Genomic DNA, 54579 nt, shown 5'->3' with positions numbered 1-54579 from the left:
AGATGCTCGAGCTCGGCGAGCACTGCTCGATGACCGAGCGCCGCGCCGACGACGCCACCCGCGACGTCGAGGATTGGCTCAAGTGCGAGTTCATGTCCGACAAGCTCGGTGAAGTCTATGAAGGTACCATCGCCTCGGTGACCCAGTTCGGTATTTTCGTCCGCCTCGACGAGGTCTACGTCGAGGGCCTGGTGCACGTCACCTCGTTGCCCTCGGATTACTACCACTACGAGCCCGAGAAGCATCGTCTCAAGGGCGAGCGCACCGGCATGAGCTATCGTCTGGGCGATGGCGTCACGGTGCAGGTGGCGCGTGTGGACCTGAACGATCGCAAGATCGACTTCGCTCTCGAGAACGACAAGCCGCGGCCCAAGCGTGAGCCGCACAAGCGTCGTGGCGGAGGCGAAGCGAGCTTCACGCCCAAGCCCGATGCCCGCAAGGCTGCGGCCGACGACAAGGGCGAGCGTGGCAAGGGTAAGGGCGGTAAGCGTCGCCGCGGCCCGCGCAAGCCAAAGGCGCGCGGCTAATGGCGAAGGGGCACAAGGGCAGGCGGCGTGATACCGGGAAGAGGGTGGCACGTGACCCCGTCCTGCCCGGTATCCCGGGTGGGCTCGACGCGGTGTTCGGCGTGCATGCCGTTCGCGCCCTGCTGGAGCGCGGGGACGCCCCGCGTGTGCTGTGGGTGCAAGAGGGGGAGGCGCAGCAGCGCCTGGCCGAACTAGTCGATCGGGCTCGGCAGGGTGGAGCGCAAGTCGAGCTTCGCCCGCGTGACGAGCTGGATCGCCTGGCGCGGGAAGCCGCGCACCAGGGTGTCGTCGCTTTCACCGCGCCGCTGGCCTTCGAGAGCGAAGCCTCGCTGTGGTTCAAGCTCGAAGCCTGGCCTCACGAGGCACCACCGTTGCTGCTGGTGCTCGATGGTGTCACCGACGTGCACAATTTTGGCGCCTGCCTGCGCAGTGCCGATGCCGCTGGCGTGCATGGCGTGATCGTGCCCAAGGACAAGGCAGCACCACTCAACGCCACGGTGCGCAAGGTCGCCTGCGGCGCCGCCGAGAGCCTGCCGGTCTACCAAGTGACCAACCTGGCCCGCGCCATGGCCCGGCTCAAGGAATCCGGCATATGGATTACCGGCACCGCAGGCGAGGCCGAGGCACAGCTGTTCGATGCCGACTTCTGCGGACCCACTGCGCTGGTGATGGGCGCCGAGGGCAAGGGTATGCGTCGCCTGACCCGCGAAGCCTGTGACGGCCTGGTCAAGTTGCCCATGGCCGGCAGTGTCTCGAGCCTCAACGTCTCGGTGGCCACCGGTATCTGCCTGTTCGAGGCGGTACGTCAGCGACGAGGCGCCGGCGGTTGAGCCGCGAACGCCGCGCTGTCTTGCAAGTGGCGGCGCGGATCACTAGAATACAGGCGCCCGTTCCTGCGTGAGCGGGCGTAATTTATTTGACTATCACCTCCTTGCTTCCCTTGAGTACCAGTCCCGGTTTCACGCGGAAGCTGCCAACCCGTAAGGAGATCCCATGCGTCATTACGAAATCGTGTTCATGGTCCACCCGGACCAGAGCGAGCAAGTGCCGTCCATGGTCGAGCGCTACTCCAGCATCGTCACCGAGAGCGGTGGCACCGTGCATCGTCTGGAGGACTGGGGCCGTCGTCACCTGGCCTACCCGATCAACAAGATCCACAAGGCTCACTACGTGCTGATGAACGTCGAATGCAGCGGCGAGACTCTCGACGAGATCGAGAACATCTTCCGCTTCAACGACGCCATCATTCGCAGCCTGGTGGTGCGCTGCAAGGAAGCCATCACCGAAGCTTCGCCGATGATGAAGCCGGCAGACGACAAGCGTCCGCGTCGCGAAGAACGGCCGCGCACCGAAGAAACTGCCGAAGCCAACTGATAGCACGTACCGAGGAGTCTTTACATGGCACGCTTTTTCCGCCGTCGCAAGTTCTGCCGTTTCACCGCTGAAGGCGTGAAGCAGATCGACTATAAAGATCTGGATACACTCAAGGCCTACATCACCGAAACCGGCAAGATCGTACCCAGCCGCATTACCGGCACCAAGGCCCGTTACCAGCGTCAGCTGGCTACTGCCATCAAGCGCGCGCGCTATCTGGCTCTGCTGCCCTACACCGACAGCCACCAGTAAGCCGCGACTCGATGTTGCCGATTGCCCGATGGTTGATGCGCGGCACGCCATACGCCGCTGGCGGGGCAGCGTTGGCAGCGATCGTGCCCTGGCTGTTCTGGCTGAGTGGTGCCATCGTTGCCCTGGTCGCGCTGCGGCGCGGCCTGTCGCCGGCGCTGCCGGTACTGGTTGCCGCTGCCATCCCCGCCGGTTGGTGGTGGACCCAGGGCGATGCCATCCCGCTGGCCAGCGTCCTGCTGGTCACGCTGATGGCGGTGGTACTGCGCTCACGCATGCGCTGGGGCGAGGCGCTGATCGTTGGCACCCTGGCTACGGCGGCGATGATCCAACTTGGCATCTTCGTGCCGCCGGGCGGCACCGGGCCTCTGCTGGAGCAGCTGCGCCAGGGGTCGGCCGAGATCGACGCTATGCTGACCGAGCTGGCGCGGCAGGGCTTCGATACCGAAGAGCTGGCCACGCTGCTGATCGGTGGCATTACCGGCCTGGTCGTGCTGGTCGCCGCCATCGGTTGCCTGGCATTGGCACGCGCCTGGCAGGCGGGGCTCTACAACCCCGGTGGCTTTCGCCAGGAGTTCCATGCGCTGCGTCTGGCGCCGCGCGAACTCGGCCTGCTGGTGGTGCTCGGCGTGGTGAGTATGGTGCTGGGCTTGCCGTCGCTCTCCATGCTGGTCTGGGTACCGCTGCTGGTAGCCGGCATTGCATTGGCGCATGGCTTCATCGGGATAAAAGGCATGAACGGGCTGTGGCTGATTGCTTTCTACGTACTGCTGATCACCACCTGGCCCATGATTCTGATAGTGCTGCTGGTGGCCTTCATCGACGTGTTCGTGGATTTCCGCGGCCGTCTGGCCCCTCGCAGCGACTGACAAGAGGTTAACGAGATGGAAGTCATTCTGCTCGACAACATTGGCAAGCTGGGCGGCCTGGGTGACAAGGTGGCCGTCAAGCCCGGCTATGGTCGTAACTACCTGGTGCCCTACGGCCTGGCCGTGCCGGCCACCAAGGACAACGTGGAAGCCTTCGAGGCGCAGCGCGCCGAGCTCGAGGCACAGGCCGCCGAGCGCAAGGCGATCGCCGAGTCGCGTGCCGCCCAGTTGGCCGAAATCGAGCTGTCGCTCGTGGCCAAGGCCGGTGAAGAGGGCAAGCTGTTCGGCTCTATCGGTCCGCGCGACCTGGCCGAAGCGCTGGCACAGGCCGGCATCGAAGTCGCCAAGAGCGAAGTTCGCATGCCTGAAGGTCCGATCCGCCAGACCGGCGAGTACGACATCGACCTGCACTTGCACGCCGAAGTCGACGCTACCGTGCGTGTGGTCGTAGTCGCCGAGTAAGCTTCACGACTGACGCAGCAGTAACGCCAGGGGGCGCGGGGAAATATTCCCTGCGCCCCTTGTTTTTCTTCGTCTGGAAATAAGTTCCTTAGACATTGGTAGTAATATTACGGTTTGCCTTTGCGTCACAACTCTTAAACGATTAAGTTTTGGCCTGGCCTGGATCCGCTTCGTTTCAGGCCAGGGCGGCAGGCCATTAAGGCATCATTGTGATGCTTGTCTGGAACGATACAGTGCCGTGCTTCGCCCTTCCTTCTTGTGAAAACAAACGAACATACAAGCATAAAAGGAACAACTGCGATGAACACCGCCTTGCTACGAAACCCGCTCGTTGCTGCCGTGGCCGTGGCCAGCTTCGGCATGATGGGGCACGCCGTTGCCGATAGCACCGACCTGGAGCAGCGCCTGCTCGAACTCGAGAATCGCATCGCCGCCGCCGAGCAGCGTGCCGCCGCCGCAGAGCAGCGCGCCGAACTCGCCGAAGCCCAGGCCGAGGGGCGATTGTCCACGGAGGAGGTGGAGGAGCGCCTGGCCAAGGTCGAGCGTCAGGCCAGCGGTGAAGAGGGTTTCTCATTCAATGTCTACGCCCGCTCGGGGCTGCTGCTGGGCGAGGACCGCAAGAGCATCGAGGGCGGGCCCTACGTGACGCCCGTCGGTGGGCTGGGTGGCGCCGTGGGTCGTCTGGGCAACGAGCCCGATACCTACGCCGAAGCTATCCTCAACTACCGCATGCAGTTCGACAACGGCGCCAAGGCGCTCTACCGCACCATGCTGGCCAGTGGCACCACCACCAGCAATGACTGGGACGACGATTCCAACCTCAACGTGCGCCAGGTCTATGCCGAATTCAGCAACCTGCCGAGCTTCACCGGCGCCTTCGAGAACGCCTCGATCTGGGCCGGCAAGCGCTTCGACCGCGATAACTTCGACATCCACTGGCTCGACAGCGATTTCATCTTTCTCGCCGGTACCGGTGCCGGTATCTACGACATGCAGCTGGCCGACAACTGGCGTTCCAACTTCTCGCTCTACGGGCGCAGCTTCAGCGACTTCCCCGTCGATAGCGAGGATCCCGGCGATACGGGCTCTACCGATAGCCTGATCGTCACGTCAAACAACTACTTCGGTAACTGGCAGTGGATGCTCAACGGCCTGTCGGCGGCCGACAATGACGAGCGCGACATCGGCGAGAACCAAGACGCCGCCGACAGCGGTTTCCATACCATGGTGGCCTATCACGGCGACAGCTTCTTCGGCCTGGGCGAGGGTAACTTCAAGCTGGCGCTGCTGCACGGCCAGGGCCTGGGCGCCCAGGTCAAGGGGCTCGGCAGTGACGGCGACCTTACCGACGATGCCGCCGCGACTCGTCTCGGCATCTACGGCACCACCTACCTGGCGCCGACGTGGCGCGTGGCGCCGGCGATTCTCGCCGAGACCAGCGAGGACCGCTACGTCGAGGGGGATCAATATGACTGGGCGACGCTCAACGTGCGCCTCGCCAACGAGCTGACCGAGAATTTCGAGATGCAGTACGAGGCCAGTTACCAGTGGATGGATCTCGATTCACGCGGCTACAACGGCAACGGCGCCGCCGAGGGCGACTACACCAAGTTCACCATTGCGCCAACCTTCAAGCCCCAGGTGGGCGGCTTCTGGCAGCGCCCCGAGATCCGTCTGTTCGCCTCCTGGAGCGATTGGGACGAGGAGCTCAACGGCTACGACGGCGACGATGCCTTCGGCAGCGACGGCTTCACCGGGGGCCAGTGGAGCTTCGGCGTCCAGACCGAGGTCTGGTTCTAGTTCAAAGATGCCCGTCAGGGCGGGCCAAGCTCGCATGCTGTTTCGATCCTTTGCCGCGACCGGTTTCGGTCGCGGTTTTTGTCGTTTCGAAAGGTAGGGCGGACCCCGGCCATCGGGTAGAATGGCACGGCCCGTTCCCATGAAGGTTGTTGCGCCATGAACGACACGCTCGAGCTCGATAAGGAAACCGCCGCGCTCAAGGTGCCGCCGCACTCGCTCGAGGCCGAGCAGTCGGTGTTGGGTGGCCTGATGCTCGACAACCAGGCCTGGGACAACGTGGCCGACCGGTTGGTGGCGGACGACTTCTATCGCTACGAGCATCGCCTGATTTTCAATGCCATGATCGGTCTCGCCGAGGCGGCCAGGCCGCTCGACGTGGTCACGCTTTCCGAGGCGCTGGAGGGGCGCGACCAGCTCGACACCGTCGGCGGGCTCGCCTACCTGGCCGAGCTGGCACGCAATACGCCCTCGGCGAGCAACATTCGCGCCTATGCCGACATCGTTCGCGAGCGGGCCACCCTGCGCAAGCTGATTCGTGCGGCCAGCCAGATCGCCGACGGCGCTTTCAGCCCTCAGGGCCGGCCGGCCGACGAACTGCTCGACGAAGCCGAGCGGCTGGTGTTCCAGATCAGCGAGGAGCGACCCAAGTCGGGTGGCCCCATCGGCATGAGCGAACTGCTGGCCAAGGCGGTCGACCGCATCGACGAGCTGTTCAACATGAAGGGCGAGATGACGGGGCTCTCCACAGGCTTTCGCGACCTCGACGAGATGACCTCGGGCCTGCAGCCCTCGGACCTGGTGATCATTGCGGGACGCCCCTCCATGGGCAAGACCACCTTCGCCATGAACGTGGTGGAACATGCGGTGATTTCGAGCGACAAGCCGGTGATGGTGTTCTCCATGGAGATGCCGGCGGATGCGTTGATGCTGCGTATGCTGTCGTCGCTTGGGCGCATCGACCAGACCCGGGTGCGTACCGGCCAGCTCGAGGACGAGGATTGGCCGCGGCTGACCTCGGCGGTGAACCTGCTCAAGGACAAGCAGCTGTTCATCGACGATACCGCGGCGCTGTCGCCCAACGAGATGCGCTCGCGGATGCGCCGCCTGGTGCGCGAGCACGGCAATCTGGCGATGGTGATGATCGATTACCTGCAGCTGATGCAGATCCCCGGCTTCTCCGAGAACCGCACCGGTGAGATCTCGGAAATCTCGCGCTCGCTCAAGGGGCTGGCCAAGGAGTTCGGCTGCCCGGTGATCGCGCTCTCCCAGCTCAACCGCTCGCTGGAGCAGCGCCCCAACAAGCGCCCCGTGATGTCGGATCTGCGCGAATCGGGCGCCATCGAGCAGGATGCCGACGTGATCGCCTTCGTCTATCGTGACGAGGTCTACAATCCCGATAACCCGGACAACCAGGGCCTGGCCGAGCTGATCATCGGCAAGCAGCGTAACGGTCCCATCGGAACGGTGCATATGGCCTTCATCGGCAAGTACACTCGCTTCGAGGACCTGGCACCTGACAGCTATGGCGAGGCGTTTGGCGAATAACCCAAGGCGGCGCTTGAGCCTCACGTGCGGCTCCGTATAATGCCGAGCCCCCGACAGTCGTTTTTCGAGGTGAGACCATGGCAGGCGGATTTCGGCGCGGCAAGCGCCAGCGCACCCCCAAACTGGAAGCGCGCGGCGAACTCCAGTCGCTGGAGCGTGAAGGGCCGTTCAAGGAATGGCTGGGCATGCCGGATCTCTATCGTTTCCAGCTGGTCGTCGACGGCGAAGCCTACAGCTACCAGACTGAGGATGCCGAACTCGCCGTGGCGGTAGGCGACCGCGTGGTGTTCCGCTACAAGGAAACCAAGGCAGGCAAGTGGGTCGACCGCAACTCCCTGGCCAAGGCGATCGATCCTTCCGACTATCAATAGCCTCGTCGCGGACAGTGTTCGGGAACCCTTCTGACGCCGATGTTGTCATAAAATGAATATGCCAGCGTCATGTAGATTACATCGGGCACAGTCATGCTGTGCCCGATGCATGTCCAGCAGGCACCAACGGCACGTCATCTAGACATGGAGGGAACCATGGAATTCGAACAACTGAAGAGTTTCGTTACTCGACACCACAATTTCGAAGTGCGAGTCATCACCCATTCCGGTAGCCGCTGCTACCAGGTGGAGCTGGAAGACATGGAGGGAGGGCGCCATCTCCTGACCCAGCGCGGCAAGCCGACGGTCTTCCGTTCATTGGAGGATGTCTATCTCGAGTTGCAGCGCGCCGGCATCCATCGTGCCTTTCTGGTTCAGCACGTGCCGCAGGACGAGGTGATCGGTCGCCAGGCCCACTACCACGATCCGCTGACGTCCCGCATGCCACTGGTCTTCTAGGCTAGCGGCAACCCGGGCAAGCCGCCCGGGGCTGCCTTGATCCAAGTTATACAAATTGCTTTCATAGTATAACTTCATGCCGCGCAAGCTCCTCGCCTGATACAATGTCCGCTCCTTTTTTCATGAGGAGCGCAGTGCATGTCCACATCGCAAGTGGAGCCGGAAACGATGGAGCGGCAGCGTCCTGCCCATGCTCCAGCGGACCATACCTCGGTTGCAAAACCCAAGGTAGGTGTCGTGCTGGCCAATCTGGGCACGCCGGACGCTACCGACTACTGGTCGATGCGGCGCTATCTCAGTGAGTTTCTCTCCGACAAGCGAGTGGTCGACTATCCGAGCTGGAAGTGGCAGCCGCTGCTGCAGTTGGTCATTCTCAGCCGGCGTCCGTTCAAATCCGGCGAGGCCTACCGCAGTATCTGGAATAGCGAGAAGAACGAGAGCCCGCTGCTGACCATTACCCGCGAGCAGACCCGCAAGATGGCCGAAGCCCTGGAGGCGCGTCACGGCGACCGGGTGCGGGTCGATTTCTGCATGCGCTACGGCAATCCTTCCACCGACAGCGTGCTGCGTCGGCTGCAAGCCGAGGGCTGCGAGCGCATCCTGTTTTTCCCGCTTTACCCGCAGTATGCCTCGCCGACCACCGCCACCGCCAACGACCAAGCCTTTCGCACGCTGATGAGGCTCAAGTGGCAGCCGGCCATTCGCACCGTGCCGGCCTACTTCGAGCATTCTGCCTACCTCGAGGCCTTGGCCAGCTCGGTACGCGAGGCATACGCCGCCGCGGAGACGCCGCCGGAAGTGCTGGTGGCCTCCTACCACGGCGTACCCAAGCGTTTCCTCACGGAAGGCGATCCCTACCATTGCCAGTGCCAGAAGACCACGCGACTGCTGCGCGAGCGGCTGGGCTGGCCCGAGGGGGGCATTCATACCGCCTTCCAGTCGCAATTCGGCCCGGAAGAATGGGTCGGGCCGCCGACCGTGGATCACGTGGCGGAGCTGGCGCGCCAGGGCAAAAAGCATATTGCGGTGGTCTCGCCGGCGTTCTCCTCCGACTGCGTGGAAACCCTCGAGGAGATCAACGAGGAGATCCGCGACAGCTTCCTGGCGGCCGGTGGCGAGCGCTTCACCTACGTTCCCTGCCTCAACGACCGCGACGATCATATCGCCGCGCTGGTGGCGATCGCCGAGAACGAGCTGGCCGGCTGGCTGTAGCCCGCCAGCCCGTTACTCAGCCATGACCGCGATCGGGGTGGGGGACCGGCCTCTCGCCGATCTCCTCGGGGCGTAGCTCAGGGGGGCGCCCACCGGTTTCGTCGATGTGCTTGAGCTGCATGTGCAGTCCGGTCTTGGCCAGCAGGTGAGCGCTCACTGGAGCGGTGATGAAAAGGAACAGGGTGATCAGCATCTCCTGAATGTCGGGCTTGCCCTGGGTGACCCAGAAGTAGAGCATCGAGGCGATCAGCATGCAGCCGATGCCCAGGGTGGTGGCCTTGGTGGGGCCATGCAGGCGCATGTAGAAATCGCGCAGGTGGGCCATGCCCAGCGAGCCGATGAAGGCGAAGACGCCGCCGGCGACGAGGAAGAAGGCGATCACGCCCTCGAGGATCACGTACAGGGTCATGCGGCCTCCTATTCGATGATGTCGCCGCGCAGCAGGTACTTGCATACCGCCACGGTGCTGATGAAGCCGAGCATGGCGATCAACAGGGCCGACTCGAAGTAGGTCTTGGTGTTGAGCCACAGCCCCATCAGCACGATCAGCGCGATGGAGTTGATGTACATGGTGTCCAGCGCCAGGATGCGGTCGGGCATGTCCGGCCCTACTGCGAGCCGGTAGACGTTCAGCAGCAGGGCGAGGACTACCAGCGTCAGGCTGATCGTCAGCGCAATGTCTAGCATTCGTAGATCTCCTTCAACGGCTGCTCGTAGCGCTCGCGGATATGTGCGATCAGTGCCGCCTCATCCTTCGCGTTCAAGGCGTGGATCAGCAGCGTCTTGCCGTCCATGCGCAGGTTTGCCGAGACCGTCCCCGGCGTCAGGCTGATGGTGTTGGCTAGCAGCGTGATGGTGAAGCGGTCCTTCAGCATCAGCGGGTATTCCACGAAGTGCGGGTGCAGGCGGCGGCGCGGATTGATGATCAGCCAGGCCACCTCGATATTGGCGATCAGGATGTCGCCCAGCACGCGCAATACGAAGCGCAGCAGTAGCCAGGGCTTGGCGATACGCGGCTGAGCGTCCCAGAAACGGTGGGTCGCCAGCGGAATCGTTACCGCCAGGAAGGCGCCCAGCAGAAATTGACCGAAAGCCAGGCTGCGCACCAGCAGCAACCAGACCACGAGCAGCAGAATCGACAGCAGCGGCGTTGGTAGCCAGGAGCGAGGCTTGATCATCGGGCTTCTCCGGCGCTGGGTAGCAGCGCATCGATCATGAGCTGGGGGGCGGCCAGCTGGTCGGCGGTGGCGTTGGTATAGTCGCTGACCGGCCCGGCCAGTATCACCAGCAGCGGCGAGGCGGCCAGTAGCCAGGTCACACCGAACCACTTGCGCCAGGTCAGTGACTCTCCGGCAGGCTCGCCCTGGCTGCGCCAGAATAGGGTGGAGCCGGCGCGTGACAGCGCGATCAGTGAGCACAGCCCCGTGAGCAGCAGGACCGGCCACAGCCAGGGGCGTTGGCCACCCTCGGCGGCGGCCAGCAGCAGCGCCTTGCCGATGGCGCCGGAAAGCGGCGGCAGGCCGGCGACCGATACGGCGCCGAGGAAGAACAGCCCGGCGAGCCAGCCGCCCTGCTGCAGCGGGCGGCCCCGGACCAGGCGAGTGCCGGCCTTGCCGCGCTGCTGGCCGATCAGTTCGGCCAGCAGGAACAGTCCGCCGGTGATCAGGGTGGTATGGATCAGGTAGTAGAGCAGGGCGGAGACCGCTCGCGGCGAGCCCATGCCGATACCGGCGAGCAATGTACCCACCGAGACCAGCACCAGGTAAGCCACCAGCAGGCGCAGGTCGCGTGCCGCCAGCACACCGACGCCGGCCGCGACCAGGGTGGCCAGCGATAGCCACCAGACCCAGGCCTGCTCCAGGTTGGCAAGTGGTCCCGCGGCGTCGCCGAAGATCAGCGAATAGACGCGCAGGATGGCGTAGATGCCGACCTTGGTCATGATGGCGAACAGCGCCGCCACCGGAGCGGGGGCCGCAGCATAAGTGCGCGGCAGCCAGAAATAGAGCGGCAGCATGGCGGCCTTGAGCCCGAACACCACCAGCAGCATCAGACCGCCCGCGGTAACCAGCCCGGCCCGCTCGGCGGGCAGCTCGGCAAGGCGTGCCGCCATGTCGGCCATGTTCAGGGTGCCGGTAGCGCCATAGAGCACGCCCACGGCAATCAGGAACAGTGCGGAGCCGGCCAGGTTGAGCACCACATAGTGCACCCCGGCTTGAATCCGCGCCTTGCCACCACCGTGCAGCAGCAGGGCATAGGAGGCCAGCAACAGCACCTCGAAGAAGACGAAGAGGTTGAACAGGTCGCCGGTCAGGAAAGCCCCGTTGATGCCCATCAGCTGCCACTGGAACAGGCCGTGGAAATTGCTGCCGCGCTCATCGTCGCCGTCGCAGGCGAAGACCACGGCGCCCAGTGCCAGCACGGCGGTGAGCAGTACCATCAAGGCCGACAGGCGATCGAGCACCAGCACGATGCCGAAGGGAGGCTGCCAGTCGCCGAGGGCGTAGTAGGTGACCTCGCCGCTTGCCGCCTTGCTGACCAGGGCAATGCCGACTGCGACCAGCAGGGCGGTGCTGACGACGCCGATCAAGCGCTTCAGGTGCGTGCCGCCAAGGCGACGGTACAGCAGCAGAATCCCCGCCACCAGGGGTAGCACGATGGGCAGAACGATGAGGTGCGCCATCAGCTGCGCTCCTCATCGTCATGGGAGCGGCCGTCGACGTGGTCGTTGCCGGCCTCGCTGCGTGCTCGCATCGCCAGGATCACCACGAAAGCGGTCATGGCGAAGCCGATGACGATGGCGGTGAGCACCAGCGCCTGCGGCAATGGATCGGCGTATTCACCACCGCCGTTGACGATGGTCGCCCCATCGGTGGTGAGTCCGCCCATTGAGAAGAGGAAGAGGTTGACGGCGTAGGAGAGCAGGGTCAGGCCGACGACGACCGGGAAGGTGCGCCCACGCAGGGTCAGGTAGAGCCCGCAGGCGGTCAACACGCCGGTAGTGATGGCGTAGAGGCTTTCCATCAGGTGTTCTCCTTGCTGGGGCGCGTCGTGGTGTCGGTAAAGCTCTCGACGGGTTCCTTGGCTGGACGATGGGGCGTGGTGACCTTGCCCAGGTTGGCCAGGATCATCAGCGTGGCGCCCACCACGGCGAGATAGACGCCGAGATCGAACAGCATGGCCGTGGCCAGCTCGAAATCGCCTGCCAACGGCAAGTGGAAGTGCCCAAACGCCGACGCGAGGAACGGATAGCCGAACAGCCAGCTGCCAAGGCCGGTCAGCGTGGCGATGCCGACCCCGGCAACGGCCACCGGCTGATAGGGAAAATCGAGCCGTTGCTGCGCCCACTCCACGCCGCGCGCCATGTAGAGCAGGATCAACGCCACGGCGGTGATCAGGCCGGCGATGAAGCCGCCACCGGGCAGGTTGTGTCCACGCAGGAAGATGAAGGCGGACACCAATAGAGCCAGGGGCAGTAGCGCCATGGAGATGGAGGTGAGGATCGCCGGATAGCGATCCGGCGACCACACGCGTCCTTCGCCATCGCTGTGCGGCATGTACAAGCGCAGGCGATTGAGCAGCTTGAAGATGGCCAGGCCCGCCAGTGCCAGCACGGTGATCTCACCCAGGGTATCGAAACCGCGGAAGTCCACCAGGATGACGTTGACCACGTTATGGCCGCCGCCGCCGGGTACGCTGTTGTCAATGAAGAATCCGGAGATCGGGGCGTTGTCGCGGGTCAGCACGGCATAGTTGAGGCTGGCCACCACCAGGCCGAGGGTGCCGGACAGGACGATGTCGCGCAGGCTGCGGCGGTGCGAGGACTCAGGTGGTGTCTTCTGCGGCAGGAAGAACAGTGCCAGCATCAACAGGATCATGGTCACCACTTCCACCGAGAGCTGGGTCAGCGCCAGGTCGGGGGCGGAGAAGCGAGCGAAGGTCAGCGACACCACCAGCCCCACGACCGAGAGCAGCAGCAGCGAAATGAGGCGATAGCGGTGCGTGATCGCGGTGCCGAGGCCACCGAACAGCAGCAGGCCGGCACCCAGCAGCAGGATGCCATCGAGGGGTTGGTTGCCCTTCTCCCCGGTAAGGCCGGTCATCTCCGCGAGCCCCAGCGCGCCGGCGATTAGGGTGGCGAGCAACAGCCAGGTCATGTAGCGCTGCAGTGAAGCACCGTCGAACCAGGCGAGTCCGGCTTCGGCGGCATTGGCCAGGCGCTGAACGGCCGACTCGAAGACCAGCCGCGCATCGATCGGATGAAAGCTGCGGGCAAAGCGCCGCAGATCCGCGTGGCGCCAGTAGGCGGCGGCCCCCGCGACCAGTGCTATCAGGCTCATGATCAGCGGCAGATTGATGCCGTGCCAGATCGCCAGGTGAAAGTCGAGTGGCTCGCCCAGTGCCGCTTGGGTGGCCGGGGCGAGCAGCCCCTCGGCCAGCACTGGTACGAGCCCTACCGCCACGCAGATCACCACCAGCAGCTCTACGGGGGCGCGCATCAAACGCGGTGGCTCATGGGGCGCCTTCGGCGGTGGCTCCTGGGCGGGCTTGAAGAAGACTGCGTGAACCAGGCGCAGGGAGTAGGCAACCGAGAGAATGCCGCCGAGCGTAGCCAGCGCCGGCAGCAACCAGCTCAGCCCGCCCAGCACAGGAGTGGCCAGGGTCTCGGTAAAGAACATCTCCTTGGAGAGAAAACCGTTGAGCAGCGGTACGCCGGCCATGGCGGCAGCGGCCAGGGTGGTCAGCAGGGCGGTTACCGGCATGGCGCGGCGCAGTCCGCCCAGGCGACCGAGTTCGCGAGTACCGGTTTCGTGGTCGACGATACCCGCACTCATGAACAGCGCTGCCTTGAAGGTGGCGTGATTGAGAATATGAAAGAGTGCGGCGAGCACGGCCATCGGGCTGCCGATTCCCAGCAGCATGGTGATAAGTCCCAGGTGGCTGACGGTGGAGAAGGCCAGTATGCCTTTCAGGTCTGTCTTGAGCAGCGCGAACCAGGCGCCGTACAACAGCGTGGCCACGCCCACCAGCGATACCGTCACCGACCACAGCGCACTATCGGCAATGGCAGGATGCAGACGCGCCATCAGGAAGATGCCCGCCTTGACCATGGTGGCGGAGTGCAGGTAGGCAGAGACCGGCGTCGGCGCCGCCATGGCGTGCGGCAGCCAGAACTGGAACGGGAACTGGGCCGACTTGGTGAAGGCGCCCAGCAGCACCAGCACGAGCATCAACGGATAGCGCGGGTCGGCGACGATGATGTCGCCGCTCGCCAGCACCTGGTCCATGGAGTGGCTGCCCACCATGTCGCCCAGCAGCAGCAGGCCGGCGAGCAGGGCGAGGCCGCCCGCGCCGGTCACGGTCAGGGCCATGCGTGCGCCCTTGCGCGCATCGCTCTGGTGAGACCAGAAGCCGATCAGCAGGAAGGAAGAAATGCTGGTCAGCTCCCAGTAGAGCCACAGCAGGATCAGGTTGTCCGCCATGACGATGCCGACCATGGAGGCCATGAACAGGATCAGATAGGCATAGAAACGGCCGTAGGGCTCCTCGGGCGAAAGATAATAATGCGCATAGAGCAGGATCAGCAGGCCGATGCCGAGGATCAGCAGATTGAACAGCAGCGACAGGCCGTCCAGCCGAAAGGCCAGCTCGAGGCCCAGGGCGGGCAGCCACTCCAGCGAGAAGCGCAGCGCTTCTCCCGCCGCCAGCGCCGGCCATTGGGCCAGGACCAGCAACAGGGCGAGGGCCGGTGGCACGGCGGTGGCCAGCGAGCAGAAGCGTCGGCCTCGGTGCGCGCTGAGCATGGGCACCAACATGCCCAGCAGCGTTAGCAGGGGTATCCACAACAGTGTCATCGTTCGCTCATCCTGCGCGGGTCCGTGAGGAGAGGGGCATAGTTTGCCTACGGGACGGGAGGACGCAAGCATCAAGCGTTTGTTTCCCGTCCTTGGGTCAGAACGCTCCTATAATGCCGCTTCCGGCCATGACAACGCAAAGCGTGTACGTTTGTGCTTCCTTGCCATTCAATACCTTGTCTCTATAAAGTGGGTTGCGACGAACCGGTGGGAGCGATGCCTTGGCGTGGCTCCATCCAATGACTGGGGGAGGGCGCCATATGCAGCTGGCCGTACTGGGTGGCTTCGTGGTGGCGGGGATGGCACCGCTGCTGCACCGCTGGTTCGGTGATCGAACTCCACTGGTGCTGGCGCTGTTGCCGGCCTCCCTGGCAGCCTGGCTGCTCGGTCAGTGGCCGACGGTGGCGGCAGGGGAAGTGTTGCTGCTCGAGTGGGTTTGGGTGCCGGGGCTCGACATCACGCTGAGCTTCCTGATCGATGGCCTGGCCTGGCTGTTCGCCATGCTGATCACGGTGATCGGTAGTCTGGTGCTGGTGTATACCGGCGATTACCTACGCGGCCATCGCGACCTGCCGCGCTTCCTCGTCGTGATCGTTGCCTTCATGATGTCCATGCTCGGCCTGGTGCTGGCCGACAACCTGGTGACCCTGTTCGTGTTCTGGGAACTCACCAGTATCACCTCCTTCCTGCTGATCGGTTTCAATCATGGCGACCTGTCGGCGCGCAAGGCCGCGCAGCAGGGCCTCTACATCACCGTGGGCGGCGGGCTGGCACTGCTCGCCGGTTTCGTCATGCTGGCGATGGCCGGGGACAGCTGGTCGCTGGCCGAGCTGACGACGCGGGGCGACGCGCTGCGCGGCCATGAACTTTATCTGCCGCTGCTGGCTTGCCTGCTGATCGGCGCCTTTACCAAATCGGCCCAGTTCCCGTTCCATTTCTGGCTACCCAATGCCATGGCCGCACCGACGCCGGTCTCGGCCTATCTGCATTCGGCGACCATGGTCAAGGCGGGCATCTATCTGCTGGCCCGGCTGCATCCGGCCCTCGGTGGTACCGATGCCTGGATGCTCAGCCTGTCGCTGGTGGGGGCCATGACCATGGCCACCGGCGCCTTCCTGGCGATCCATCACACCAACGTCAAGAAGCTGTTGGCTTATTCCACGGTCATGGCGCTGGGCACCCTGACTCTGCTGCTGGGGCTTGGCACCCCCGGGGCGCTGGTCGCGTTCGTGGCGTTTCTGCTGGCGCATTCCCTGTACAAGGGCGCGTTGTTTCTGGTGGCTGGCATTCTCGATCATGAGACCGGTACCAAGGACGTCACTCACATGGGCGGGCTGCGTCATGTAATGCCCTGCACGGCTGCGGTGGCTGCCGTTGCCGCGCTGTCGCTGGCCGGCATGCCGCCGTTGCTGGGGTTCGTCGGCAAGGAACTGCTGCTCGAGTCGGCGTTGGCCGCCGAGCGGTATCGAATAGTGATTATCGTGCTGACGTTCGTGGCTTCCTTCCTCACCCTGGCGGTGGCGGCCATCGTTGCCCTGCGGCCGTTCTTCGGCCCTGTGCGTCGAACGCCACGCTCGCCCCACGAGGCGCCATTGGGCATGCTCGTGGGGCCGGCCCTGCTGGCCGCGCTTTCGCTGATATTCGGCCTGGCGCCGGGATGGCTCGACGGCTTTGTGGCGGTGACGGTGGGCGGCATCGGTGCAGTCGACCATGACGTGCACCTGTCGCTGTGGCACGGTATCAACCTGCCGCTCGTGATGTCGTTGGCGAGCCTGATGCTGGGGTTGGCGGTATGGCGCCGTTGGGATCACCTGCGGGCGCATCTGGCCCGGCTCCGGCCGCTCATGGCGCGTGGGCCCGAAGCCGGCTATGAGGCCCTGATGGCCGGGCTGGTGACGGTCGCCGAATGGCAAACCCGTATGCTGCAGAACGGACATATCCGCAACTACCTGATCGTGACCCTGTTGACGCTGCTGGGGCTGGTCGGTCATGCGCTGTTCATTCGCCACGCGCCGAGCCTCGAGGTGCCTCTGGATCTTTATCTGCACGAGGCCATGGTTGCCGGGTTGATGGTCGCCGGGGCGGTGGCCGCCTGCGTGATGCGCTCGCGCCTGGCTGCCGTCGCCGCGGTGGGGATCATGGGGTTCTCCATCGCCTTGGTCTTCGTCCTTTTCAGCGCCCCGGACCTGGCCATCACCCAACTGCTGGTCGAGACCCTGACGGTGATACTGCTGGTGCTGGTGCTGTTTCGCCTGCCGCGTTTCGCCACCTTGTCCACGCCCACCGAACGTGCACGCGACCTGATCGTGGCGGGGCTGAGCGGTATCATGGTGACGCTGCTGATGCTCTCTGTGTTGGCCGGCGAGCGGCTGCCGCGCATCTCGGACTACCTGGTCGCCAACAGCCAGCCGCAGGGCCACGGCCACAACATCGTCAATGTCATCCTGGTGGACTTCCGCGCCCTGGATACTTTGGGCGAGATGTTCGTGCTGGCGCTGGCGGCCGTGGGTGTGCTGGCCATGCTGCGCTTCCATGCCGAGGAAGAGGATGCCGGGCGCACCCCGGCTCGGGAGCGTGACGATGGTTAGATCGGGCACCCTGATACTCAGCGTGGCGGCGCGCCTGCTATTGCCGCTGCAACTGTTGTTCTCGTTGTTCCTGCTGTTGCGCGGCCATGACGAACCGGGCGGCGGCTTCATTGCCGGGCTGGTGGCGTCGGGCGCCTTCGCGCTCTATCTCTTCGCCTACGGGGGGCGGGCCATGCACGCCATGCTCAAGGTCTCGCCCCGCGACCTGATCGGCGCCGGACTGACGCTCGGCGTGCTCTCGACCCTACCGGCGTGGTGGCAGGGCGAGCCGTTCTTCACCGCCCAGTGGTGGACGATCCCGGTGATCGACTTCAAGGCTTCAACGCCGCTGCTGTTCGATATCGGCGTCTATCTCGTGGTGCTCGGCTCCGTATTGACGGCCATTACCGCCCTGGTGGACACCGACAGGGAAGACGATGCCTGACATCGAGGAGGCGCCATGGAACCCTTGCTAGCCGTTGCCATCGGCATTCTATTCGCCGCGGCCATCTACATGATGCTGCGGCGCTCCATCGTCAAACTGGTGATCGGCCTGATGCTGCTCTCCAACGCCGCCAACCTGCTGATCTTCGTCTCCGCTGGGCTGACCCGCGGGGCGCCGCCGCTGGTGCCGCAGGGGATGGTCGCGCCGGAGGGCGTCGTGGCCGATCCGCTGCCGCAGGCGCTGGTGCTCACCGCCATCGTCATTGCTTTCGGCGTGCTGTCGTTCGCCGTAGTGCTGGTGCGCCGCGCCTGGGAGATCGTGCGTGCCGACGACCTCGACCGGATGAGGGATACCGATACGTGAACCCGCAGATTGCGCTGCCCATTCTGATCCCGCTGCTTGCCGGCGCCGTATCGCTGCTGTTCTGGCGCTCACGCCTGATGCAGCGGATGGTCGCGGTGTCCGGTACCGCACTGCTGCTGGCGTCCAGTATCTGGTTGCTGGTGTCGGTCAGCAGGGAAGGAATACTAGTGCTGCAGGTAGGCGACTGGCCGGCCCCCTTCGGCATCAGCCTGGTGGCCGATCTGCTCGGCGCCATCATGGTGGTTCTCACCGGTATCATCGGCTTCGCAGTGGCGCTCTACTCATTGGCTACTACCGGTCGTGGCCACGAAGCCTACGGCTACTTTCCGCTGATGCATCTGCTGCTGGCCGGTGTCGCCGGGGCCTTTCTCACCGGTGACATCTTCAATCTCTACGTCTGGTTCGAGGTGATGCTGGTCGCCTCCTTCGCATTGCTGATACTCGGCAGCGAGAAAGCGCAGATGGAGGGGGCGATCAAGTACGTCACTCTCAACCTGCTGTCGTCGGTGATCTTCCTGGTGGCTGTGGGGCTGCTCTACGGCATGGTCGGAACGCTCAACATGGCCGATATCGCGCGCCGCCTGGCGAGCCTGGAAGACAGCGGCATGGCCGATGTGCTGGCGATGATGTTCATGGTCGCCTTCGGCATCAAGGCCGCGGCCTTCCCGCTGTTCTTCTGGTTGCCGGCCTCCTACCACACGCCGCCGGTGGCGGTGTCGGCGCTGTTTGCCGGGCTGCTGACCAAGGTTGGCGTCTACGCATTATATCGGGTATTCACGCTGATCTTTCATCACAGCCCGGGCTACACCCATGAGATCCTGCTGTGGGGGGCTGGGCTCACCATGCTTTCGGGGGTACTGGGGGCGGCGGCCCAGTTCGAGTTTCGGCGCATCCTGTCGTTCCACATCGTCAGCCAGATCGGCTACATGATCCTGGGGCTGGCGCTGTTCACCCCGCTGGCCATCGTCGGGGGCGTCTTCTACATCGTGCACCACATCCTGGTGAAGACGAATCTCTTCCTGATCAGCGGCATCGTGCATCGGCTGCAGGGCAGCTACCGGCTCAAGCGCCTGGGTGGGCTCTATCGTAGCCATCCATGGCTGGCCGTGCTGTTCCTGGTACCGGCTCTGTCACTGGCCGGCATGCCGCCATTGTCGGGTTTTTTCGCCAAGTTCATCGTGATCCGCGCCGGCATCGAGGCCGAAGCCTACGGCGTGACCGCCATCGCGCTGCTGGTGGGGCTGCTCACGCTCTACTCGATGATCAAGATCTGGTCGGAAGTATTCTGGAAGACGGCGCCTGACAGTGACGAGTCCGGCGCTTATCCGGCAGTCGGGCAGCGTGAGCTGTGGCTGATGTCGCTGCCGGCGGTGGGCCTGGCACTGTGCACGTTGTTCATCGGGCTCAATGCCGAGCCGCTCTATGCCCTGGCCGAAGCCTCGGCGGGCGAACTGCTCGCGCCCGAGCGCTATATCGAAGCGGTACTCGGCCCGCTCGGGGAGCACTCGCCATGATCGGGGCGGCCTGGAACCTCATGCTGGGTGGCGCCTGGGTCGTGCTGACCGGTGACTTCAGCGGCCGCAACCTGCTCGCCGGCCTGGCTTTTGGTTATCTGGTACTGGCGCTGATCCAGCCTCAGGTACCGGCGCTTGCCGGCTATGCCCAGCGCCTGCCGAGGCTGATTCGCTTCGTGGGCTTCTTCTTCAAGGAGCTGCTGCTGGCCAATCTCAAGGTCGCCTTCGATGTCGTGACGCCGCCCTGGTACATGAGACCCGGTGTGATCGCCATGCCGCTCAAGGCGCGTAGCGAATTCGAAATCGCCCTGGTGGCCAACCTGATCTCGCTGACGCCGGGCACCCTGAGCCTGGACGTCTCCGACGACCGGCGGGTGCTCTATATCCATGCCATGTTCCTCGATGACGAGGCCGAACTGCGCCGCAACCTGGCGGAGCTGGAGCGCCGTGCACTGGAACTGTTCCACTAGCTGAGGAGACGATCCGTGTCTACCGTGATCCTGTCGAGCCTGGTACTCATGTCCCTGGCGCTGTGCCTGGCCTTCGTGCGCCTGTACATCGGCCCCAGCCTGCCGGACCGGGTGGTGGCGTTGGAACTCTTCTCCTCGATGATCGTCGGCATCATCGGAGTGGTGGCGATCGCCACCGACGTGCCCAGTCTGCTGGATGTGGCCATCGTCATGGCACTGATGGCGTTCATGGCAGCCATCGGTTTCGCGCGCTTCCTGGAACGCGGAGGGCCGCGCGATGATTGAGATGCTCAAGGGCGGCCTGATCCTGGTCGGCGCCATCTTCATGTTCCTGGCCGCGCTCGGCCTGGTGCGTCTGCCCGATCTACTGACACGAATGCATGCCACCACCAAGGCGGCCACCTTGGGGGCCTCGCTGATCATGCTGGCGGTGGCGCTGCACTTCGGCGAAGTGGCGGTAGTGGCACGGGCGCTGGGGGTGATTCTCTTCATCATGTTGACGGCGCCGGTGGCCGCTCACGTGATCGGCCGCGCCGGCTATTTCGTCGGCGCCAAGCTGTGGCATGGTACGGTCAAGGACGAACTGCGCCCCAACTACGACCCGCTCACCCATGAACTCAAGAGCGGCCTTGAAACGGAGGCCAATGCGGTGCATAAACCCCGCGAAAACGACCCCGATTAGCGTTCGCAACGGCTCTGCGGCCGCTTGTACTATGCATCGACCCCTGGTCCAGGACTGGCCTGCCAGCCGCTTCTGGGCGATGATCGATGGCCATCAAGGTAAAGGATTACTGCCGTCATGATTCAGCCACTTTTTCCTACCGCTTTCCTCCTGCTTCTACTGCTGGCCGGCTGTCAGTCCGGCCCGGTACAGGAGGTGGCAGCCGGCGAGCGCCAGCCGGATGCCGTTGCCTCGAGCGAAGATGACGCACCGGATCCTGCCGCCAGCGAGGCCGAGAGGGCTTCGCCTGAAGATTTCCAGGCCTGGCTAAGCGATTTTCGCCGCCAGGCACGCGGTGAGGGGATCGGCGAAGCGACCCTGGCGCGTGCGCTGGACGGCGTACGCTACCGGCCACGGGTGATCGAGCTCGACCGCTCCCAGCCGGAGTTCGTGCGTCCCATCTGGCAATATCTGGACAGCGCCGTCTCCCAGGCCCGTATCAGCCAAGGACAAGCCAAGCTCGCCGAACATCGTGAGACGGCACGGCGTATGGAGCAGCGCTACGAGGTTCCGGCCGAAGTCGTGGTGGCGATCTGGGGCATCGAGAGCAACTACGGTGGCAACTTCGGCGACTTCTCCACTATCGAGGCACTCGCGACCCTGGCCTTTGACGGACGGCGGCGCGACTTCGCCCGCGGCGAATTGCTGGCCGCCCTGCGTATCCTCGAGGCGGGCGACATCGCACCGGAGCGCATGATCGGCTCCTGGGCCGGGGCCATGGGACATACACAGTTCATTCCCTCCAGTTTCGTGACCTATGCCGTGGATGGCGATGGTGATGGGCGTCGCGACATCTGGAACAGCATCCCTGACGTCATGGCGTCTACCGCCAACTACCTGGCGCGGGCCGGTTGGCAGCCCGGTCAGCCCTGGGGCGTGGAGGTTCGCCTGCCACAGGGTTTCGACTATTCCCAGACCGAGCTGAGCACGCGCCGTTCGAGCCGTGAATGGGGGGGGCTGGGCGTGCAGCGTGTCGGTGGCGGCAACCTGCCCGGTTTCGAGCAGGCATCGGTGATCGCCCCGGCCGGTGCGCGTGGGCCGGCCTTCCTGGTGGGATCCAATTACCGCGCCATCCTGCGCTACAACAATGCCACCAGTTATGCCCTGGCGGTGGGCACCCTGGCCGATAGAATCGCCGGGCGCGAGGGAATCCAGGCCGAGTGGCCGCGGGAGGTGCAGCCGCTGAGTCGTAGCCAAGTGCGCGAAATGCAGCAAGCCTTGAATGAGCGTGGCTTCGATGTCGGCACCCCGGACGGCGTCATGGGGCCCAACACTCGTGCTGGGCTACGCGATTATCAACGCAGCATCGGCGTCACGCCGGATGGCTTTGCCACCCTGGACCTGCTGCAGCGCCTGCAGCGACACTGAAGGCGGCCGGGCTCGTCGCGAGCCCGGCAGATAATGGCGGAGGTCGATCAGTTGTCGTTGTCGCTGGTCCATTCGTCGAGCGTCTCGCTGATGCGGCGTCCGGCTCGCTCGGCGCCCTCCTGGGTACGCTCCCAGGCGCTTTCGGCGCCTTCGCCGATACGTTCCAGGCCCTGGCGGGTCTGGTGCCAGGCGCTCTCGGCATCGTCACCGGCGCTATGCCACGCCTCGCGGGTACGCTGACGCGCCATGTCCCACCATTCCTGATCGTAGCGTGGCATGGCCTCGAGGGCGTCCTGGTCGGCGTCGACGATGATGTCATGGCTGGTCTCGCCACTTTCTTCATGGTTGACCAGACGGAAGTGGGGGTTGGTAATCACCAGGGTGTCGCCGTTCTGACCCACGGCATCATTGGAACGAACCACGATGGCATGCACTTTCTTGTCGTCCCCCATCAGCATGTCGACGACCTCGCTGGGGTCGCTGTGCGGGGCGGTCTCGAAGTGCACTTCGGCATCGAAGATGGCTCGGGCGGAGTAGAGGCCCTGCGGATCGAACTGGGCCTGTACGCCGATGGCGAGACCGGCGATGAACAGGCCGGCCGAGGCGGCAATGGTCGTCCTTGTGAGGCGTAGCTGTGTCATCGTTTTGCCCTCCTTATCCTTGGTGACACGGATAGTGTAGTAGACGTAACGAATGTGTCAGGCGGTCGGAACCGACGTGCCTGATCAGGGGCTTCCAAATATTGATGAGGAAGGAGATGGGTTCATGTCCATGAAATGGTCGGCTATTTACCGTCAGGCTCGTCATGTCCCGCTACGCGGGGTGGCCCTGGCTGGAACATTGTTCCTGCTGACGATGCCGATGTCGGCGGCTGCTGAGAATGAGCAGGCGGTGTTCGGCTGGGTCGAGAAGAGCACCCTCGAGCCTTGGGGCGTCGAGGTGAAGGCGAAGCTGGATAGCGGTGCGCTGACCTCCTCGCTCGATGCGCGCGACATCGAGCGCTTCGACAAGGAGGGAGAGGAGTGGGTGCGCTTTCGCCTCAAACTGGAGGATGAAGCGAATGGCGAGATCTTCAGCGAATGGCTGGAGTTGCCGCTTTATCGCAGCCTCAGGCTGCGCGGTGCGGGTGGCGTCGATCGTCGCCCCGTGGTGCTGATGAAGGTTTGCATGGGCGATACCGTCTTTGAGGAGCAGTTCAGTCTGCGAGACCGCGGTGACATGAACTACCCCCTATTGCTTGGACGCCGCACCATCGGCCACCTGGGCCTTCTGGACGTGCGCAGCACCTTCCTGAACGAGCCGGAGTGCGGCGAGGACGCCCCGCTGGTGGAGCATGACCCCGACGAGGACGATGCTTCCGATCGGGCCGAACCGTCCGACTAGCGCCGGGCAGATCGCCCTAGAACAGGCGCGCCAGCAGGGCGACGACCGCCGTTTCCACCCGCAGGATTCGCGGGCCCAGGTGGATGCCCTCGCAGCCGGCCGCGAGCAGTCGCTCCACCTCGTGGGGAATGAAGCCACCTTCCGGCCCGACGAGGAGCACGGTCGGCTCGCTGAGACCCGTCGGGCAGGCCTGGGCCATGCCGGGGTGGGCCATGAGCCCTCGCCGGCCTTCGAGCAGCGTCGGCAGGCGCTCATCGGCGAAGGGACGAAAGCCCTTGGCCAGGTGCACTTCGGGCAGCTGCGTATCGCGGGCCTGTTCGAGCCCCAGCACCAGGTGGTCGTGGATCTTCGTCGGGTCGAGCTCCGGCGACTGCCAATAGCTCTTTTCCACCCGCCGGGTGTGCAGCAGGGTGATCTGCTTCACGCCCATGGCCGTCACGTGTTCGAGGCTTCTGGCCAGCATGCGCGGGCGCGGCAGGGCCAGTACCAGATGCACCGGCAGCGGGGGAGGGGGCGGTGTGTCGAGCCCGTCGAACGTGAAGCGGGCCTCGTCGTCGCTCAGCAGCGTGAGCTCACCGCGACCGATGCCGCCGCCCGCCACGCCCAAGGTCAGGCTATCGCCGACCCGGGCGCGGTGAACCTCCTTCAGATGACGCAGGCGGCGTGGGTCGCGCAGGCATGCCAGGCGGTCGTGCTGGATCTCGTCGGGGCTTAGCAGAATCAGGTTCATCGGGCCTCGTTGGTCGCTTCGATTTGCAAGGGCGGTAGCGCGGTGCACAATAGCAGCCAAGGGCAGTTTGCCTTTCCAACAAGGAGTGCCACCGTGCGCGTGATTCGCAAGTATGCCAACCGCAGGCTCTATGATACCCAACAGAGTCGCTATGTGACGCTCGAGGATCTGCGCCGTCTGATTCTCGACGAGGAACCGTTCCGGGTCGAGGATGCCAAGAGCGGGGAAGACCTGACCCGTACCATCCTGCTATCGATCATCATCGAGCAGGAGCAGGCCGATGGCGAGGCCGAGGTGTTCTCCAACGACCTGTTGGCACAGTTCATCCGCGTCTACGACATGGCTCAACCGCTCCCGTTGGCACGCTACCTCGAGCAGGGTACCCAGCTTATGCTCGAACAGCAGAAGCGCATGCAGGACCAGTGGCAGCAGGCCATGCGCCACTCGCCCATGGAGCTGATGCGCGAGATGGCCGAGGAGAACATGCGTTTCTGGCAGCAGGCGATCGGCAAGGGACAGCCCGACAAGCCGGAGCCGAAGGATGAGAAAGGCGAAGACGACGACAAGTAAAAATGCGGCAAAAGGCATCGATACTGGTCAGGCAAGGCATTGCCACTCCGGGCGGGGGCGTGCCGGGCCGCTTTCTGCCATAATGCCGCGACGTCTTCCCAGCCGAACATCAGGCCCACCGGCAATCGGGCCTGCGCAGCAATAGACAGGATAAGCAAGCGGATGAAGGTTCTGATCATCGGCGGCGGTGGCCGCGAACACGCCTTGGCCTGGAAAGTCGGCCAGTCGTCCCGCGTCGAGCGGGTTTTCGTGGCGCCCGGTAACGCCGGCACGGCACATGAGCCGGGCCTGACCAACGTCGCCATCGAGGCGACCGAGCTGGAACGCCTGGTGGATTTCGCCCGCGACGAAGGCGTCGCGCTGACCATCGTCGGCCCCGAGGCACCGCTGGTCGAAGGCGTGGTCGATCGTTTCCGTGAGGCGGGCCTGGCCATCTTCGGCCCCACCCGGGGCGCGGCCCAGCTCGAGGGCTCGAAGTCCTTCACCAAGGATTTCCTGGCCCGCCACGCCATCCCTACCGCGGCCTACCGCACCTTCACCGAGGTCGAGCCGGCGCTGGCGTACCTCGCCGAGCAGGGTGCGCCGATCGTGATCAAGGCCGACGGCCTGGCGGCAGGCAAGGGCGTGATCGTGGCCATGACCCTGGCCGAGGCCGAGGCAGCGGTGCGCGACATGCTCGAAGCCAACGCCTTCGGTGATGCCGGGGCCCGCGTGGTGATCGAGGAGTTTCTCGAGGGCGAGGAGGCGAGTTTCATCGTCATGGTCGATGGCACCACGGTGCTGCCGATGGCCACCAGCCAGGACCACAAGCGCGCCCTGGATGGTGATGCCGGTCCCAACACCGGCGGTATGGGGGCTTACTCACCGGCACCGGTGGTGACCGAGAGCGTGCACGAGCGCATCATGGAGCGCGTCATCATGCCCACGGTGCACGGCATGGTGGCGGAGGGGCACGCCTATAGCGGCTTCCTCTACGCCGGCCTGATGATCGACGCCGAGGGCAACCCCAAGGTCATCGAGTACAACTGCCGCTTCGGCGATCCCGAAACCCAGCCGATCATGCTGCGCCTCCAATCGGATCTGGCCGAGCTGTGCCTGGCGGGCGCACGCGGCGAACTGGCAGGCCATACTTGTGAGTGGGACCCGCATGCCGCCGTCGGCGTGGTGATGGCCGCCGGCGGCTATCCGGGCAGCTACCGCAAGGGCGACGCGATCGAAGGCCTCGCTGCCGCCGATGCCACCGGCTGCAAGGTGTTCCATGCCGGCACCGCCGAGGACGATCAGGGTCGGGTGGTAACCAGCGGAGGCCGGGTGTTGTGTGTCACCGCGTTGGGGCAGGGCGTAGCCCAGGCACGCGACCTGGCCTACGAGGGGGTGGCGGCGATCCGTTGGGAGGGTGCCCAGTTCCGCAGCGATATCGCCTACCGCGCCATCGCACGGGAGCGGCAGGCCGACTGATCGCAGCAGTACCGCCGCATCGATCGAATAACAAGATTCAGGGAGTGGGCATGGAGCGCATCAAGCTGGAATTTCCCGAGTCCGTCATCGTGCATCGGCAGTCGTTGTCGGTACGCATCACCGACATGAACTACGGCCGCCACCTGGGCCACGACACCTTGGTGTCGCTGCTCCATGAGGCGCGCATACAGGCGTTCGGCTCGCTCGGGCTCAGTGAGTGGGACATGGGCGGGTTTCCCAGCGTGGTGGCCGACCTTGCCGTGCAGTATCAGTCCGAGGCTCGCTGGCCGGATGCGCTGGTGGTGGAAACCGCTATTCCAGCACCGGTGGGCAAGGCAATTGTCGTCTATCATCGGGTACGCCATGCCGAAGGCGGCCGCCCTGTGGCCACCGCGCGTCTCAACGTGGTACTGGTGGATCCCGCCCAAGGGGGCAGCGTTGCCATACCCGATGCCGTTAGCCAGGCCATTGCCGGAGCGGAGAGCGCCTGATGTCGCGCGAATATCCGATCATTGCCGTGACCGGCTCGTCAGGTGCCGGTACCACCACGGTGAAGCGTACCTTCGAGCGCATGTTCTCCCGCGAGGACGTGCATGCGGCCTTCGTCGACGGCGATGCCTTTCATCGCTATACCCGTGAGGAGCTGGCCCGCATCTTTCGCGAGGAGCCAGAGCGAAAGGACCAGTTGTCCCACTTCGCCGTCGAGGCCAACCTGCTCGATCGCCTCGAGGCGCTGTTCCATGAGTACGGCGAGCACGGCACCGGCACCTTCCGGCACTATATCCACGCCGAAGACAAGCAGATGATCGAGGCGGGCTATCAGGTGGGTACCTTCACCGAATGGCAGCCGCTGCCTTGCGGCACCGACCTGCTGTTCTACGAGGGCCTGCATGGCGGGTTGGTGACGGCGGAGCACGATATCGCCCGGCATGTCGACCTGCTGGTCGGCGTAGCGCCGACCATGAACCTCGAGTGGATCCAGAAGATCGACCGTGACATCAAGATGCGGGGCTACTCACAGGAAGCGGTGATCGACACCATCCTGGGGCGCATGGACGACTACGTGCGCTACATCCAGCCGCAGTTCTCGCGTACCCATATCAACTTCCAGCGCGTGCCCACTGTGGACACGTCGAATCCCTTCGAGGTGCAGGACATCCCCAACGACGCCGAGTCGTTCGTGGTGATCCGCTTTCGCGACCCCTCGACGGTGGACTTTCCCTGGCTGCTGGCGATGATCCAGGACTCCTTCATGAGCCGTCCGCACACCCTGGTGGTGCCGGGGGCGCGCATGTCGCTGGCCATCGAGCTGATCCTGGCGCCGTTGGTGCGTCATCTGCTGGCCCAGCGGCGCTTTCGCTGAAGCGGAGCGACAGCGAATAACACCGAGCATGGCGACGAGAAAGGAGCCCGAGCCGATGCAAGACTGCCTGTTCTGCAAGATCGTCAAGCGCGAGATCCCGGCCGATATCGTCTATGAGGACGATGAGGTGCTGGCGTTCAACGACATCAACCCCCAGGCCCCCGCCCATATCCTGATCATACCCAAGCAGCACATTGCCACCCTGAACGACATCGAGGAGAGCGACCAGGCCCTGGTCGGTCGCCTGCCGTATGTCGCGGCCCGGCTGGCCGATGAACGCGACATCGCCGACGACGGCTATCGCGTGGTGATGAACTGCAATGACCAGGGCGGGCAGACGGTCTATCATATTCATATGCACCTGATGGGCGGTCGACGCTTTACTTGGCCGGCTGGCTAGCCGGCGCTATGCGGAGCAAGCCGCGCGCGTCGAGGCGTGCGACGCATCAGGTGCATCCCATACTTGGCGCCACCCCATTGCGGGTGGCGCCGGCATGCTTGCCGGCAGCCTCTATCTGGCGTTGTGATCGAGTGTCTATTCGTTCTGACGCGCACAGCTAGGACTGCATAAGAGGAAAGGCTTCGCACAGGAAAGGGCGAGATGAACCGCAACTACTCCCATGCCGACAACTTGATCCACCAGTTCGATACCGTACTGCGCACGCTGATTCCGCGTGCAGCAGTGGCGTCGAGGCCTTCGCCGGCCACGGCCGACATCCAGGACGACGAGATGACGGCCGACGAGCGTCGCCATGCCGCGGGGCTGATGCGCGTCAACCATACCGGCGAGGTGTGTGCACAGGCGCTCTACCAAGGGCAGGGCTGCACTGCCAAGCTGCCTGAAGTGCGCAGCCAGATGGAGCACTCCGCCCAGGAGGAGATCGACCACCTGGCCTGGTGCGACGAGCGCCTGCAGGAGCTCGACAGTCGTACCAGTGTGCTCAACCCCGTGTTCTACGCCGCCTCCTTCGGTCTGGGGGCGGTGGCGGGAGCCATAGGCGATCGGATCAGCCTGGGGTTCGTCGCCGCCACGGAGGAACAGGTGGGCAAGCATCTGGACGAGCACATGGTCAAGCTTCCCGCGGGCGACCACCGCTCCCGCGCCGTGTTGCGCCAGATGGCCATCGACGAGGCGCACCATGCGCATCTCGCGCTGGAGGCCGGCGGAGCGCGCTTTCCGGCACCGGTCAAGTTCGGCATGAGCCTGATGTCCAAGGTCATGACCAAAAGCGTCTATCGATTCTGAGCGGAACGCCATGTCACAAGAGATTCATCGGCGTTGCATCGAAGTCGCTCGCGAGCTGAGCCCGCCGCTCGCCGATGCCATCGAGCGCGGTGGCCCGCTGGTGCTGAGCGTCGACGACGGCCAACCGCTGGCCGAGCGCCTGTGTCGTTCGATAGCGGGTCAGCAACTGTCGGTGAAGGCGGCGCGTTCGATCTGGACGCGGGTCGTCGACGCCGCTGGCGATGCCCCGCTGATGGAGTTCTTCACTGAGCCGAACCAGGATGCACTGCGCGGCTGCGGTCTCTCGGGGGCCAAGATCAGGGCGCTATGCCTGATCGCCGAAGAAGCCCGCGCCGGTCGGCTAGAGGCCGATGACCTGCGCAGACTCGGTCATGCCGAGCGCTCGCAGCGCCTGACCGCGCTATGGGGCGTGGGGCAGTGGACCGCCGACATGGTCTCGATCTTCTATTTCGGCGAACCCGACGTCTGGCCCGAGGGCGACGTGGCCGCGCGCAAGACTCTCGCTCGCCTTACCAGCCCGCGGCGCAAGACGCTGCGCACCGCCGCACGTTTCGCTCCCTACCGCTCGCACCTGGCGCTCTACCTCTGGCGCCACGTCGATGCGCCCCCCATCTAGACGCTTCAGTCGTCGACGATGCTGTAGGAGTGGGTGACCTCGACGCCGCCCTTGGCCAGCATGATCGAGGCGCTGCAGTACTTCTCCGCGGAAAGCTCCACGGCGCGCTTGACCTGATTCTCCTTGAGGTTGTGTCCGCTGACGGTGAAATGCACGTGGATCCGGGTGAACACGGATGGCACGGTGTCGGCGCGCTCGGCCTCGATGCTCGCCACGCAGTCGGTCACGCCGGCGCGGGATTTCTCGAGGATCTCCAGCACGTCGAAGGAAGTGCAGGCGCCCATGCCCATCAGCAGCATCTCCATCGGTCGCGGCCCGGTGTTGCGTCCGCCATGATCGGGTGGGCCATCGATGACCACGCTGTGGCCACTACCGGATTCGGCGACGAACTGGCGACCATCGGTCCACTTGACGCTGGCTTTCATGAGCAGGGTTTCCTTGTCGGTGCGTTAATTTCGGGCAGCTTACCACTGTGTTGCCTCGGGCTCAGCCCCGGCGCTGGCACAGCTCGCGGTCGAGTTCGGCCAAGCGCTCGGGCGTGCCCACGTCGACCCAGCGACCGCGATGATGGGTGCCGCCGACGCGTCCGGCGTGCATCGCCTCGCGCAGCAGCGGGGCCAGGGGGAACTCGCCCGGCGCTTGGTCGGCGACCAGGGCCGGGTCGATCAGGCCGAGCCCGGCGTAGGTCAACCGTGGCTCACCCTGAGCGTGTACCCGCCCGGTGGCGCCGAGGTGAAAATCCCCCATGGGGTGGTGCGCGGGGTTGTCGACCAGTACCAGGTGGGCCAGGTCGTCGCCCAGCGGGGGCAGGTTGGCAGGATCGAAATCGCTCCAGACGTCCCCATTCACCAGCAGGAAGGGGACGTCACCCAGCAGCGGCAGCGCCTGGCGGATGCCACCGCCGGTCTCCAGCGGGGTCGTCTCGCGGCTCCATGCGATCGACACGCCGTAGGCGCTACCGTCACCCAGGGCTGCGACGATCTGCTCGGCGCGGTAGCTGACGTTGATGACCACGTCGCCAATGCCGGCCGCTGCCAGGCGCTCCAGATGGTGCACGATCAGCGGCTTGCCCGCCACCGGCAGCAGCGGCTTGGGGCAGCGGTCGGTCAGCGGCCGCATGCGTTTGCCCAGGCCGGCGGCCAGTATCATGGCCTTCATGTCGCCACCCGCAGGCCCGCCTCGGCCAGGCGTCTCACGAGCGCGGGACGCAAAGTGTCGACAAGCCAGCTGTGGAAGCCGGCATGTTCGGGCAACGCGACGAGACTCTCCTCGAGATGGGCGAGAAAATGCGGCAAACGTTCGAGATAGCCCGAGCGGGCGTCGCGCAGGGTCAGTCGGCAGAAGATGCCGAGCACCTTGAGCGCGCGCTGGGCGGCCATGGCCTGAACCTGGCGGTGAAAGGTCTCGCTGGCGATGGTGCCGGGCAGGCGACCGTCACTGATCGCCTGCAGCCGGAAGTCTTCCACCCAGCCGGCGAAGCGCTCGGCGGGGAAGCGGCAGTAGCGGCCACGCAGCAGAGAGATCAGGTCATAGCTGATGGGGCCGGCCACGGCGTCCTGGAAATCAATCAGAAAGAGCCGCTCGTCCTGTACCATCAGATTCATGGCATCGAAGTCGCGGTGCACCGCGACCACCGGCTGGACCAGGGCAGAGTCGATCAGCGCCTGGCGCAGTTCCGACCAGCCGGGTGGGAGAGCCAGGCCGAGCCAGCGCTCCAGGCACCATTCGGGGAAGAGATCCAGCTCACGGCCGAGCAGGGCGCCATCGTAAGCCGGTAGTACGTCGGGGCCGGCGCGGTTCTGCAGCTCATGAATCAATGCCATGGCGCTTTCGTGCCAAACCAGGGTGCCGGCATGGTCGTTGCCGGTGAACAGGTTCTGCAGCGGCGTGTCGCCCAGGTCGTCGAGTTCGATGAAGCCCGCCTCGAGATCCACCGCATGGAGAGCCGGTACCGGCAGGCCGCCGGCTCGCCAGCGACGGGCGATCTCGACGAACGGACGGCTGTCCTCATGGGCGGGCGGAGCGTCCATCAGCATGCGTGAACGGCCGTCGGGCAGGCGCAGGCGAAAGTAGCGGCGGAAACTGGCATCGCCCGCGGCCAGGCGCAGATCGAGCGCTGCCGCGGGCAGGCGATGCTGTGCTGCCGTCCAGTGGCGCAGGGCTTCCAATCGCGTCGAATTTTCGACCGAAGTCATGCTGGCTCCTTGTTGTGCTGAGCGTTGCCGGTTGACGCTCGTAGGGCGCCACCGCATGCTGAGCGGTCTGTCGCATACGACAGGCTGGGTGCGGTCTGTATAATACCGATTCTCTTCGCCAAGAACATCGAGGGACCATGGGCAAGCGACATGCGGGTGCGGCGTTGGCCGGCCTGATCACATCCGGCCTGACGATCGGTTCGTCACTGACGATGGCGCTCGAGCCGTTGCCGGCATGGCAGCTCGACTGGCATCCATGGGGCGAAGGCCGCCCCGCCGAGGCGTTGTGCCGTGGCGTCTATGTGATGCCGGCTTATCGCCTGCCCGCCACCGACGAGCCCGGTCAGGTCCGCTCCGAATCCGACACTGCCTATTACGGGGACGACGGCGAGACGATTCTTGGCGGTGAAGTGATCCTGCGGCGTGGCGACAGCCAGCTCGAGTCACCCCGGGTGAGCGTACCGCCCGAGCGGGATTGGGCGCACGCCGATGGGCCTCTCGCGCTGCGCGATCTCAACCTGCTGGTGCGTGGCGAGGCGGCCGAGGTTTCGCTCAATAGCGATGCGGCCCGCATCGATTCGGCCCACTACGTGATTCACGACCAGCACCTGCGCGGCGATGCGCTGCAACTGGCGCGATTGGAGGATGGGCGCTACCGGCTGACCTCGTCGAATTTCACGACCTGCGATCCCGGCAATTCCCTGTGGCGGCTGGCAACGAGTGACTTGGTGCTAGACCGCGAGAGCGGTTTCGGCACCGCTCGCCACGCGCGCCTGGAGATGGGCGGGGTGCCAGTGTTCTACTGGCCTTGGGTGCGTTTCCCCATCGACGACCGTCGCCATACCGGCTTCCTGTGGCCCGCGTTGGGGCTTTCCAGCGACAGCCTCGATTACGCCCAGCCGTTCTACTGGAATATCGCGCCCAATCACGATGCCACCATCACGCCGCGCTGGGTCAGCGAGCACGGGTTATTGCTCGGTGGCGAATATCGCTACCTGTTTCCCAGCGATGCCGGGCAGATCGAGGGCGCCTATCTTTCCAGCGATGGTGGCGGTTCCGGTGAGCCGGGCGAGGCGAGGCGCTTCGAGGGCGAGGACCGCTGGTACGTGGACTACCTGCACAGCGGGTACTTCGATTCGCGCACGAGTTACAATCTGCGCTATGGGGCAGCCAGCGACGGGCGCTACTTCGACGACTTCGGCAGTGCCTTCGGCGACGACCCCAACAACATGCCCCGCCTGGCCCGGCTCAACTATCGCGGTGACGTCTGGAATCTCGATGCGCGCGCCCAGGGCTTCCAGCGTCTGGACGATCCGCTGCGCGACCGGAAGAAGCCCTTCTATCGCCTGCCCAGCCTGACCGCCAATGCGCGCTGGTCCCAGTCCGGAGGGCTCTATCAGCAGTGGCGCTCCAACGTCACCTATTTCTGGCGTGATGTGGATCGTAACCGTGTTCCCCTGCGTGAAGCGGCCGTCGGGACCCGACTGCACCTTTCACCCGCAACCGGGTGGCGCTTCGATGAGACCTGGGGTCATCTGGAGCCGCGCGTGGAGTGGCTGTATACCGCCTACGACCTGGACTACGGCGAGCGGCAGACGGAGCGCGATACCTCACTGCAGCGGGCGGTGCCGGTTGCCTCGATTGATGGCGGGCTGGTGTTCGAGCGCGAGTTGGACCTCGGGGGGCGTGCCTATCGCCAGACCCTGGAGCCGAGGTTCAACTACGCCTACGTTCCTGCTCGCGACCAGAGCGAATTCCCTGAGTTCGATAGCGACGAACGTGCCTTTTCCTGGAACCAGCTGTGGTCGCCGTATCGCTTCTCCGGCTCCGATCGCATCGGTGATCTCAATCGTCTCTCCTACGGGATCAGCAGCCGTTTCCTCGAGGATGCCGCCGGTCGTGAGCGTTTCACGCTCGGCATGGGGCAGGCGGTCTACTTCGACGACCGCAACATCGATATGGCCGGCGATCCCGATACCCTGCCTTCGCCAGCGCTCGACGACGGCGAGCGTCTTTACCAGGCGACGCGGAATCGTTCACCGGTTGTCACGCGACTTGACTGGCGCATCAACGAGCGCTGGAGTACGCGCTATGAGTGGCTCTACGACGATCAGCGCAGCCGGACCGAGAGAAATAGCGTAGGTGTTGCCTATCGCGATCCACGCGGCCATGTGTTGAACCTTGCCTACAATTGGCAACTCCAAGGATTCGACCCTTCGGGAGAAGATGAGGACCGCCTGGGGTACGATCGCGAGGAGTATGAGCTCTCCTTCGCTTACCAGGCCAATCCGAGAGTAGATTTGATAGGCCGCTTTCTGTACGACCACACCAACAGCCGTAGCCTGGACCAGATGGCCGGGGTGCAGTGGAACGACTGCTGCTATGGCGTGCAATTGGTGTGGCGTGAGTGGGTCGAGGACAACGACACCGCAAATACTATCGAGGACGATACTACCGAGCGCGGTATTTTCCTGCGCTTCGTCTTCAAGGGGTTGGGCGGCGTCGGCGGCGATGCCGGCGACTACTTCGAACGTGCCATTCCAGGCTACCGCACCACGGCTTTCTAATCGGTTCGGGACGCCACACAAGTGAGAGACATGAGAGGAAAGAGAGACATGCGAATTTCGCCAATCGCCACGCTGGGTGCCCTGGGGCTGGCCTTGTGCCTTGGCGCCGTGCCGTTTTCGGCCATGGCCCAGGAACAGAGTTTCCAGCCGGTGCAGCGCCAGTCCCTGGATCGTATCGTGGCCGTGGTGAACGAGCAGGCCATCATGCAAAGCCAGCTCGAAGAGCGCATGGCGCAGGCGCGCAGCCAACTTGCCGCCCAGGGTCAGCAGGTGCCGTCCGAGTCGATGCTGCGCGAGCACGTACTGGAGCAGATCATTCTCGAGGAGATCCAACTGCAGATGGCGGCGGATGCCGGGCTCTCCATCGACGATACCGCACTCAATCGCCAGATCCGCGAGATTGCCGAAAGCAACGGCATGAACCTCGACCAGTTTGCCGATGCGCTGGAAGCCGACGGTCTGTCCATGGCGACCGTGCGAGAGGAGATTCGCCGCGAAATGCTGCTGCGCGAGCTGCATCAGCGCCAGGTGGGGGGACGGGTCAACGTCAGCAATCGTGAGGTCGAGCGATTCATTGAGCAGCAGGGCGGCAACGTGAGCCCCGACCGGGCGCGCCAGATGGTGTTCCAGCGCAAGGCCAACGATGCGCTCGATGCCTGGCTGCAGGAGATCCGTGCCGAGGCTTTCGTCGACAACCGGCTCGCCAGCGGCAGCTGACAGCATGCGATCTCCTTCTCCCGTGCTGGCCGTGACGAGCGGCGAGCCCGCCGGCATAGGTCCCGAGCTGACCCTGCTACTGGCGCTGGGTGAACATATGCCAGGGCGGGTAGTGGCGGTGGGGGACCCGGCGTTGCTGACCGAGCGGGCCGCACTGCTTGGTCTCGAGGTCGATCTGCTCGAGCTGACGCCGGGCGAACCGGTGCCGGAAGCACGCCCCGGCATTCTACCGGTATGGCCGGTGGCACTGCGCACGCCGAGCCGGCCGGGGGAACTGGCCGTGGCCAATGCCGGCTATGTGCTCGAGACCCTCGACCTGGCCATTGCCGCCTGCCTTGACGGGAACGCCGACGGAATCGTCACCGCGCCGCTGCACAAGGGCGTGATCCTGGATGCCGGCCATGCCGGGTTTCGTGGACACACCGAGTACCTGCGCGACGCCTGTGGCATCGATGAAGTGGTCATGATGTTGGCCACCGACAGCGCTCTGCATGCCGGGCAGGCCGGCTGGCAGGGTAGCAGCGCGCTGCGAGTGGCGCTTGTCACCACCCACCTGCCGCTGCGTGAGGTGGCCGATGCCATCACCGGGCCCGGCCTGGAGCGCATCCTGCGCATCCTGCATGCGGACCTGAAGCGCTGGTTCGGCGTTGACGCACCGCGCATCGCCGTGTGTGGCCTCAACCCTCACGCCGGCGAGGGCGGGCATCTCGGGCGCGAGGAGATCGAGGTGATCGAGCCTTGTCTCGAGCGCCTGCGCGGTGAAGGCCTCGCCCTTGACGGACCGCTGCCGGCCGATACTCTATTCACTCCGCGCCATCTGGCAGGCGTCGATGCCGTGCTGGCGATGTATCATGATCAGGGCCTGCCGGTACTCAAGTATGCCGGCTTCGGGCGTGCCGCCAACGTCACCTTGGGGCTGCCGATCGTACGCACATCGGTGGATCATGGCACTGCGTTGGATCTGGCCGGCCGTGGCCTGGCCGATGCCGGCAGCCTGCGAGTCGCCGTGGCGCTGGCCGCCAAGATGGCAAGTCGCGGAGCGGCCGCCCCGAGATAGAAGCAATCAACGTCGGTTTCCGCACTGACCCATACAAGGACTCTTCGCATGGCATCGCGCCCGCCGGTTCATCGCGCTCGCAAGCGCTTCGGCCAGAATTTCCTGCGTGACCCCGGCATCATTTCGCGTATCGTGCGTACCATCTCGCCGCGCCCGGGCGACCGGCTGGTGGAGATCGGGCCCGGCCAGGGCGCCCTGACCGAGCCGTTGATCGAGGCGGCAGGTGGCCGCCTCGAGGTGATCGAACTGGATCGTGACTTGATTCCGGGCCTGCGTGTGCAGTTCTTCAACTACCCTGAGTTCGTCGTGCATGAAGGCGATGCGCTGAAGTTCGATTTCAGCGCCCTGCGTGGCGACGGCGAGCCACTGAGGGTGGTGGGCAACCTGCCGTACAACATCTCCACCCCGCTGATCGCCCATCTGCTCGAGGCGGGCGATGCCATCGCCGACATGCACTTCATGCTGCAGAAGGAGGTAGTGGAGCGTCTCGCCGCCGAGCCGGGTGGTCCCGACTGGGGGCGGCTCTCGGTGATGGCGCAGTACCGTTGTCGCGTCGACGATCTGTTCACGGTGCCGCCGGAGGCGTTCGTGCCACGACCCAAGGTCGACTCGGCCATCGTGCGGCTGACGCCCTTCGCCGAGCTGCCGTGGCCTGCCACGAACGAGACCCTGCTGTTCAGTGTCGTGCGTCAGGCTTTCGGGCAGCGGCGCAAGACGCTGCGCAACAATCTCAAGGGAATGATCGGGGGCGAGGCCATGGCGGAGCTGGACATCGACCCCGCGCGGCGGCCCCAGACCCTCGGTGTCGAGGAGTTCGTTCGCATTGCCAACCACCTGGCCGCTATGGAGGCGACGTCATGACCCAGGCGCCTGACATGCCACTGGAACGGGAAGTACTGGTCGACGTGGAGCCCGCTTTTCGCGACGACGAGTCCTCGCGCGACGAGTCGCGCTACGTGTTCAGCTATACCGTGACGATTCATAACCACTCGAAGCGCAGCGTTCAGCTGCTGGCCCGACACTGGCGTATCACCCAAGGCAGCGGCAAGGTTCAAGAGGTGCGCGGCAAGGGTGTGGTGGGGCAGCAGCCGATGATCGGACCCGGTCAAACCTTCCGCTATACCAGCCGGGCCATTCTCGACGGCCCGGTAGGCGTGATGGAGGGCGCCTACACCTGCGTCGATACGGCCAGCCAGCGTCCCTTCGAGGTGGCCATCGCCCCCTTCCGACTGGCCAGCCCCAACCAGGTACACTGACGTCAGCGGTCCGGGGCGGCCCTCGGCCGCCTGGGATCAAGCCACGCCGCAAGGGAAAGTGCCATGACCGACTATGCCATTGGAGATCTGCAAGGCTGCCATGCCGAGTTCGTCGAGCTGCTCGAGCGAATCGGCTTCGATCCCGTTTGCGACCGGCTGTGGCTGGCCGGCGACCTGGTCAACCGTGGTCCCGAGTCGCTAGCCTGCCTGCGCGAGGTGCGTGCGCTTGGCGATGCCGCGCTTACCGTGCTCGGTAATCACGACCTGCACCTGCTGGCCGTGGCCCGCGGGGGCGCCCGGCTCAACCGCAAGGACACCCTGGACGAGATCCTGGCCGCTCCCGATCGAGAGGCGCTGCTCGACTGGCTGCAGTCGCGGCCGCTACTGGTGCGCCAGGTCTTCGAGGGCCAGGGCGATACCGTAATGGCTCATGCCGGTCTTTTGCCTCAGTGGTCTCCCGGGGAGGCGGCAGACCTGGCCGGTGAGGTCGAGGAGCGGCTCGGCAGTGAGCGCAGCGGCGAGTTTCTCGAGCGAATGTACGGCAACGAGCCCGCCTGTTGGGAGGCGTCGCTCGACGGTATCGATCGCCTGCGCGTCATCGTCAACGTGCTGACGCGCATGCGCTTCATCGATGCCGCAGGCTGTCTCGATTTCAGCGCCAAGGAGGGGCTCGACAGCGCCCCTGTCGGTTTCGCCCCCTGGTTCCGTTATCCCCGCAGCGACGACCCGAGGCTACTGTTCGGCCATTGGGCGGCCCTGGAGGGACGTGCCGAAGGTGCCCGGGTGCGCGCCGAGGCACTGGATACCGGCTGCGTGTGGGGCGGCAGCCTCGTCGCGCTGAATCTCTCCACCGGCGAGCGCACCGGCGTGCCCAGCCGTCAGCGCCGCTGATCATCAGCTACATGGGAGGCCTTATGGCGACCCCCTCGTTCCAACACCTGACGATCGATACCCTGACGGCCTGGATCGATGCCGACGACCCGCTCACCTTGGTCGATATTCGCGACCCGATGAGTTTCGCCAGCGGTCACATTCCCGGTAGCCGTCACCTCGACAATGACAGCGCGCCGGCACTGCTCGAGGCAACGTCGCGCCAGCAGCCGCTGGTCGTGGTGTGCTATCACGGCCACTCGAGCCAGCAGGCTGCAGCCTGGTTGGCGGGGCAGGGCTTCGCCGAGGTTTACAGCCTCGATGGCGGCTTTACCGAATGGGAGCACCGTCTGCCCGAACGGGTGGAGCGCAGTCGCCCATGAGCGGATTGCCGGATCGCTGCCGCGAAGGCCTTGCGGTCTACCGCGTCGGCGGCGCGGTGCGCGACGCTCGGCTGGGCTGGCCCACCGTCGACACCGACTGGGTCGTGGTGGGGGCGACACCGGAGGAGATGCAGCGTCGCGGCTTCCGGCCAGTGGGGCGCGACTTCCCAGTCTTCCTGCATCCTGAAACCCATGAGGAGTACGCCCTGGCGCGCACTGAGCGCAAGTCCGGCCATGGCTACACCGGCTTCGAGGTTCACGCCAGCCCCGACGTGACGCTGGAAGAGGACCTGGCGCGTCGCGACCTGACCATCAACGCCATGGCCGAGACGCCGGAGGGGGAACTGATCGACCCCTACGGCGGCCTGGCCGACCTCCAGGCCAAAGTGTTGCGCCATGTTTCGCCGGCCTTCGTCGAGGATCCTTTGCGCGTGCTGCGCACTGCACGCTTCCTGGCGCGCTATGCCGGGCTCGGCTTTGCCATCGCCGAGGAGACCTGGGCGCTGATGTGCGAACTCGTCGAGAGTGGCGAGCTTTCCCACCTGGTGGCCGAGCGAGTCTGGACCGAGACCGAGAAAGCGCTGGGGGAGCCCGCCCCTGCGGTCTACTTTCGAACCCTGCAGAATTGCGGTGCGCTGGGGGTGCTGATGCCGGAGCTCGTCGAGGACGACGCGTCGCTCGGTGGGGCGCTGGATAGACTCTCCAGGTTACCCAGCGACCTGCTCGAGGAGGAGCGTCCCCGCTGGCGCTGGGCACGGCTGGTGGAGCATCTCGGCGAAGCCAGGCAGGCAGCGCTGGCCGAGCGCCTGCGTCTGCCGCGAAGCTATCGCGACCTGGGTCGCCAGGCTGCGCTTACCCGCCAGCTGCGCCAACGGGCCACGCCCGATGCGGATGACGTGAAGCGGTGGCTGGACGGCATCGATGCCTGGCGGCGCAGCGAGCGCGTGCAACCGTTGATCGCGCTGCTGGCGCTCGATGCCCCAGCTCTCGCCGAGGTACTCGCGCGAGCCTGGCGGGCGGTATCGCGCCTCGAGGCAAAGAGCCTGATGGCGGAGGGCTTCCGCGGCGCCGAGCTGGGCCAGGAATTGGCGCGGCGGCGCTGCGCCCTCCTCGACGAGGAGTTGGCACGACGCTAGCCGCTGCGGGCGTCAGCCCAACGACAAAACCTAGCGCGGCGGGCTGGGTTTCCAATCGAATTCGATCGGCCACAGCCGCTGCCGGTCGCTCGCGAAAGTCGACCATAGCTCGGCATAGGTTCGCCCGTCCTCGGGGTGTGGCGTATTCGGCAGTAGCTCCGACAGCGGCAACAGCACGAAGGCGTGATGGAGGATCTCGTCGCGCGGCAGCATGACCCCATCGTGTTCGCCGACGAGATCGCCTACCGTCAGCAGGTCGATATCCAGTGTCCGTGGGCTGAACTTGGGCGTGCCCTTGCGGCGGCCGTGCTCTTGCTCGATGCGCTTGCACCAAGCCTGCAGTTCCCCGGCCGACCAGTCGCTGTCGAACACTGCCACCAGGTTGTAGAAATTGCGGCCGTCCTCGAAGCCCACCGGCTCGCTTTCGTAGACGCGCGAGACGCGGAGATCGCCGAAGGTGGCGTCGAGGGCATCCAGGCAGCTTCGGACGTGATGCTCACGCTCGATGTTGCTGCCGATGCTGACGCAAACCTGGGTCATCGAGCGCTCTCCTGGCGTTTGCCACGCTCGATGCGCACGCCCACGGCTGCCGCCGCGGGCACGGCACCTGGCTTGCGCAGCGTCAGTCGCAGCCAGGGCACGCCAAATTCTTCCATCAACAGCTGGGCGAGGCGCTCGGCGAAGGTTTCGACCAGGGCGAAGTCATGCTCGTCGGCGAAGCCGGCGATACGCTGGCTGATGGCGGCGTAATCGAGCGTTTTGGTCAGGTCGTCGTCGGCAGCCGCCGGGCGAATGTCGGTGGCCAGTTCCAGGTCGAGCGTCAGCCGCTGGCGTATGCTGCGCTCCCAATCGTATACGCCGATGACCGTCTCGAGTTCGAGCGACTCGATCAGTACGCAGTCCATGCACGGCTCCAAGCAGGTTAAGAAGGCACGATTGTACGTGAGCGTCGGGACACAATGACAGGCTTGCGGCGCTGTCCTTGGGTCGCCGGGGCTGGCAGAATCCGATGACGATACCGAAAGGGGCGAAAGGCTGATGCTGGGCGAGGGGCAACTGACGCTGCTGGGGCTGGTGTCGCTGGGCTACGTCAGCGGTTCCTGCTTGGGGGCGCTATGGGTCTGTCGACTGGCAGGGGTTGGCGATCCCCGCCTGGAGGGCTCGGGCAACCCGGGCTTCTCCAACGTGTTGCGCCTGCATGGCCGCCGGCTGGCGGCGGTAACCTTGCTGCTCGACGCGATGAAGGGCATGCCTGCGCTGTGGCTGGCGATGGGGCTTGGCCTGGCGCCATGGGCCCAGGGTTTGGTCGGGCTGGCCGTGCTGCTGGGGCACAGCTACCCTCCTTGGCATCGCTTTCGCGGCGGCAAGGCGGTGGCCAGCGCCTTCGGCGTGCTGTTGGTACTGACGCCCTGGGTGGCGTTGTGCTGTGCCGCCCTGTGGGTGCTGTTGGCCTGGCGGGTGCGTACGGCAGCCGTGGCGTCCTTGGCCAGCGCCGGCATCGCCCCGCTGGCCAGTCTGTGGCTGGCACCGGATTACGTGCTGGTGGTGGTGACCTTTACCGCACTGGTGCTGGTGCGGCACCTGCTCAATATTCATCGGCTGCGTCACGGCGACGAACCGGGACTCTAGCCCGCTATGAGCGTGCCCGCGCGATGTCCTGGGCTTCCTGCAGGAGGGAGGGCGCCGGCTGTCAGCTGACGGCCGGTGCCGTCAGTGTCTCCATCGGCCAGCGCGGCACGGCTTGCATGCGACCGACCTCGTCACGCTCGCCGGCCAGTAGCCGCAGTGCACCGGCAAGGGCTATCATGGCGCCGTTGTCGGTGCAGAACCTTCCGCGTGGGTAATAGACCTGAGCGCTGCGCTTCTCGGCCTCATGCGCGAGACGCTCGCGAAGGCGCGTGTTGGCACTTACGCCGCCGGCCATGACCAGGCGCTTCAGGCCGGTGTCATCGAGTGCCCGGCGACACTTGATCACCAGGGTATCGACTACGGCCTCTTCGAAGGCATGGGCGACGTCGGCGCGCGCCTGATCGTCGAGCTTGCCCGCCTGCTCGAGCCCGCGCAGGGTGGTCAGGGTGTGCGTCTTGAGCCCCGAGAAACTGAAGTCGAGGCCCGGGCGGTCGGTCATCGGACGGGGGAAGCGGAAGCGCCCCGGGTCGCCCGCTTCGGCCAGCCGGGCCACTTGGGGGCCGCCGGGATAGGATAGCCCGAGCATCTTGGCAGCCTTGTCGAAGGCTTCGCCGGCGGCGTCGTCGACCGATTCGCCGAGCAGACGATACCGGCCCAGACCCTGGACCTCGACCAGTTGGGTATGGCCACCTGAAACCAGCAGTGCGACGAAGGGAAAGGCGGGCGAGGGCTCTTCGAGCATGGGGGCCATGAGATGACCTTCCATATGGTGCACGCCCAGTACCGGAATATTCAGTGCACGGGCCATCCCATGGGCGGTGCTGGCGCCGACCATCAGGGCACCGACCAGCCCCGGCCCCGCGGTATAGGCGATGGCATCCAGTTCGTGGCGGGCCATGCCGGCCTCGTCGAGTACCTGCTGAATCAGGGGCAGCAAACGCCGGGTGTGGTCGCGCGAGGCGAGCTCCGGCACCACGCCACCGTACTCGGCATGCATGGCGACTTGGCTATAAAGGGCGTCGGCCAGCAGGCCGCGGTCGGTGTCGTAGATCGCGACGCCGGTCTCGTCGCAGGAGGTCTCGATGCCAAGGACTCGCATGGTGCAGGCTCGTGAAGAGTGAAAGCCGACATTCTAGCAAATCGGGGCGTTGCCATCCCCTTTCCAGACACGCAGATTTGCAATGCTTGAAGTCGCCGACTAAAATACCGTGCGCTGTACAATTGGGTCGTGCACCCTGGCGATGCCTGCTGTGATAGACGGCACGGTTCCTGTCATGGATGTGCGTTCGAACCGAACTCAAGATTTCTAAGGTAGGTGAGTGCTTAATGCCTTCTGTCAAAGTACGTGATAACGAGCCGTTTGACGTCGCGCTGCGCCGCTTCAAGCGTTCCTGCGAAAAAGCCGGCATCCTTTCCGAAGTGCGTCGTCGCGAGCACTACGAAAAGCCGACTGCAGAGCGCAAGCGCAAGGCAGCCGCCGCGGTGAAGCGTCACGCCAAGAAGCTCCAGCGTGAGCGCAAGCGTTTCGAACGGCTCTATTGATCCGTACTAAGGAAGTACCGACGCCTTGAGCTTCGGTGCTTTCGGAAGGATGACCAAGCGGCTGCCGTCAGGTGGCCGCTTGTTTTTCACGGCCCGTTCCACTCTTTACTTCATCTGCCCCGACGGGAGGTGGCGAGACCTGCATGGCCGGCCAGATCCCTCAGCGTTTCATCGATGACTTGCTGGCACGCGTCGACGTGGTCGAAGTGGTGGGTGAGCGAGTGCAGCTGAAGAAGGCCGGGCGCAACTATTCCGGTCTGTGCCCCTTCCATCAGGAAAAGACGCCGTCGTTTACCGTCAGTGCCGACAAGCAGTTCTACCATTGCTTCGGCTGTGGTGCCCACGGCAATGCCCTGCGCTTTCTGATGGAGTACGACAAGCTGCGTTTTCCCGAAGCGGTGGATCAACTGGCCTCGCGGCTGGGGCTCGAGGTGCCGCGGGAGGGCGCCGACGATCCGCGTGCCCAGGCGCGCGAACGCAAGCGTCAGGAAGGAGTCAATCTACTGGAGCTCGCGGCCAGCTTCTATCGTGAGCGGTTGAAGATGCCCGAAGGTCAGTCGGCGCGAGATTATCTGGTTCGACGCGGTCTTGCGGAAGAGGTGTGTCGCGACTTCGGCATCGGATACGCTCCGGACGACTGGGAGGCGCTCAAGCGCCATTTGAGTGCGCGGGACATAGCGGAAGCGGTGCAGGTCGAGTACGGCCTGCTGGTGCAGCGCGAGGAGAGCGGGCGGACCTATGACCGTTTCCGCGACCGAGTGATATTTCCGATCCGCGACGTGCGCGGGCGCACCATTGCCTTTGGTGGCCGGGTGCTCGGTGATGCGAAACCAAAGTATCTGAACTCGCCCGAGACACCGGTCTTCCACAAGGGGCGCGAGCTATACGGGCTATACGAGGCCAGGCAGGCCAACCCGCGATTGGAGCGGGTGGTCATCGTCGAAGGCTACATGGACGTGGTGGCGCTGGCCCAGTTCGGCATTCGTAATGCCGTCGCGACCTTGGGCACCTCTACCAGTGAGGAGCACCTGGCCCGACTGTTTCGCATGGTCAACGAAGTGGTGTTCTGCTTCGATGGCGACAAGGCGGGACGCCAGGCGGCCAGCCGCGCGCTGGAGACCGTGCTGCCGCAGATGATCGACGGGCGAGAGGCGCGCTTTCTGTTCCTGCCCGAGGGCGAGGACCCGGATACGCTGGTGCGCCGTGAAGGACGTGAAGCCTTCGAGGGTCGCATCACCTGTGCCAGCCCGCTGTCGGAATTCCTGTTCGACCAGGCGGCGCGGGGGCGCGATCTGTCGCGAGTCGAGGATCGCGAGCGCTTCGCCAGTCAGGTGCTCAAGGCGGCAAGCCGCCTGCCGCAGGGCATGCTGCAGACGGTGCTGCTGGGCGAGCTGGCGCGCCGCACCGGGGTCGACCAGTCGCGCTTCGAAGCGCTCCTGGCGCGGGACGAAGGCGCGGCATCGTCACCGGCAGAGCCGAGTGCTGCGCCCTCCGCAGTCCCTGTCGGGCAGGGGGCGGTGAGCGAGGTGTCGCCGGCCAAGGGGGCTTCGTTGGGGCTGGTGGCGCGCGTGCTGCAGCTCCTGGTGCATGAGCCGGTGCTGGTCGAGCGCCTGCCCGCCGAGGATGACTGGTGTCCCGAGGGAGAGGGAGATGCCAATCTATGCCGCGAGCTGGTTCGGCTGTTGCGTGCCGGACGCTACCGCAGCCCACAGGTGGTACTGGCCCACTTCCAGGGCAGTGCCCAGGGCGAGCGGCTGGCGCAGCTGGCCCGGCGCGAAATGCTGATCCCTCGCGGTGCCAGGGGGCAGGAGCTCGATGGTCTGGTCGAGCATTTTCGTCGGCACCAGAGGCGGCCATCGTGCCAAGAGCAGATCGATGCGCTTCTGGCAAGGCAGCGTTCGGGGGAGCGGCTTTCGCCGGAAGAGCGACAGCGACTCATGACGCTGCTGGCCGAGCTGGGAAGTTGAGATGCAGGCGTCACGGATGACGAAGAATGCGGGTGGTGGGTTGAATTCTTTTCTACCGCCACCACATAGGAGGCATGCACTGAGCCCCCGCGACAGCATAACCGTTTAAACTAACACACCTGAGTGATCGAGCAAATGGGCCGCACTGGCGGGCTCGCGGAGTTTCCCGCTATACTATTGGGCTTCATGAGTTTTCTCCACCCCAGCGCTTCAGGTGCTTCATTCTTCTTCGTCGAGATAGGGTTTCTATGGCTGGAAATGCGCAGCAGCAGTCACGTCTGAAGGAGTTGATCGCGCGTGGCAAGGAACAGGGTTACCTGACCTACGCCGAGGTCAACGACCACCTACCCGAGGATATTGCCGATCCCGATCAGGTGGAAGATATCATCGGCATGATCAACGACATGGGTATCAGCGTCGTCGAGGAAGCTCCCGATGAAGATACCCTGATGATGTCCGATCATTCCGCCGACGAGTCGGCTGCCGAAGAAGCCGTGGCTGCCCTGGCGGCGGTGGAGAGCGACGTAGGCCGTACCACCGACCCCGTGCGTATGTACATGCGCGAAATGGGGACCGTGGAGCTGCTGACCCGCGAGGGTGAGATCGAGATCGCCAAGCGCATCGAGGAGGGCACGCGTGAAGTGATGTCGGCCCTTGCCTGGCTGCCCGGTGCAGTGGAATCGATTCTCGAGGCATACGACGCCACCCAGGATGAAGAAGCGCCCGGTCGTCTCTCCGACCTTTTTTCCGGTTTCATCGACCCTGACGAAGGCATCCCGGGCGTTGCCGAGGCTGAGGTTCCCGAGGAGGAGCTCAGCGACACCGCCGATGACGATGACGCCAGCGACGACGATGACGATGCCGGAGAGGCTGAGGAGGAGAGTTCCGGCGGTCCCGACCCTGAGGAGGCGAAGGCGCGCTTCGAGCAGATCCGTGAGCAGAACGAGCTGGTGCGCAAGGCGCTTGCCAAGCATGGCCGGGGCAGTGCGGAAGCCCAGGTCGAGATGGAGCGTCTAGCCGAGCTGTTCTCGCCGATCAAGCTGGTGCCCAAGCACTTCGAGCGATTGGTCGGTCAGGTGCGTATCAGCGTCGAGCAGGTCCGCGCTCAGGAAAAGACGGTGATGCAGCTGTTCGTCAAGAAGGCCAAGGTTCCGCGCAAGACCTTCATCAAGGCGTTCCCGGGCAATGAGTCGCGCCAGCAGTGGGTCGACGAGTTCATGGCGGAGAACGCCAAGTTCGCCGAGCGCCTGGAGCCCCTGCGTGCCGACATACAGCGTGCCCAGCGTCGTATCGCCTTCGAGGAGGATATGGTGCAACTGGCGGTGGCGGAGCTGAAGGAAATCAACCGCAAGCTCTCCATCGGCGAGGCCAAGGCGCGCCGGGCCAAGAAGGAGATGGTTGAGGCCAACCTGCGCCTGGTGATTTCAATTGCCAAGAAGTACACCAACCGCGGGCTGCAGTTCCTGGACCTGATCCAGGAGGGCAACATCGGCCTGATGAAGGCGGTCGACAAGTTCGAGTATCGCCGCGGCTACAAGTTCTCGACCTACGCCACCTGGTGGATTCGTCAGGCGATCACCCGCTCGATTGCCGACCAGGCGCGCACCATCCGTATCCCGGTGCACATGATCGAGACGATCAACAAGCTCAACCGCGTATCGCGGCAGATGCTGCAGGAGATGGGCCGCGAGCCGACGCCTGAAGAGCTGGGCGAGCGCCTCGAGATGCCCGAGGACAAGGTGCGCAAGGTGCTCAAGATCGCCAAGGAGCCGATCTCCATGGAGACGCCCATTGGCGATGATGACGACTCGCACCTGGGCGATTTCATCGAGGACAGCACCATGCAGCTGCCGGTCGATCTGGCTACCGGCGAAGGCTTGATCGAGGCGACCCGTAACGTGCTGGGTGGGCTGACCGCCCGCGAGGCCAAGGTGCTGCGCATGCGCTTCGGTATCGACATGAACACCGACCATACCCTCGAGGAGGTCGGCAAGCAGTTCGACGTCACGCGCGAGCGGATCCGCCAGATCGAGGCCAAGGCGCTGCGCAAGCTGCGCCATCCGAGCCGCTCGGAGCCGCTGCGCTCGTTCCTCGACGAGTAGCGCTACCCGAGCCCTTGGGCAACCGACAAGACGCCCGCAGCCATGGCTGCGGGCGTCTTGCGTTGGAGGTGGCGGCAGGCTGTGGGTTATTGGCGCTGCCCATCAGGGCGTGCTTCGTGCCTGCTGCCAGCGCCTCGCTAGCAGAACGAGTTCGATGATGGCGATCAGGATCAGGCTATAGCCGAGCAGTTCGGTAATTTCCTCGGCGGCTTCCTTGAAGGTGCGCTGATAGTGGTCTTCGAGAATGGCCATCCACATCTCGCTGCGCCCGTACAGGCGAGAGAATACGTAGGTGACAAGAAAGCCGGAGGCGAAGAGGCCGAACGAGAAGCTGTTGCTGTATGCCTCGAACTCGTTCACGAAGCGTTGACGACGCCACAGCACAAAAGAGAGGCAGGGGAGCAGAGTCAGCGTCACCAGCAGCTGCCAGGCACCGTCGAAGATATGCTTATCGAGGTAGTAATCCTGCTCGCGGATCAGCGAGGCGACGATCAGCGCGAGCAACAGCAGCGAGACGGTGGGCAGCTCACGCCGGGCGGGGGGCGTGCACAGCAGTAGTGCGCTGGCTGCCAGCACTATGCTTTGGCACAGCTCGGTGAAACCCTGCTCGGCGAAGGAGCGCCTGGCGGGAAGATACAGCGCTTCGTAATAGATACCTTGCAGAAGTGCGGCAATAAGCAAGATGTAGAGAGTGGCGCGAAAGAAGGCTGCACCAAGGCCGATGGGCGCCGTTGGCTGCGGCGACAAGGGGGTTCGTGACATGAGATTTCCGCTGGGGCAGGACAGGCATACGATAAGGCAAGAATTGTAGCGTCATCGGTTGAGGTCTGCCATGGCCAGGTCCCGGCTGCGCTGCGTCTCCTCCACGATCCAGTCATGCACTGCAGCAACTCGGCGGTCGTCAAGCGCACCGCTGGTATGCACGATGCCATAGCGCTTGCCGGTCGGTATGCGCTGGGGAAAGGGCGCTATCAGGCTGCCGGTTTGCAGTTCGTCAGTCAGCAGGGCCTGGCGTGCAATGGCGACTCCCATGCCCGCGACGGCCGCTTCCAGAGCCAAGCGATGACGGTTGAAGGTGTAGCCGCGGCGAACGTTTAGCGGCGGCGCCTCGATGGCTTGCAGGTAGTGTTCCCACTCGGCATACGGATGCCCTCCCCGCCAGGCGGTGACGTCGTGCAGCAATGGGTACCAGGCCAGGTCCTCGGGTCGCGACAGCGGCGGCCGTCGCCGCATCAGGGCGGGGGCGCAGACGGGAAAGATCACCTCTTCGATCAGCGGGGTGATGGCAAGTCCCGGATAGTGGCCGTCATTGAGGTCGATCGCCAGGTCGAACTCACCCTCGCGCAACGACAGGCTGCTGTCCTCGGCGATGACCTGCAGTTCGATGTCGGGGAAGCGGGCCTGAAGTCGTGGCAAGCGTGGCATCAGCCACTTACTGAGGAAGGCCGGCACGCTGCGCAGGCGAATGACGCCACTCATCACGCCGCTGCGCAGGCGCTTCACCTCGAGGCCGACCGACTGGTACGCCTCATCGACCACGGCGGCAAGTCGTTTGCCCTCTTCGGTGAGCTCAAGACGCCGCGGCAGGCGGCGAAACAGCTTGAAGCCCAGCCGCTCCTCGAGCTGCTTGATCTGCTGGCTCACCGCGCCGGTGGTGACATGCAGCTCCTCCGCCGCGCGGGTGAAGGAGAGGTGGCGGGCGCTGACGGCGAAAACTTTCAGCCAGGCATGGGTCTGGGCATGGAGCAGGCGGTTCATGGTTTAGTTTTGCTATAGCCTTGAGCAGTTATTCTCGTTTGCCGAATGAGGGATTCGCCACCAACATAAGGTCATCCTTGCCGCAAAGGCAAACATGTTTTAGCCAGACTGATTCGTAAGCCGCATGACTGTTCATGCGTGAGACGATCGGCTGGCTACCGACGAGGTGATCCATGGCAATCAGCGTATTCGACCTGTTCAAGATCGGCATTGGCCCGTCCAGTTCCCATACCGTGGGTCCGATGCGCGCGGCCTATGATTTCGTGCAGGCGCTACGCGAACAGGACCTGCTCGAAAGGGTGGCTCGCATCGAGGTGAAACTGTACGGCTCGCTATGCGCCACCGGCAAGGGACACGGTACCGATCGCGCCGTGATCATGGGATTGATGGGGGAGCGCCCCGACCGGATCGATCCTGCCGTTGTCACGCCCTGCATCGAAGAACTGCTCGAAGCGAACACGCTGATGTTCGACGGTCGGTTGGCGATTCCCTTCCTCTGGGCACGCGATATGCAGTGGTACGAGGAGTGCCTGCCTTACCACCCCAATGCCATGACGCTGGTAGCTCATGGCCATGGCGAAGAACTGTGGCGCAATACCTATTATTCGGTGGGTGGAGGCTTCGTCATCGACGAGGGCCAGGCCGAGCGCGGCGAGTTGGACCAGGACCACACGCTTTTGCCCTATGACTTCAACTCGGCTGCCGAGCTGATGGCCTTGTGCCGCATGCATGACATGCGCATCAGCGAACTGATGCTGGAAAACGAGAAGGCGTGGCGCAGCGAGGCCGAGATCCGCGATGGCCTGTGGCAGATCTGGCAGGCCATGCGTGCCTGTGTCGATACCGGCCTGGAGCAAGAGGGCGTATTGCCCGGTGGGCTGAACGTCAAGCGGCGTGCCGCCGCGCTGCATCGTCGCCTGCTGGCGGCAGGCGACGACCAGAGCTTGATCGCGACGACTTTCGGCGCGATGGACTGGGTCAATGTCTTTGCCCTCGCGGTGAACGAGGAGAATGCTGCCGGCGGGCGCATGGTCACTGCACCGACGAACGGCGCGGCCGGCATCATTCCTGCAGTGCTGCACTACTACATGAAGTTTCAGCCCGGTGCCTGCGAGCGCGACGTGGTGGACTTCCTGCTGGCCGCCGGGGCGGTGGGCATCCTGTGCAAGAAGAACGCCTCCATTTCCGGCGCCGAGGTCGGCTGTCAGGGCGAGGTGGGTTCGGCCTGTGCCATGGCCGCGGCGGGGCTTGCCGAAGTCATGGGAGGGAGCGTCGGTCAGGTGGAGAACGCTGCCGAAATCGGCCTGGAGCACAATCTCGGATTGACCTGCGACCCGGTAGGCGGCCTGGTGCAGGTGCCGTGCATAGAGCGCAATGCCATCGCCTCGGTCAAGGCGATCAATGCCGCCCAGATGGCGCTGCGTGGCGATGGCGAGCATTTCATCTCGCTCGACAAGGCGATTCGCACCATGCGCGACACCGGACGCGACATGCAGGACAAGTACAAGGAAACATCTCGTGGCGGGCTTGCCGTGAACGCTATCGAATGCTGACAGCCGGCGGCACGGCCGCCGGCTGAGCGAGTCACTTCCTATCGACGCGATGCCTCTACGGCATCGCGTTTTTGTTCGCAAGCTATTGAAATGCGACTGCCTCTACGCCATTGGTCGAGTTCGACACTTCAACGGTTGCTCCGCGGTTGTCTCTCCTCTAGCTTACGTTAACGTAAAGGTTAGAAGCCGGGCTGAGCCAAGCATGAGTCGCAGCCTTCACCACAACGACAATAATCAGCGATTGGACCGCCATCGGCGCTCCAGAGAGGGACGTCACATGACCCAGGAGTTCATCCTCGAAACTCGCGGGCTGACCAAGCAGTTCCGTGGCTTCACGGCGGTGGACGATGTCAACCTGCAAGTCCGTGAAGGGCATATCCACGCCTTGATCGGACCCAATGGTGCCGGCAAGACGACCGTCTTCAACCTCCTCACCAAGTTCCTGCCACCGACGCGGGGCGAGATTCTCTACCGCGGCAAGGCGATCACCGGCATGAAGGCCAACGGGATTGCTCGCATGGGCATGGTGCGTTCGTTCCAGATCTCCGCAGTGTTCGCCCATATGACCGCTTTGGAGAACGTGCGCGTGGCGCTGCAGCGGCCAATCGGCACCTCGTTCCACTTCTGGAAATCCGAGCGCACCCTGGAGCACCTCAACGAGCGTGCCATCGAGCTGCTCGACGAGGTCGGCTTGCGGGAGTACTCCGACGTGCTAACCGTGGAGATGCCCTATGGACGCAAGCGTGCGCTGGAGGTTGCGACCACCCTGGCGATGAACCCGACCTTGATGCTGCTCGACGAGCCGACCCAAGGCATGGGGGCGGAGGATGTCGATCGCATCGTCGAGCTGATTCGCCGTGTGGCCAAGGGACGCACGGTGTTGATGGTCGAACACAACCTCAGCGTAGTGAGCCGCTTGTGCGACCGGATTACCGTGCTGGCCCGGGGTGCCGTGCTGGCGGAGGGAGATTATGAAGCGGTCTCCGCCGACCCGCAGGTGCGGGAGGCATACATGGGCAGTGAGGCAGAGGAGGCCAGCGCATGAGCCAGGTCGTCGAACAGCCGACGCGTAGCGAATACCGTGACCACGGCGGTGCCGAGATGCTGCGCATCCGTAATTTGCATGCCTTCTATGGCGAATCGCACATCCTCCATGGCGTCGACATGGAGGTGCGTCGCGGTGAGCTGGTCACCCTGCTGGGCCGCAACGGTGCGGGTCGCAGTACCACGCTGAAGTCGATCATGAGCATGGTCGGCCGGCGTACCGGCTCGATCATGATCAACGGTACGGAAACCATCGGCATCAAGCCGCATCGCATCCCGCGACTGGGCATCGGTTACTGTCCCGAGGAGCGCGGCATCTTTGCCAGTCTCGACGTGGAGGAGAATCTCCTGCTGCCGCCAACGGTGCGCTCGGGGGGCATGTCGATCGACGAGATCTACGAGATGTTTCCCAACCTCTACGAGCGACGCCGCAGCCAGGGCACGCGCCTCTCGGGCGGCGAGCAGCAGATGCTGGCCATGGCGCGCATCCTGCGCACCGGTGCCCGCATGCTGCTGCTCGACGAGATTACCGAGGGGCTGGCCCCGGTCATCGTGCAGAAGCTCGCCGAGGTGCTGGTCAAGCTGCGCGATCGCGGCATGACCATCGTGCTGGTGGAGCAGAACTTCCGTTTCGCCGCACCGTTGGCGGATCGTCATTACGTCATGGAGCATGGCCGTATCATCGAGGAGATAAGTGCGGCCGAGCTGCCATCGAAGCGTGATCACCTCAACAGCCTGCTAGGAGTCTAGCCAGCCCACGAAGCAAGCCCCGGCTCGCTGTGCCCCGGCAGGCGGGCCCCTTGCCAAGCCGTGCCTTACCGGCAAAACAAGAACCACAACAGCAGTTCGTAACCACTGATTTGCAGAACCACGACGAATCGCGATTTACCCGCAGTGCGCGTGACAACAACAAGCCGCCCGAACGGGCCATGGAGACGAAAATGACCTTCATCAAGAAGACCCTCGCCAGCAGCATTGCCATTGCCGCCGCCTCGATGATGGCCGCGACCGCCCAAGCCGAGATCAGCGACGGGGAGGTGCGCATCGGCTACCTCGCCGACATGTCCGGCACCTACCGTGACCTGGCCGGTCCGGGCGGCCTCGAGGCCCTGCAGATGGCGATCGAGGACTTCGGCGGTAGCGTCGACGGCATGCCGATCGAAGTATTCAGCGCCGATGACCGCAACAGCGCTGACGTGGGTGCCAATACCGTGCGCGAATGGGTCGATCAGCGTAACGTCGACCTGGTGGCCGGCATGGTCGCCTCCTCGGTGACCATCGCTGTGACCAACGTGCTGGAAGCCAATGACAAGCTGGGCATCGTTTCCGGCTCGGCGGCCTCGAGCATCACCAACGAGCACTGCACTCCGAATCACATCCACTGGGTCTACGACACCTATCCGCTGGCCAACGGCACCGCCCGTGCCGTCGTCGAGCAAGGTGGCGACACCTGGTTCATGCTCACTGCCGACTACGCCTTCGGTCATGCACTTGAAGGCGACGTGACCAAAGTGGTGGAAGAAAACGGCGGCGAGGTCATCGGCGGCGTGCACCATCCGTTCCCCACCGACGACTTCTCGTCCTATATCCTCCAGGCCCAGGGCTCCGGCGCCAAGATCATTGGCTTGGCCAACGCGGGAGCCGACACCGTCAATGCCATCAACACCGCCAGTCAGTTCGGCGTGGTCGAGGCCGGCCAACAGCTCGCCGGTCTGCTGGTATTCCTCAACGACGTCTATGCCATGGGGCTCGAGACGACCCAAGGGCTGCTGTTGACCACCGGCTGGTACTGGAACATGGACGATGAGTCACGCGAGTGGGCCGAGCGCTACTACGAGCGCGTAGGCAGCATGCCGACCATGGTCCAGGCCGGCATCTACTCCAGCACCATGCACTACCTGCAGGCCGTCGAGGCTACCGGCAGCGACGACACCCAGACGGTGCGTGAATACATGATGAAGCAGCCGATCCACGACTTCTTCGCCCGCAACGGACGAATTCGCGAGGACGGCCGCATGGTGCACGACATGTACCTGGCCCGCGTGAAGTCGCCGGAGGCCTCTACCCACGAATGGGATCTCTACGAGATCCTCACCACCATTCCCGCCGAAGAGGCCTACCGTCCGCTTTCAGAGAGCCAGTGCGACCTGGTACAGAACTGAAGCAATGCAAGTCGGCGGCGGCTGCGGCCGCCGCCTTCTGAGGGCGAGGAGAATCCGACATGACGATGATATTCGGGGTGCCGTTGGCGGTGTTCATGGGCCAACTGCTGCTGGGCCTGATCAACGGTGCCTTCTACGCCCTGTTGAGCCTGGGCCTGGCAGTGATCTTTGGCCTGCTGAAGATCGTCAACTTCGCCCACGGGGCCATGTATATGCTGGGTGCATTCACCACCTTGCTGGGGATGCAGTACCTGGGTATCAACTATTGGGCCGCTCTGCTGCTGACACCGCTGGTGGTGGGGCTGGGTGGAATGCTGGTCGAGCGTGTACTGCTGCGCCGTATTGCGCATCTCGATCATCTTTACGGGCTATTGCTGACCTTTGGCCTGGCGCTGATCTTCGAAGGTTCGCTGGTCAACTTCTTCGGTGTGTCGGGGGCGCGCTACCCGACCCCCGAGGCGCTTCAGGGCGGCTATCAGACCGGTTTCATGTTCCTGCCCACGTACCGTGCCTGGGTGCTGCTGGCGGCCATCGTCGTCTGCTTTGGCACTTGGTACATCATCGAGCGGACGCGCCTCGGGGCCTATCTGCGGGCCGGCACCGAGAACCCATCGCTGATGCAGGCCTTCGGCGTCAATGTGCCGCTGCTGGTGACGCTGACCTACGGCTTCGGCGTGGCGCTTGCAGCCTTCGCCGGCGTACTTGCCGCACCGCTCTATCCCGTGTCGCCGACCATGGGCTCCAACCTATTGATCGTGGTCTTTGCCGTGGTGGTCATCGGGGGGATGGGGTCCATACTGGGTGCTATTGTCACCGGCCTGGCCATGGGACTGATCGAGGGTCTGACCAAGGTGTACTACCCCGAGGCGGCCAACACCGTAATTTTCCTGGTGATGATTCTGGTGCTGCTGCTCAGACCCACCGGACTCTTCGGCAAGGAGGCATGACGACATGGCCACGACTCAGACCGTGACCCCATCCCTCAAGCGAGAGCGTCGCGCCAACCTGCGTCGCAATGCCTTCTATCTGGTGCTGATCGCGATCGGCCTGGTGGCGCCCTTCGTCGCCTATCCAGTGTTCCTGATGAAGGTGCTGTGCTTCGCCCTG

General features: G+C 64.5%; 60 protein-coding genes and 1 pseudogene (1 of these 61 only partly in view). 45 read left to right on the top strand and 16 right to left on the bottom strand.

Translation table 11 applies throughout. From position 1 onward, the window contains the following. The 11 genes from rnr to hemH all read left to right on the top strand — a co-directional run. Positions 1-527: the 3' end of a ribonuclease R gene (gene rnr, locus HBJ55_RS04290; RefSeq protein ID WP_167111388.1), read on the top strand. Its footprint begins 1879 nt before the window's first position; only the last 527 of its 2406 coding nucleotides appear in the window; its start codon lies beyond the left edge, outside the window; its stop codon occupies positions 525-527. 44 nt (positions 528-571) lie between these two features. Then, the gene (gene rlmB / locus HBJ55_RS04285; protein WP_422674167.1) at positions 572-1357 is read left to right on the top strand and encodes a 23S rRNA (guanosine(2251)-2'-O)-methyltransferase RlmB; all 786 of its coding nucleotides are present in this window, start codon (positions 572-574) and stop codon (positions 1355-1357) included. Between the two features lie 163 nt (positions 1358-1520). Continuing rightward, complete coding sequence (gene rpsF, locus HBJ55_RS04280; RefSeq protein WP_167111383.1) at positions 1521-1901, top strand: 30S ribosomal protein S6; 381 nt, start codon at positions 1521-1523, stop codon at positions 1899-1901. Positions 1902-1925: 24 nt separating this feature from the next. After that, positions 1926-2153, top strand: a complete 228-nt coding sequence (rpsR, locus tag HBJ55_RS04275; RefSeq protein WP_010629658.1) for a 30S ribosomal protein S18 — start codon at positions 1926-1928, stop codon at positions 2151-2153. A gap of 11 nt (positions 2154-2164) precedes the next feature. Further along, a complete protein-coding gene (locus HBJ55_RS04270; RefSeq protein ID WP_167111381.1) occupies positions 2165-3019 on the top strand; it encodes a YybS family protein in 855 nt (284 codons plus the stop codon). A 15-nt stretch (positions 3020-3034) separates the two neighbouring features. After that, positions 3035-3481: a 50S ribosomal protein L9 gene (gene rplI, locus HBJ55_RS04265; protein ID WP_167111379.1), complete on the top strand. Its 447-nt coding sequence runs from the start codon at positions 3035-3037 to the stop codon at positions 3479-3481. 300 nt (positions 3482-3781) lie between these two features. After that, positions 3782-5281 (top strand): carbohydrate porin, encoded by a 1500-nt coding sequence (locus HBJ55_RS04260; RefSeq protein ID WP_167111377.1) that lies wholly within the window; start codon positions 3782-3784, stop codon positions 5279-5281. 156 nt (positions 5282-5437) lie between these two features. Further along, positions 5438-6826: a replicative DNA helicase gene (gene dnaB, locus HBJ55_RS04255; RefSeq protein ID WP_167111375.1), complete on the top strand. Its 1389-nt coding sequence runs from the start codon at positions 5438-5440 to the stop codon at positions 6824-6826. Between the two features lie 77 nt (positions 6827-6903). Further along, the gene (locus HBJ55_RS04250) at positions 6904-7197 is read left to right on the top strand and encodes a hypothetical protein (RefSeq protein ID WP_167111373.1); all 294 of its coding nucleotides are present in this window, start codon (positions 6904-6906) and stop codon (positions 7195-7197) included. A gap of 156 nt (positions 7198-7353) precedes the next feature. Continuing rightward, the gene (locus HBJ55_RS04245; RefSeq protein WP_167111371.1) at positions 7354-7656 is read left to right on the top strand and encodes a DUF6482 family protein; all 303 of its coding nucleotides are present in this window, start codon (positions 7354-7356) and stop codon (positions 7654-7656) included. Between the two features lie 138 nt (positions 7657-7794). After that, on the top strand, positions 7795-8868 hold the full coding sequence (gene hemH, locus HBJ55_RS04240; RefSeq protein ID WP_167111369.1) for a ferrochelatase: 1074 nt from the start codon (positions 7795-7797) through the stop codon (positions 8866-8868). Between the two features lie 16 nt (positions 8869-8884). On the opposite strand, the gene HBJ55_RS04235 is transcribed toward hemH, so the two are convergent. From HBJ55_RS04235 to HBJ55_RS04210, 6 genes are read right to left on the bottom strand one after another with little or no spacing between them, the layout of a single operon-like run. Then, positions 8885-9277 (bottom strand): Na+/H+ antiporter subunit G, encoded by a 393-nt coding sequence (locus tag HBJ55_RS04235; RefSeq protein WP_206022192.1) that lies wholly within the window; start codon positions 9275-9277, stop codon positions 8885-8887. Positions 9278-9285: 8 nt separating this feature from the next. Next, complete coding sequence (locus tag HBJ55_RS04230) at positions 9286-9555, bottom strand: K+/H+ antiporter subunit F (protein WP_111413250.1); 270 nt, start codon at positions 9553-9555, stop codon at positions 9286-9288. Continuing rightward, positions 9549-10046, bottom strand: a complete 498-nt coding sequence (locus tag HBJ55_RS04225) for a Na+/H+ antiporter subunit E (protein ID WP_167111367.1) — start codon at positions 10044-10046, stop codon at positions 9549-9551. The genes HBJ55_RS04230 and HBJ55_RS04225 overlap by 7 nt, the downstream gene beginning before the upstream one ends. Beyond that, positions 10043-11551, bottom strand: coding sequence for a monovalent cation/H+ antiporter subunit D (locus tag HBJ55_RS04220; RefSeq protein ID WP_167111400.1), 1509 nt, complete (start codon positions 11549-11551; stop codon positions 10043-10045). The genes HBJ55_RS04225 and HBJ55_RS04220 overlap by 4 nt, the downstream gene beginning before the upstream one ends. Next, complete coding sequence (locus tag HBJ55_RS04215; RefSeq protein WP_167111365.1) at positions 11548-11889, bottom strand: Na+/H+ antiporter subunit C; 342 nt, start codon at positions 11887-11889, stop codon at positions 11548-11550. Before HBJ55_RS04215 ends, HBJ55_RS04220 begins: the two co-directional genes overlap by 4 nt. Next, a complete protein-coding gene (locus HBJ55_RS04210) occupies positions 11889-14720 on the bottom strand; it encodes a monovalent cation/H+ antiporter subunit A (protein ID WP_167111363.1) in 2832 nt (943 codons plus the stop codon). Before HBJ55_RS04210 ends, HBJ55_RS04215 begins: the two co-directional genes overlap by 1 nt. Positions 14721-14980: 260 nt before the next feature. On the opposite strand from HBJ55_RS04210, the gene HBJ55_RS04205 reads away from it, so the two are divergent. The 8 genes from HBJ55_RS04205 (at position 14981) to HBJ55_RS04170 (ending at position 22168) form a co-directional block, all read left to right on the top strand. Continuing rightward, positions 14981-17308, top strand: a complete 2328-nt coding sequence (locus HBJ55_RS04205) for a putative monovalent cation/H+ antiporter subunit A (RefSeq protein ID WP_167111361.1) — start codon at positions 14981-14983, stop codon at positions 17306-17308. Beyond that, complete coding sequence (locus tag HBJ55_RS04200; RefSeq protein WP_167111359.1) at positions 17301-17732, top strand: Na+/H+ antiporter subunit B; 432 nt, start codon at positions 17301-17303, stop codon at positions 17730-17732. The genes HBJ55_RS04205 and HBJ55_RS04200 overlap by 8 nt, the downstream gene beginning before the upstream one ends. Positions 17733-17747: 15 nt before the next feature. Then, positions 17748-18095: a Na+/H+ antiporter subunit C gene (locus HBJ55_RS04195; protein ID WP_167111357.1), complete on the top strand. Its 348-nt coding sequence runs from the start codon at positions 17748-17750 to the stop codon at positions 18093-18095. Further along, a complete protein-coding gene (locus HBJ55_RS04190; RefSeq protein ID WP_167111355.1) occupies positions 18092-19609 on the top strand; it encodes a Na+/H+ antiporter subunit D in 1518 nt (505 codons plus the stop codon). The genes HBJ55_RS04195 and HBJ55_RS04190 overlap by 4 nt, the downstream gene beginning before the upstream one ends. Beyond that, positions 19606-20079 (top strand): Na+/H+ antiporter subunit E, encoded by a 474-nt coding sequence (locus HBJ55_RS04185; protein WP_167111353.1) that lies wholly within the window; start codon positions 19606-19608, stop codon positions 20077-20079. The genes HBJ55_RS04190 and HBJ55_RS04185 overlap by 4 nt, the downstream gene beginning before the upstream one ends. A 15-nt stretch (positions 20080-20094) precedes the next feature. Next, positions 20095-20364: a monovalent cation/H+ antiporter complex subunit F gene (locus tag HBJ55_RS04180; protein WP_167111351.1), complete on the top strand. Its 270-nt coding sequence runs from the start codon at positions 20095-20097 to the stop codon at positions 20362-20364. Continuing rightward, on the top strand, positions 20357-20761 hold the full coding sequence (gene mnhG / locus HBJ55_RS04175) for a monovalent cation/H(+) antiporter subunit G (RefSeq protein WP_167111349.1): 405 nt from the start codon (positions 20357-20359) through the stop codon (positions 20759-20761). The genes HBJ55_RS04180 and mnhG overlap by 8 nt, the downstream gene beginning before the upstream one ends. Positions 20762-20878: 117 nt before the next feature. Further along, entirely contained in the window at positions 20879-22168 is a 1290-nt protein-coding gene (locus tag HBJ55_RS04170) for a lytic murein transglycosylase (RefSeq protein ID WP_167111347.1), read from the top strand. Between the two features lie 47 nt (positions 22169-22215). Here HBJ55_RS04170 and HBJ55_RS04165 read toward each other — a convergent pair whose 3' ends face one another. Next, positions 22216-22809 (bottom strand): hypothetical protein, encoded by a 594-nt coding sequence (locus HBJ55_RS04165; protein ID WP_167111345.1) that lies wholly within the window; start codon positions 22807-22809, stop codon positions 22216-22218. A 130-nt stretch (positions 22810-22939) separates the two neighbouring features. On the opposite strand from HBJ55_RS04165, the gene rloA3 reads away from it, so the two are divergent. Further along, entirely contained in the window at positions 22940-23551 is a 612-nt protein-coding gene (gene rloA3, locus HBJ55_RS04160; protein ID WP_167111398.1) for a retropepsin-like aspartic peptidase RloA3, read from the top strand. A gap of 16 nt (positions 23552-23567) precedes the next feature. On the opposite strand, the gene HBJ55_RS04155 is transcribed toward rloA3, so the two are convergent. Next, complete coding sequence (locus HBJ55_RS04155; protein ID WP_167111343.1) at positions 23568-24281, bottom strand: 16S rRNA (uracil(1498)-N(3))-methyltransferase; 714 nt, start codon at positions 24279-24281, stop codon at positions 23568-23570. Between the two features lie 93 nt (positions 24282-24374). On the opposite strand from HBJ55_RS04155, the gene phaR reads away from it, so the two are divergent. The 7 genes from phaR to HBJ55_RS04120 all read left to right on the top strand — a co-directional run bounded on the left by phaR (position 24375) and on the right by HBJ55_RS04120 (position 29534). Continuing rightward, on the top strand, positions 24375-24851 hold the full coding sequence (phaR, locus tag HBJ55_RS04150; RefSeq protein ID WP_167111341.1) for a polyhydroxyalkanoate synthesis repressor PhaR: 477 nt from the start codon (positions 24375-24377) through the stop codon (positions 24849-24851). Positions 24852-25013: 162 nt separating this feature from the next. Beyond that, positions 25014-26309, top strand: a complete 1296-nt coding sequence (gene purD / locus HBJ55_RS04145; protein ID WP_167111339.1) for a phosphoribosylamine--glycine ligase — start codon at positions 25014-25016, stop codon at positions 26307-26309. Positions 26310-26359: 50 nt separating this feature from the next. Continuing rightward, a complete protein-coding gene (locus HBJ55_RS04140) occupies positions 26360-26800 on the top strand; it encodes an acyl-CoA thioesterase (RefSeq protein WP_167111337.1) in 441 nt (146 codons plus the stop codon). Further along, positions 26800-27672: a phosphoribulokinase gene (locus HBJ55_RS04135; protein ID WP_167111335.1), complete on the top strand. Its 873-nt coding sequence runs from the start codon at positions 26800-26802 to the stop codon at positions 27670-27672. Before HBJ55_RS04140 ends, HBJ55_RS04135 begins: the two co-directional genes overlap by 1 nt. 55 nt (positions 27673-27727) lie before the next feature. After that, complete coding sequence (locus tag HBJ55_RS04130; protein ID WP_167111333.1) at positions 27728-28072, top strand: histidine triad nucleotide-binding protein; 345 nt, start codon at positions 27728-27730, stop codon at positions 28070-28072. A 201-nt stretch (positions 28073-28273) separates the two neighbouring features. Beyond that, on the top strand, positions 28274-28918 hold the full coding sequence (gene coq7, locus HBJ55_RS04125; RefSeq protein ID WP_167111331.1) for a 2-polyprenyl-3-methyl-6-methoxy-1,4-benzoquinone monooxygenase: 645 nt from the start codon (positions 28274-28276) through the stop codon (positions 28916-28918). 10 nt (positions 28919-28928) lie between these two features. Continuing rightward, entirely contained in the window at positions 28929-29534 is a 606-nt protein-coding gene (locus HBJ55_RS04120; RefSeq protein ID WP_167111329.1) for a DNA-3-methyladenine glycosylase family protein, read from the top strand. A gap of 5 nt (positions 29535-29539) precedes the next feature. Here the strand turns inward: HBJ55_RS04120 and HBJ55_RS04115 are convergent, their stop codons facing one another. The 3 genes from HBJ55_RS04115 to HBJ55_RS04105 form a co-directional block, all read right to left on the bottom strand. Beyond that, positions 29540-29959 carry an OsmC family protein gene (locus tag HBJ55_RS04115; RefSeq protein WP_167111327.1) on the bottom strand — a complete coding sequence of 140 codons (420 nt, stop codon included), beginning with the start codon at positions 29957-29959 and terminating at the stop codon, positions 29540-29542. Positions 29960-30020: 61 nt separating this feature from the next. Next, a complete protein-coding gene (gene murU / locus HBJ55_RS04110) occupies positions 30021-30692 on the bottom strand; it encodes an N-acetylmuramate alpha-1-phosphate uridylyltransferase MurU (RefSeq protein ID WP_167111325.1) in 672 nt (223 codons plus the stop codon). After that, positions 30689-31729 carry an aminoglycoside phosphotransferase family protein gene (locus HBJ55_RS04105; RefSeq protein ID WP_167111323.1) on the bottom strand — a complete coding sequence of 347 codons (1041 nt, stop codon included), beginning with the start codon at positions 31727-31729 and terminating at the stop codon, positions 30689-30691. Before HBJ55_RS04105 ends, murU begins: the two co-directional genes overlap by 4 nt. 137 nt (positions 31730-31866) lie before the next feature. Here HBJ55_RS04105 and HBJ55_RS04100 point away from each other — a divergent pair, with 137 nt between their 5' ends. From HBJ55_RS04100 to HBJ55_RS04065, 8 genes are all read left to right on the top strand, one after another. Further along, complete coding sequence (locus HBJ55_RS04100; protein WP_167111321.1) at positions 31867-34296, top strand: LPS-assembly protein LptD; 2430 nt, start codon at positions 31867-31869, stop codon at positions 34294-34296. Between the two features lie 48 nt (positions 34297-34344). Then, complete coding sequence (locus HBJ55_RS04095) at positions 34345-35013, top strand: SurA N-terminal domain-containing protein (RefSeq protein WP_167111319.1); 669 nt, start codon at positions 34345-34347, stop codon at positions 35011-35013. 4 nt (positions 35014-35017) lie between these two features. After that, a complete protein-coding gene (gene pdxA, locus HBJ55_RS04090) occupies positions 35018-36070 on the top strand; it encodes a 4-hydroxythreonine-4-phosphate dehydrogenase PdxA (protein WP_167111316.1) in 1053 nt (350 codons plus the stop codon). Between the two features lie 48 nt (positions 36071-36118). Continuing rightward, positions 36119-36931, top strand: a complete 813-nt coding sequence (gene rsmA / locus HBJ55_RS04085; RefSeq protein WP_167111314.1) for a 16S rRNA (adenine(1518)-N(6)/adenine(1519)-N(6))-dimethyltransferase RsmA — start codon at positions 36119-36121, stop codon at positions 36929-36931. Continuing rightward, positions 36928-37326, top strand: coding sequence for a Co2+/Mg2+ efflux facilitator ApaG/CorD (apaG, locus tag HBJ55_RS04080; protein ID WP_240935969.1), 399 nt, complete (start codon positions 36928-36930; stop codon positions 37324-37326). Before rsmA ends, apaG begins: the two co-directional genes overlap by 4 nt. Before the next feature lie 63 nt (positions 37327-37389). After that, complete coding sequence (locus HBJ55_RS04075; protein WP_167111312.1) at positions 37390-38217, top strand: symmetrical bis(5'-nucleosyl)-tetraphosphatase; 828 nt, start codon at positions 37390-37392, stop codon at positions 38215-38217. Between the two features lie 23 nt (positions 38218-38240). Continuing rightward, positions 38241-38579 (top strand): thiosulfate sulfurtransferase GlpE, encoded by a 339-nt coding sequence (gene glpE, locus HBJ55_RS04070; RefSeq protein WP_167111310.1) that lies wholly within the window; start codon positions 38241-38243, stop codon positions 38577-38579. Then, positions 38576-39715, top strand: a complete 1140-nt coding sequence (locus tag HBJ55_RS04065; protein ID WP_167111308.1) for a tRNA nucleotidyltransferase/poly(A) polymerase-related protein — start codon at positions 38576-38578, stop codon at positions 39713-39715. Before glpE ends, HBJ55_RS04065 begins: the two co-directional genes overlap by 4 nt. A gap of 30 nt (positions 39716-39745) precedes the next feature. Here HBJ55_RS04065 and folK read toward each other — a convergent pair whose 3' ends face one another. Beyond that, positions 39746-40255: a 2-amino-4-hydroxy-6-hydroxymethyldihydropteridine diphosphokinase gene (gene folK / locus HBJ55_RS04060; RefSeq protein ID WP_167111305.1), complete on the bottom strand. Its 510-nt coding sequence runs from the start codon at positions 40253-40255 to the stop codon at positions 39746-39748. Next, positions 40252-40620: a dihydroneopterin aldolase gene (gene folB / locus HBJ55_RS04055; RefSeq protein WP_167111303.1), complete on the bottom strand. Its 369-nt coding sequence runs from the start codon at positions 40618-40620 to the stop codon at positions 40252-40254. Before folB ends, folK begins: the two co-directional genes overlap by 4 nt. A gap of 133 nt (positions 40621-40753) precedes the next feature. Here folB and plsY point away from each other — a divergent pair, with 133 nt between their 5' ends. Beyond that, positions 40754-41344, top strand: a complete 591-nt coding sequence (gene plsY / locus HBJ55_RS04050) for a glycerol-3-phosphate 1-O-acyltransferase PlsY (RefSeq protein ID WP_206022190.1) — start codon at positions 40754-40756, stop codon at positions 41342-41344. 61 nt (positions 41345-41405) lie between these two features. On the opposite strand, the gene tsaD is transcribed toward plsY, so the two are convergent. Further along, positions 41406-42443, bottom strand: a complete 1038-nt coding sequence (gene tsaD, locus HBJ55_RS04045) for a tRNA (adenosine(37)-N6)-threonylcarbamoyltransferase complex transferase subunit TsaD (RefSeq protein ID WP_167111301.1) — start codon at positions 42441-42443, stop codon at positions 41406-41408. Positions 42444-42670: 227 nt separating this feature from the next. On the opposite strand from tsaD, the gene rpsU reads away from it, so the two are divergent. From rpsU to rpoD, 3 genes are all read left to right on the top strand, one after another. Further along, the gene (gene rpsU, locus HBJ55_RS04040; RefSeq protein ID WP_010629611.1) at positions 42671-42886 is read left to right on the top strand and encodes a 30S ribosomal protein S21; all 216 of its coding nucleotides are present in this window, start codon (positions 42671-42673) and stop codon (positions 42884-42886) included. A gap of 143 nt (positions 42887-43029) precedes the next feature. Then, positions 43030-44853 (top strand): DNA primase, encoded by a 1824-nt coding sequence (gene dnaG, locus HBJ55_RS04035; protein WP_167111299.1) that lies wholly within the window; start codon positions 43030-43032, stop codon positions 44851-44853. 248 nt (positions 44854-45101) lie between these two features. Beyond that, positions 45102-46955 carry an RNA polymerase sigma factor RpoD gene (gene rpoD / locus HBJ55_RS04030; RefSeq protein ID WP_167111297.1) on the top strand — a complete coding sequence of 618 codons (1854 nt, stop codon included), beginning with the start codon at positions 45102-45104 and terminating at the stop codon, positions 46953-46955. Between the two features lie 102 nt (positions 46956-47057). Here the strand turns inward: rpoD and HBJ55_RS04025 are convergent, their stop codons facing one another. Together HBJ55_RS04025 and HBJ55_RS04020 are read right to left on the bottom strand one after the other, a co-directional pair. After that, positions 47058-47717: a hypothetical protein gene (locus tag HBJ55_RS04025; RefSeq protein WP_240935968.1), complete on the bottom strand. Its 660-nt coding sequence runs from the start codon at positions 47715-47717 to the stop codon at positions 47058-47060. A 51-nt stretch (positions 47718-47768) separates the two neighbouring features. After that, complete coding sequence (locus tag HBJ55_RS04020) at positions 47769-48713, bottom strand: LysR substrate-binding domain-containing protein (RefSeq protein WP_167111295.1); 945 nt, start codon at positions 48711-48713, stop codon at positions 47769-47771. 173 nt (positions 48714-48886) lie between these two features. Between HBJ55_RS04020 and HBJ55_RS04015 the strand changes: the two genes are divergently transcribed. From HBJ55_RS04015 to HBJ55_RS22345, 6 genes and pseudogenes are all read left to right on the top strand, one after another. Next, positions 48887-50266 (top strand): L-serine ammonia-lyase, encoded by a 1380-nt coding sequence (locus HBJ55_RS04015; protein WP_167111293.1) that lies wholly within the window; start codon positions 48887-48889, stop codon positions 50264-50266. 277 nt (positions 50267-50543) lie between these two features. Beyond that, positions 50544-51311, top strand: a complete 768-nt coding sequence (locus HBJ55_RS04010; protein WP_167111291.1) for an ABC transporter ATP-binding protein — start codon at positions 50544-50546, stop codon at positions 51309-51311. Beyond that, positions 51308-52060 carry an ABC transporter ATP-binding protein gene (locus tag HBJ55_RS04005; protein ID WP_206022188.1) on the top strand — a complete coding sequence of 251 codons (753 nt, stop codon included), beginning with the start codon at positions 51308-51310 and terminating at the stop codon, positions 52058-52060. The genes HBJ55_RS04010 and HBJ55_RS04005 overlap by 4 nt, the downstream gene beginning before the upstream one ends. A 191-nt stretch (positions 52061-52251) precedes the next feature. Continuing rightward, complete coding sequence (locus HBJ55_RS04000; protein WP_167111289.1) at positions 52252-53472, top strand: ABC transporter substrate-binding protein; 1221 nt, start codon at positions 52252-52254, stop codon at positions 53470-53472. 59 nt (positions 53473-53531) lie between these two features. Further along, entirely contained in the window at positions 53532-54419 is an 888-nt protein-coding gene (locus HBJ55_RS03995) for a branched-chain amino acid ABC transporter permease (protein ID WP_167111287.1), read from the top strand. A 4-nt stretch (positions 54420-54423) separates the two neighbouring features. Next, a pseudogene (locus HBJ55_RS22345) lies at positions 54424-54579 on the top strand (branched-chain amino acid ABC transporter permease); the annotation flags it as partial.

This window comes from Billgrantia bachuensis (genome assembly GCF_011742165.1).
GTDB lineage: Bacteria > Pseudomonadota > Gammaproteobacteria > Pseudomonadales > Halomonadaceae > Halomonas > Halomonas bachuensis.
The sequence above is the reverse complement of the archived record's forward strand: the minus strand, read 5'-3'. Positions and strand labels throughout refer to the sequence as shown.

Bases quoted from the DNA above. Each gene is read 5' to 3' on its own strand.
- rpsF (WP_167111383.1), top strand. From the start codon at position 1,521: ATGCGTCATTACGAAATCGTGTTCATGGTCCACCCGGACCAGAGCGAG.
- rpsR (WP_010629658.1), top strand. From the start codon at position 1,926: ATGGCACGCTTTTTCCGCCGTCGCAAGTTCTGCCGTTTCACCGCTGAA.
- HBJ55_RS04270 (WP_167111381.1), top strand. From the start codon at position 2,165: ATGTTGCCGATTGCCCGATGGTTGATGCGCGGCACGCCATACGCCGCT.
- rplI (WP_167111379.1), top strand. From the start codon at position 3,035: ATGGAAGTCATTCTGCTCGACAACATTGGCAAGCTGGGCGGCCTGGGT.
- HBJ55_RS04260 (WP_167111377.1), top strand. From the start codon at position 3,782: ATGAACACCGCCTTGCTACGAAACCCGCTCGTTGCTGCCGTGGCCGTG.
- dnaB (WP_167111375.1), top strand. From the start codon at position 5,438: ATGAACGACACGCTCGAGCTCGATAAGGAAACCGCCGCGCTCAAGGTG.
- HBJ55_RS04250 (WP_167111373.1), top strand. From the start codon at position 6,904: ATGGCAGGCGGATTTCGGCGCGGCAAGCGCCAGCGCACCCCCAAACTG.
- HBJ55_RS04245 (WP_167111371.1), top strand. From the start codon at position 7,354: ATGGAATTCGAACAACTGAAGAGTTTCGTTACTCGACACCACAATTTC.
- hemH (WP_167111369.1), top strand. From the start codon at position 7,795: ATGTCCACATCGCAAGTGGAGCCGGAAACGATGGAGCGGCAGCGTCCT.
- HBJ55_RS04235 (WP_206022192.1), bottom strand. From the start codon at position 9,277: ATGACCCTGTACGTGATCCTCGAGGGCGTGATCGCCTTCTTCCTCGTC.
- HBJ55_RS04230 (WP_111413250.1), bottom strand. From the start codon at position 9,555: ATGCTAGACATTGCGCTGACGATCAGCCTGACGCTGGTAGTCCTCGCC.
- HBJ55_RS04225 (WP_167111367.1), bottom strand. From the start codon at position 10,046: ATGATCAAGCCTCGCTCCTGGCTACCAACGCCGCTGCTGTCGATTCTG.
- HBJ55_RS04215 (WP_167111365.1), bottom strand. From the start codon at position 11,889: ATGGAAAGCCTCTACGCCATCACTACCGGCGTGTTGACCGCCTGCGGG.
- HBJ55_RS04210 (WP_167111363.1), bottom strand. From the start codon at position 14,720: ATGACACTGTTGTGGATACCCCTGCTAACGCTGCTGGGCATGTTGGTG.
- HBJ55_RS04205 (WP_167111361.1), top strand. From the start codon at position 14,981: ATGCAGCTGGCCGTACTGGGTGGCTTCGTGGTGGCGGGGATGGCACCG.
- HBJ55_RS04200 (WP_167111359.1), top strand. From the start codon at position 17,301: ATGGTTAGATCGGGCACCCTGATACTCAGCGTGGCGGCGCGCCTGCTA.
- HBJ55_RS04195 (WP_167111357.1), top strand. From the start codon at position 17,748: ATGGAACCCTTGCTAGCCGTTGCCATCGGCATTCTATTCGCCGCGGCC.
- HBJ55_RS04185 (WP_167111353.1), top strand. From the start codon at position 19,606: ATGATCGGGGCGGCCTGGAACCTCATGCTGGGTGGCGCCTGGGTCGTG.
- mnhG (WP_167111349.1), top strand. From the start codon at position 20,357: ATGATTGAGATGCTCAAGGGCGGCCTGATCCTGGTCGGCGCCATCTTC.
- HBJ55_RS04170 (WP_167111347.1), top strand. From the start codon at position 20,879: ATGATTCAGCCACTTTTTCCTACCGCTTTCCTCCTGCTTCTACTGCTG.
- HBJ55_RS04165 (WP_167111345.1), bottom strand. From the start codon at position 22,809: ATGACACAGCTACGCCTCACAAGGACGACCATTGCCGCCTCGGCCGGC.
- rloA3 (WP_167111398.1), top strand. From the start codon at position 22,940: ATGAAATGGTCGGCTATTTACCGTCAGGCTCGTCATGTCCCGCTACGC.
- HBJ55_RS04155 (WP_167111343.1), bottom strand. From the start codon at position 24,281: ATGAACCTGATTCTGCTAAGCCCCGACGAGATCCAGCACGACCGCCTG.
- purD (WP_167111339.1), top strand. From the start codon at position 25,014: ATGAAGGTTCTGATCATCGGCGGCGGTGGCCGCGAACACGCCTTGGCC.
- HBJ55_RS04140 (WP_167111337.1), top strand. From the start codon at position 26,360: ATGGAGCGCATCAAGCTGGAATTTCCCGAGTCCGTCATCGTGCATCGG.
- HBJ55_RS04135 (WP_167111335.1), top strand. From the start codon at position 26,800: ATGTCGCGCGAATATCCGATCATTGCCGTGACCGGCTCGTCAGGTGCC.
- HBJ55_RS04130 (WP_167111333.1), top strand. From the start codon at position 27,728: ATGCAAGACTGCCTGTTCTGCAAGATCGTCAAGCGCGAGATCCCGGCC.
- coq7 (WP_167111331.1), top strand. From the start codon at position 28,274: ATGAACCGCAACTACTCCCATGCCGACAACTTGATCCACCAGTTCGAT.
- HBJ55_RS04120 (WP_167111329.1), top strand. From the start codon at position 28,929: ATGTCACAAGAGATTCATCGGCGTTGCATCGAAGTCGCTCGCGAGCTG.
- HBJ55_RS04115 (WP_167111327.1), bottom strand. From the start codon at position 29,959: ATGAAAGCCAGCGTCAAGTGGACCGATGGTCGCCAGTTCGTCGCCGAA.
- murU (WP_167111325.1), bottom strand. From the start codon at position 30,692: ATGAAGGCCATGATACTGGCCGCCGGCCTGGGCAAACGCATGCGGCCG.
- HBJ55_RS04105 (WP_167111323.1), bottom strand. From the start codon at position 31,729: ATGACTTCGGTCGAAAATTCGACGCGATTGGAAGCCCTGCGCCACTGG.
- HBJ55_RS04100 (WP_167111321.1), top strand. From the start codon at position 31,867: ATGGGCAAGCGACATGCGGGTGCGGCGTTGGCCGGCCTGATCACATCC.
- HBJ55_RS04095 (WP_167111319.1), top strand. From the start codon at position 34,345: ATGCGAATTTCGCCAATCGCCACGCTGGGTGCCCTGGGGCTGGCCTTG.
- pdxA (WP_167111316.1), top strand. From the start codon at position 35,018: ATGCGATCTCCTTCTCCCGTGCTGGCCGTGACGAGCGGCGAGCCCGCC.
- rsmA (WP_167111314.1), top strand. From the start codon at position 36,119: ATGGCATCGCGCCCGCCGGTTCATCGCGCTCGCAAGCGCTTCGGCCAG.
- apaG (WP_240935969.1), top strand. From the start codon at position 36,928: ATGACCCAGGCGCCTGACATGCCACTGGAACGGGAAGTACTGGTCGAC.
- HBJ55_RS04075 (WP_167111312.1), top strand. From the start codon at position 37,390: ATGACCGACTATGCCATTGGAGATCTGCAAGGCTGCCATGCCGAGTTC.
- glpE (WP_167111310.1), top strand. From the start codon at position 38,241: ATGGCGACCCCCTCGTTCCAACACCTGACGATCGATACCCTGACGGCC.
- HBJ55_RS04065 (WP_167111308.1), top strand. From the start codon at position 38,576: ATGAGCGGATTGCCGGATCGCTGCCGCGAAGGCCTTGCGGTCTACCGC.
- folK (WP_167111305.1), bottom strand. From the start codon at position 40,255: ATGACCCAGGTTTGCGTCAGCATCGGCAGCAACATCGAGCGTGAGCAT.
- folB (WP_167111303.1), bottom strand. From the start codon at position 40,620: ATGGACTGCGTACTGATCGAGTCGCTCGAACTCGAGACGGTCATCGGC.
- plsY (WP_206022190.1), top strand. From the start codon at position 40,754: ATGCTGGGCGAGGGGCAACTGACGCTGCTGGGGCTGGTGTCGCTGGGC.
- tsaD (WP_167111301.1), bottom strand. From the start codon at position 42,443: ATGCGAGTCCTTGGCATCGAGACCTCCTGCGACGAGACCGGCGTCGCG.
- rpsU (WP_010629611.1), top strand. From the start codon at position 42,671: ATGCCTTCTGTCAAAGTACGTGATAACGAGCCGTTTGACGTCGCGCTG.
- dnaG (WP_167111299.1), top strand. From the start codon at position 43,030: ATGGCCGGCCAGATCCCTCAGCGTTTCATCGATGACTTGCTGGCACGC.
- rpoD (WP_167111297.1), top strand. From the start codon at position 45,102: ATGGCTGGAAATGCGCAGCAGCAGTCACGTCTGAAGGAGTTGATCGCG.
- HBJ55_RS04025 (WP_240935968.1), bottom strand. From the start codon at position 47,717: ATGTCACGAACCCCCTTGTCGCCGCAGCCAACGGCGCCCATCGGCCTT.
- HBJ55_RS04020 (WP_167111295.1), bottom strand. From the start codon at position 48,713: ATGAACCGCCTGCTCCATGCCCAGACCCATGCCTGGCTGAAAGTTTTC.
- HBJ55_RS04015 (WP_167111293.1), top strand. From the start codon at position 48,887: ATGGCAATCAGCGTATTCGACCTGTTCAAGATCGGCATTGGCCCGTCC.
- HBJ55_RS04010 (WP_167111291.1), top strand. From the start codon at position 50,544: ATGACCCAGGAGTTCATCCTCGAAACTCGCGGGCTGACCAAGCAGTTC.
- HBJ55_RS04005 (WP_206022188.1), top strand. From the start codon at position 51,308: ATGAGCCAGGTCGTCGAACAGCCGACGCGTAGCGAATACCGTGACCAC.
- HBJ55_RS04000 (WP_167111289.1), top strand. From the start codon at position 52,252: ATGACCTTCATCAAGAAGACCCTCGCCAGCAGCATTGCCATTGCCGCC.
- HBJ55_RS03995 (WP_167111287.1), top strand. From the start codon at position 53,532: ATGACGATGATATTCGGGGTGCCGTTGGCGGTGTTCATGGGCCAACTG.